At 64.3% G+C, this 57237-nt stretch carries 53 protein-coding genes and 1 pseudogene (2 of these 54 only partly in view); 26 read left to right on the top strand and 28 right to left on the bottom strand.

The features are described 5' to 3' along the window. From QDT69_RS15480 to holA, 5 genes are all read left to right on the top strand, one after another. Positions 1–1240, top strand: the 3' portion of a protein-coding gene (locus QDT69_RS15480) for a diguanylate cyclase (protein WP_279707367.1). Its footprint begins 452 nt before the window's first position; the window shows 1240 of its 1692 coding nt (coding positions 453–1692); its start codon lies beyond the left edge, outside the window; the stop codon is at positions 1238–1240. A gap of 377 nt (positions 1241–1617) precedes the next feature. Next, a complete protein-coding gene (locus QDT69_RS15485) occupies positions 1618–4212 on the top strand; it encodes an MASE1 domain-containing protein (RefSeq protein WP_279707368.1) in 2595 nt (864 codons plus the stop codon). Positions 4213–4566: 354 nt separating this feature from the next. Beyond that, positions 4567–7209 (top strand): leucine--tRNA ligase, encoded by a 2643-nt coding sequence (gene leuS / locus QDT69_RS15490; protein WP_279707369.1) that lies wholly within the window; start codon positions 4567–4569, stop codon positions 7207–7209. Beyond that, complete coding sequence (lptE, locus tag QDT69_RS15495) at positions 7196–7750, top strand: LPS assembly lipoprotein LptE (protein ID WP_279707370.1); 555 nt, start codon at positions 7196–7198, stop codon at positions 7748–7750. Before leuS ends, lptE begins: the two co-directional genes overlap by 14 nt. 8 nt (positions 7751–7758) lie before the next feature. Next, positions 7759–8790, top strand: a complete 1032-nt coding sequence (holA, locus tag QDT69_RS15500; RefSeq protein ID WP_279707371.1) for a DNA polymerase III subunit delta — start codon at positions 7759–7761, stop codon at positions 8788–8790. A 161-nt stretch (positions 8791–8951) separates the two neighbouring features. Here holA and QDT69_RS15505 read toward each other — a convergent pair whose 3' ends face one another. The 7 genes from QDT69_RS15505 to hemJ all read right to left on the bottom strand — a co-directional run bounded on the left by QDT69_RS15505 (position 8952) and on the right by hemJ (position 17358). Then, complete coding sequence (locus tag QDT69_RS15505) at positions 8952–9842, bottom strand: ParB/RepB/Spo0J family partition protein (RefSeq protein ID WP_279707372.1); 891 nt, start codon at positions 9840–9842, stop codon at positions 8952–8954. 144 nt (positions 9843–9986) lie between these two features. Beyond that, complete coding sequence (locus QDT69_RS15510) at positions 9987–10838, bottom strand: ParA family protein (protein WP_035650830.1); 852 nt, start codon at positions 10836–10838, stop codon at positions 9987–9989. Between the two features lie 31 nt (positions 10839–10869). Then, the gene (gene rsmG / locus QDT69_RS15515; RefSeq protein ID WP_279707373.1) at positions 10870–11535 is read right to left on the bottom strand and encodes a 16S rRNA (guanine(527)-N(7))-methyltransferase RsmG; all 666 of its coding nucleotides are present in this window, start codon (positions 11533–11535) and stop codon (positions 10870–10872) included. A 134-nt stretch (positions 11536–11669) separates the two neighbouring features. Next, the gene (gene mnmG, locus QDT69_RS15520; RefSeq protein ID WP_279707374.1) at positions 11670–13553 is read right to left on the bottom strand and encodes a tRNA uridine-5-carboxymethylaminomethyl(34) synthesis enzyme MnmG; all 1884 of its coding nucleotides are present in this window, start codon (positions 13551–13553) and stop codon (positions 11670–11672) included. 235 nt (positions 13554–13788) lie between these two features. After that, on the bottom strand, positions 13789–15114 hold the full coding sequence (gene mnmE, locus QDT69_RS15525; protein ID WP_279707375.1) for a tRNA uridine-5-carboxymethylaminomethyl(34) synthesis GTPase MnmE: 1326 nt from the start codon (positions 15112–15114) through the stop codon (positions 13789–13791). Between the two features lie 304 nt (positions 15115–15418). Continuing rightward, a complete protein-coding gene (rho, locus tag QDT69_RS15530; protein WP_021078151.1) occupies positions 15419–16684 on the bottom strand; it encodes a transcription termination factor Rho in 1266 nt (421 codons plus the stop codon). A gap of 251 nt (positions 16685–16935) precedes the next feature. Next, positions 16936–17358, bottom strand: a complete 423-nt coding sequence (gene hemJ, locus QDT69_RS15535) for a protoporphyrinogen oxidase HemJ (protein WP_279707531.1) — start codon at positions 17356–17358, stop codon at positions 16936–16938. Between the two features lie 464 nt (positions 17359–17822). Between hemJ and QDT69_RS15540 the strand changes: the two genes are divergently transcribed. The 4 genes from QDT69_RS15540 to dnaQ are packed head-to-tail and all read left to right on the top strand — an operon-like array spanning position 17823 to position 20666. Continuing rightward, positions 17823–18659, top strand: a complete 837-nt coding sequence (locus tag QDT69_RS15540; protein WP_279707376.1) for a kinase/pyrophosphorylase — start codon at positions 17823–17825, stop codon at positions 18657–18659. Positions 18660–18669: 10 nt separating this feature from the next. Further along, positions 18670–19278 (top strand): Maf family protein, encoded by a 609-nt coding sequence (locus QDT69_RS15545; protein WP_279707377.1) that lies wholly within the window; start codon positions 18670–18672, stop codon positions 19276–19278. Between the two features lie 36 nt (positions 19279–19314). Further along, positions 19315–19914, top strand: coding sequence for a dephospho-CoA kinase (gene coaE, locus QDT69_RS15550; RefSeq protein WP_279707378.1), 600 nt, complete (start codon positions 19315–19317; stop codon positions 19912–19914). A gap of 29 nt (positions 19915–19943) precedes the next feature. Further along, positions 19944–20666, top strand: a complete 723-nt coding sequence (gene dnaQ, locus QDT69_RS15555; RefSeq protein WP_279707379.1) for a DNA polymerase III subunit epsilon — start codon at positions 19944–19946, stop codon at positions 20664–20666. 160 nt (positions 20667–20826) lie between these two features. On the opposite strand, the gene secB is transcribed toward dnaQ, so the two are convergent. Then, on the bottom strand, positions 20827–21315 hold the full coding sequence (secB, locus tag QDT69_RS15560; protein ID WP_279707380.1) for a protein-export chaperone SecB: 489 nt from the start codon (positions 21313–21315) through the stop codon (positions 20827–20829). A gap of 421 nt (positions 21316–21736) precedes the next feature. Here secB and QDT69_RS15565 point away from each other — a divergent pair, with 421 nt between their 5' ends. The 3 genes from QDT69_RS15565 to QDT69_RS15575 are packed head-to-tail and all read left to right on the top strand — an operon-like array spanning position 21737 to position 24637. Continuing rightward, positions 21737–22441, top strand: coding sequence for a Tim44/TimA family putative adaptor protein (locus QDT69_RS15565; RefSeq protein WP_146986203.1), 705 nt, complete (start codon positions 21737–21739; stop codon positions 22439–22441). After that, entirely contained in the window at positions 22419–24050 is a 1632-nt protein-coding gene (locus QDT69_RS15570; RefSeq protein WP_279707381.1) for an MltA domain-containing protein, read from the top strand. The genes QDT69_RS15565 and QDT69_RS15570 overlap by 23 nt, the downstream gene beginning before the upstream one ends. Next, complete coding sequence (locus tag QDT69_RS15575) at positions 24047–24637, top strand: Smr/MutS family protein (RefSeq protein WP_279707382.1); 591 nt, start codon at positions 24047–24049, stop codon at positions 24635–24637. Before QDT69_RS15570 ends, QDT69_RS15575 begins: the two co-directional genes overlap by 4 nt. 15 nt (positions 24638–24652) lie before the next feature. Here the strand turns inward: QDT69_RS15575 and QDT69_RS15580 are convergent, their stop codons facing one another. The 4 genes and pseudogenes from QDT69_RS15580 to hslV form a co-directional block, all read right to left on the bottom strand. After that, positions 24653–25777 carry a hypothetical protein gene (locus tag QDT69_RS15580; RefSeq protein ID WP_279707383.1) on the bottom strand — a complete coding sequence of 375 codons (1125 nt, stop codon included), beginning with the start codon at positions 25775–25777 and terminating at the stop codon, positions 24653–24655. A gap of 170 nt (positions 25778–25947) precedes the next feature. After that, complete coding sequence (hslU, locus tag QDT69_RS15585; RefSeq protein ID WP_279707384.1) at positions 25948–27252, bottom strand: ATP-dependent protease ATPase subunit HslU; 1305 nt, start codon at positions 27250–27252, stop codon at positions 25948–25950. A 41-nt stretch (positions 27253–27293) separates the two neighbouring features. Then, positions 27294–27368 (bottom strand): annotated as a pseudogene (locus QDT69_RS15590) (GNAT family N-acetyltransferase); the annotation flags it as partial. 28 nt (positions 27369–27396) lie between these two features. Then, positions 27397–27954: an ATP-dependent protease subunit HslV gene (hslV, locus tag QDT69_RS15595; RefSeq protein WP_024583062.1), complete on the bottom strand. Its 558-nt coding sequence runs from the start codon at positions 27952–27954 to the stop codon at positions 27397–27399. Between the two features lie 244 nt (positions 27955–28198). Between hslV and hisB the strand changes: the two genes are divergently transcribed. The 7 genes from hisB (at position 28199) to coaA (ending at position 33100) form a co-directional block, all read left to right on the top strand. Beyond that, complete coding sequence (hisB, locus tag QDT69_RS15600) at positions 28199–28792, top strand: imidazoleglycerol-phosphate dehydratase HisB (RefSeq protein WP_021078165.1); 594 nt, start codon at positions 28199–28201, stop codon at positions 28790–28792. 85 nt (positions 28793–28877) lie between these two features. Further along, complete coding sequence (locus QDT69_RS15605) at positions 28878–29408, top strand: DUF2628 domain-containing protein (RefSeq protein WP_279707385.1); 531 nt, start codon at positions 28878–28880, stop codon at positions 29406–29408. Next, positions 29405–30055, top strand: coding sequence for an imidazole glycerol phosphate synthase subunit HisH (gene hisH / locus QDT69_RS15610; RefSeq protein WP_021078167.1), 651 nt, complete (start codon positions 29405–29407; stop codon positions 30053–30055). Before QDT69_RS15605 ends, hisH begins: the two co-directional genes overlap by 4 nt. Continuing rightward, positions 30052–30783: a 1-(5-phosphoribosyl)-5-[(5-phosphoribosylamino)methylideneamino]imidazole-4-carboxamide isomerase gene (gene hisA, locus QDT69_RS15615; protein ID WP_279707386.1), complete on the top strand. Its 732-nt coding sequence runs from the start codon at positions 30052–30054 to the stop codon at positions 30781–30783. The genes hisH and hisA overlap by 4 nt, the downstream gene beginning before the upstream one ends. An 11-nt stretch (positions 30784–30794) precedes the next feature. Then, on the top strand, positions 30795–31571 hold the full coding sequence (hisF, locus tag QDT69_RS15620; RefSeq protein WP_279707387.1) for an imidazole glycerol phosphate synthase subunit HisF: 777 nt from the start codon (positions 30795–30797) through the stop codon (positions 31569–31571). A gap of 112 nt (positions 31572–31683) precedes the next feature. Next, the gene (locus tag QDT69_RS15625; RefSeq protein WP_279707388.1) at positions 31684–32007 is read left to right on the top strand and encodes a phosphoribosyl-ATP diphosphatase; all 324 of its coding nucleotides are present in this window, start codon (positions 31684–31686) and stop codon (positions 32005–32007) included. A gap of 136 nt (positions 32008–32143) precedes the next feature. Further along, on the top strand, positions 32144–33100 hold the full coding sequence (gene coaA / locus QDT69_RS15630; protein ID WP_146986584.1) for a type I pantothenate kinase: 957 nt from the start codon (positions 32144–32146) through the stop codon (positions 33098–33100). Between the two features lie 107 nt (positions 33101–33207). On the opposite strand, the gene QDT69_RS15635 is transcribed toward coaA, so the two are convergent. From QDT69_RS15635 to rsmI, 9 genes are all read right to left on the bottom strand, one after another. Continuing rightward, the gene (locus QDT69_RS15635) at positions 33208–35466 is read right to left on the bottom strand and encodes a PAS domain-containing hybrid sensor histidine kinase/response regulator (RefSeq protein ID WP_279707389.1); all 2259 of its coding nucleotides are present in this window, start codon (positions 35464–35466) and stop codon (positions 33208–33210) included. Positions 35467–35569: 103 nt separating this feature from the next. Continuing rightward, entirely contained in the window at positions 35570–36088 is a 519-nt protein-coding gene (locus QDT69_RS15640; protein WP_279707390.1) for a hypothetical protein, read from the bottom strand. Between the two features lie 131 nt (positions 36089–36219). Beyond that, a complete protein-coding gene (locus tag QDT69_RS15645) occupies positions 36220–37770 on the bottom strand; it encodes a YifB family Mg chelatase-like AAA ATPase (RefSeq protein WP_279707391.1) in 1551 nt (516 codons plus the stop codon). Positions 37771–38374: 604 nt separating this feature from the next. Next, entirely contained in the window at positions 38375–39208 is an 834-nt protein-coding gene (locus QDT69_RS15650) for a DUF3800 domain-containing protein (protein ID WP_279707392.1), read from the bottom strand. Between the two features lie 178 nt (positions 39209–39386). Next, entirely contained in the window at positions 39387–39704 is a 318-nt protein-coding gene (locus QDT69_RS15655; protein WP_279707393.1) for a hypothetical protein, read from the bottom strand. Positions 39705–39916: 212 nt separating this feature from the next. Continuing rightward, entirely contained in the window at positions 39917–40888 is a 972-nt protein-coding gene (locus QDT69_RS15660) for an MBL fold metallo-hydrolase (protein WP_279707394.1), read from the bottom strand. 188 nt (positions 40889–41076) lie between these two features. Next, positions 41077–42024, bottom strand: a complete 948-nt coding sequence (gene gshB, locus QDT69_RS15665) for a glutathione synthase (protein WP_279707395.1) — start codon at positions 42022–42024, stop codon at positions 41077–41079. A gap of 30 nt (positions 42025–42054) precedes the next feature. Next, complete coding sequence (locus QDT69_RS15670) at positions 42055–42453, bottom strand: YraN family protein (RefSeq protein WP_279707396.1); 399 nt, start codon at positions 42451–42453, stop codon at positions 42055–42057. Beyond that, positions 42440–43393 carry a 16S rRNA (cytidine(1402)-2'-O)-methyltransferase gene (rsmI, locus tag QDT69_RS15675; RefSeq protein ID WP_279707397.1) on the bottom strand — a complete coding sequence of 318 codons (954 nt, stop codon included), beginning with the start codon at positions 43391–43393 and terminating at the stop codon, positions 42440–42442. Before rsmI ends, QDT69_RS15670 begins: the two co-directional genes overlap by 14 nt. A gap of 219 nt (positions 43394–43612) precedes the next feature. Here rsmI and QDT69_RS15680 point away from each other — a divergent pair, with 219 nt between their 5' ends. After that, entirely contained in the window at positions 43613–44815 is a 1203-nt protein-coding gene (locus QDT69_RS15680; protein WP_279707398.1) for a penicillin-binding protein activator, read from the top strand. Between the two features lie 76 nt (positions 44816–44891). On the opposite strand, the gene hemW is transcribed toward QDT69_RS15680, so the two are convergent. From hemW to rph, 3 genes are read right to left on the bottom strand one after another with little or no spacing between them, the layout of a single operon-like run. Continuing rightward, positions 44892–46049 carry a radical SAM family heme chaperone HemW gene (gene hemW, locus QDT69_RS15685; protein ID WP_279707399.1) on the bottom strand — a complete coding sequence of 386 codons (1158 nt, stop codon included), beginning with the start codon at positions 46047–46049 and terminating at the stop codon, positions 44892–44894. Then, complete coding sequence (rdgB, locus tag QDT69_RS15690; protein WP_279707400.1) at positions 46036–46671, bottom strand: RdgB/HAM1 family non-canonical purine NTP pyrophosphatase; 636 nt, start codon at positions 46669–46671, stop codon at positions 46036–46038. Before rdgB ends, hemW begins: the two co-directional genes overlap by 14 nt. 11 nt (positions 46672–46682) lie before the next feature. Continuing rightward, entirely contained in the window at positions 46683–47396 is a 714-nt protein-coding gene (gene rph, locus QDT69_RS15695) for a ribonuclease PH (protein ID WP_279707401.1), read from the bottom strand. A 194-nt stretch (positions 47397–47590) separates the two neighbouring features. Here rph and hrcA point away from each other — a divergent pair, with 194 nt between their 5' ends. Together hrcA and grpE are read left to right on the top strand one after the other, a co-directional pair. Beyond that, entirely contained in the window at positions 47591–48679 is a 1089-nt protein-coding gene (gene hrcA / locus QDT69_RS15700) for a heat-inducible transcriptional repressor HrcA (protein ID WP_016841498.1), read from the top strand. A gap of 165 nt (positions 48680–48844) precedes the next feature. Then, positions 48845–49450, top strand: a complete 606-nt coding sequence (gene grpE / locus QDT69_RS15705; RefSeq protein WP_279707402.1) for a nucleotide exchange factor GrpE — start codon at positions 48845–48847, stop codon at positions 49448–49450. Between the two features lie 45 nt (positions 49451–49495). Here grpE and QDT69_RS15710 read toward each other — a convergent pair whose 3' ends face one another. From QDT69_RS15710 to QDT69_RS15725, 4 genes are all read right to left on the bottom strand, one after another. After that, positions 49496–49918, bottom strand: coding sequence for a VOC family protein (locus tag QDT69_RS15710; RefSeq protein WP_279707403.1), 423 nt, complete (start codon positions 49916–49918; stop codon positions 49496–49498). 74 nt (positions 49919–49992) lie between these two features. After that, positions 49993–50847, bottom strand: a complete 855-nt coding sequence (locus tag QDT69_RS15715; RefSeq protein WP_279707405.1) for a helix-turn-helix domain-containing protein — start codon at positions 50845–50847, stop codon at positions 49993–49995. A gap of 20 nt (positions 50848–50867) precedes the next feature. Then, positions 50868–51578: a bifunctional nicotinamidase/pyrazinamidase gene (pncA, locus tag QDT69_RS15720; protein ID WP_279707406.1), complete on the bottom strand. Its 711-nt coding sequence runs from the start codon at positions 51576–51578 to the stop codon at positions 50868–50870. A gap of 99 nt (positions 51579–51677) precedes the next feature. Then, complete coding sequence (locus QDT69_RS15725; RefSeq protein ID WP_279707407.1) at positions 51678–52613, bottom strand: hypothetical protein; 936 nt, start codon at positions 52611–52613, stop codon at positions 51678–51680. Between the two features lie 578 nt (positions 52614–53191). Between QDT69_RS15725 and dnaK the strand changes: the two genes are divergently transcribed. From dnaK to QDT69_RS15745, 4 genes are all read left to right on the top strand, one after another. Then, positions 53192–55093, top strand: coding sequence for a molecular chaperone DnaK (gene dnaK / locus QDT69_RS15730; protein WP_050424066.1), 1902 nt, complete (start codon positions 53192–53194; stop codon positions 55091–55093). Positions 55094–55275: 182 nt separating this feature from the next. Further along, entirely contained in the window at positions 55276–56403 is a 1128-nt protein-coding gene (dnaJ, locus tag QDT69_RS15735) for a molecular chaperone DnaJ (RefSeq protein WP_279707408.1), read from the top strand. 99 nt (positions 56404–56502) lie between these two features. Beyond that, positions 56503–57105 (top strand): rRNA adenine N-6-methyltransferase family protein, encoded by a 603-nt coding sequence (locus QDT69_RS15740; RefSeq protein WP_279707410.1) that lies wholly within the window; start codon positions 56503–56505, stop codon positions 57103–57105. A gap of 48 nt (positions 57106–57153) precedes the next feature. Further along, positions 57154–57237: the 5' end (the start) of an NAD(P)H-dependent oxidoreductase gene (locus tag QDT69_RS15745; RefSeq protein ID WP_279707411.1), read on the top strand. Its footprint extends 495 nt past the window's final position; the window shows 84 of its 579 coding nt (coding positions 1–84); it begins with the start codon at positions 57154–57156; its stop codon lies beyond the right edge, outside the window.

Consider the following 57237-nt stretch of genomic DNA (forward strand, 5'->3'; position numbering starts at 1 on the left):
CAGCGACTATCTGCGCGGCAGGACCAATGGCCGCGCGATGATGATGGCGGCCTATCCGGTGGCCGCGATCAATCCGGAACAGGACGCCATCGTGGTCGCCGGCATCAACATCGACTGGCTGTCGCAGATCATGGCCAATCTCGGCGGCCAGCCCGGCATGTCGGCCGCTCTGGTCGATAGCACCGGCCTCGTGATCGCGGCTCCATCGGATCATGCAAGCCTGATTGGCCACTCGCTCGACACCATCCCCTTAATGTCGGCGATTGCCGAGAAGGCGCTGAGCTACGACGAGCCGTCGGGCTCGGTGTCGTTCACGGCCTCTGACGGCGCACAGCGTACGCTGAGCTTTGCCCGCATCGCCGGAACGCAGTCCCGGCTGATCGTCAGCATGGATGAGGCCAAGGTGACGGCGGCGATCAACCGCGAGATCCGCACCGCCTATCTGCAGCTCGGCTTCGTCTGCCTGTTCGTTTTGCTGGGTGCCCTGGTCGGCGCGGAACGGCTCGTCATCCATCCGATCGAGCTGATGACCGGCATGGCAAGGCGGTTCGGCGAAGGCGACTGGTCGGCGCGCGTCGCCAAGCACAAGCTGCCGTCGGAATTCGTGCCCTTGGCGCGCGCCTTCAACGCGATGGCGGCGCAGCTCAGCCAGCGCGAGCGCGAGCTCGTTGAGTCCAACGACCGTCTCACGGTGATGGCTTCAATCGACGCGCTGTCAGGCCTCGCCAACCGCCGCGGCTTCCAGAGCCGGCTCGACTTCGAATGGATGCGGGCGCAGCAGTATGAATGCGAGCTGTCGCTGATGATGATCGATGTCGATCACTTCAAGCTCTACAACGACACCTACGGCCATCCCGAAGGCGACGCCTGCCTGACGCGGATCGGTGAGGTGCTGTCCGGCATCGCCGCCGACACGATGGGCTTTGCCGGCCGTTATGGCGGCGAGGAGTTCTGCTTGCTGCTGCCGAACACCGATGCCGCGCATGCGCTGGCAATCGGCGAGACCGTGCGCACTGCCGTGCTCGGCCTCGCCGTGCCGCACGCGCCCTCGAGCTATTGCGTCGTCACCGTCAGCGTCGGCGTCGCAACGACCAAGCCGAACGAGACCCAGCGCCCCGGCGATCTGATTGAAGCCGCCGACGCTGCCCTCTACGCCGCCAAACGCCGCGGCCGGAATGCCGTCATCGAGCACGGGTTCCTGCAGACGCTGGATGAAGCCGGGATGGCGCTGGCGAGCTAGCTGCATCGCCCCGTGCAGGTGGAGCAGCATCGAGAGCGCATCCCTCCCGCCAGCAGGCAAAATGACTGCTGGTGCTCTTATCGACACGCAACGGGATCGTACCCAATTGTAGTCCGGATGCCGCCGTGACCCGTTTCGGATCCCGGCGCGCCACTGTTATTAGGTCAACGGTGCTGCCCGATAGTCCCTCGTTCCGAAGTTGCCGGGCATCCCTCTACTCACCATCGTGCGGCCATGCTTTGGTCAAAACTGCGTTGAGTGCTTGGCGGGAACATCGACGTCATGACAATGCGATTCGCCGCTTTTGGTGACACTGGATCAGGGGACAGGTCGCCACCGCATTCCTGAGATGCCCACTGCAAAGGCTTGCGATGGAAATGGCAAGGTTCGACAAAGCCAGGATGCTCGCTTTTGGCGACGCTCGGGCCATTGCGACCTACGCGGTCGAAATCCTGATAATTGCCGCGATTTATGGCGGGCTTGCCGAAGCCGCGCGGCTGCTTCCGGCGATCAATCCAACCGCGACACTGCTATGGCCGCCGACCGGGCTTGCGCTCGCGCTGGTCCTGCTGCGCGGCTATCGGATCTGGCCTGCGATCCTGGTGGGGGCCGTCTCTCCTTACTTCATGGCCGACCGATCGCTCCTGGAATTCGGCACCGCCGGGATCGGCAGCCTGCTTGCTGCATGTGCCGGGACATGGCTGATCGACCGTTGGTCGAACGGTCGCCAGACGCTTGCCACGCCTGTCGGTGTCGCGAAGTTTGCAATCATTTCCTGTGCGCCGACCGCGATCATCAGTTCAACCATCGCCTCGGCCGGCTTCGCGCTCGCCAATGAATTGAGCCTTTCCGATTCCGTCGTCGCCGGGGTGACCTGGTGGCTTGCAGACGCTGCCGGGACCCTGGTGGTTGCTCCGCTCATCGTGCTCTGGGCGACGATGCCCTTGCGCATTCCTTCCAAATGGAAGCTGTTGGAATCGATCGCCGTCCCCGTTCTCGCCGGCATCGTCGGGATCGTTGCTTATAGCCCGCTCATCGGTAGCGACCTCATCAGCACTGACCTCGACGTGTTGCTGCCGCATCGGAGCCTGCTGGGCTTTCTGGTTCTATTGCCCTTGATCTGGGCCGGCCTGCGCGGCGATCGATGCACCGTGTCGACGGCTGCGTTCATTTTTGTCGGAATGGCCGTGTGGGGGTTTTCGGTAGGGAATGATCCATTTCCGAAAACGGATCCGAATGGCGCACTGTTATCCTTGCTCGTGCTCTCGATCAGCGTATCGGCACCGCCTCTTGCGCTGGCAGCGGCAATTGCGACGCGCCAGACCACGGAAGACCATCTCCTTTCTGTTCGGGACCAACTGAACGGTCAACTGGAACGGAAAGCCCTGGCGCTCGACAACATCAGGCGGCATTTCCAAACCCTTATCGAAGGCGTCGTCGACTATGCGATTTTTGCGCTCGATCGAGAGGGACACGTTACGAGTTGGAATAGCACCGCTCAAAAAATCATCGGCTACAGCTCGGAAGAAATCATCGGCAAGCATTTTGGAATTTTCTATCGGCCGGATGAACGCCGCGCGGGTTCGCCGGCACACGCGCTGGAGACGGCAATCGAAAGAGGCAAGTACGACGTGGAGGGTTGGCGCATCAGAAAGAATGGTACGCCGTTCTTCATCACGGGCTCCGTCTCGTCGAGCCATGATGACGCAGGAAATCTGATCGGCTTCATCAGTATTCTGCGCGACGCAACCGAGCGGCGCGACGCCGAGGAGAAGCTGGTCCAGGCCCGCGAACAGCTCGCGATGTCTCAGAAAATGGAGGCGATCGGCAAACTGACCGGCGGGATTGCGCACGACTTCAACAATCTATTGATGATCATCGGAGGCAGCGCCCAGATCTTCACGCGCCTGCTTGATCCAAAACTGCCCAAAGCAATCGAAGCCATCCAGACCGCGGCCAAACGCGGCGAGAGCCTCACGCGCCAATTGTTGACCTTCTCTCGTCATCAGCATCTCAGCCCGACGGTCGTTGATCTGAATGCGTCGATCAAGAACATGCGGACCATGATTGAGAGCTCATTGCGCGGAAACATCGTCTACAACGAGAACGTCGGTGAGGGCGTCGCGTCGGTCAAGGTGGACCTCGCCGAGCTGGAGCTTGCGATCGTCAACATCGCCGTTAATGCGCGCGATGCAATGCCAAACGGCGGCACGTTCACTCTGTCCGTCCATGCGGTGACCGCGAACCAGGAAACCGGCGGCGACCGCCGCGCAAAGGCTTTCTTTGCGATAGCGCTTGGCGATACCGGCACCGGCATTCCGCCGCATCTTCTGTCCAAGATGTTCGATCCGTTCTTCACGACCAAAGAGGTCGGGAAGGGGACCGGGCTCGGTCTGTCCCAGGTCTATGGTTTCGCCCACCAGGCGGGGGGAACGGTGACGGCAGACAGCAAGGTTGGTCAGGGAACAACGATTACAATCTATTTGCCGTCCAGTGCAGACGAGCAGACCGCCAGCAAAGACCTCGCCGCCGCCAGAGCAAGACCGAAGCAGCCGCAGCGGCAAACGGTTCTTGTTGTCGACGACAGCCCCGAAGTAGCGGATGTGACATCCTCGCTGTTCGAGCATCTAGGCTATGAAACGATCTATCGGGATTCGGCCGAAGCGGCGTTGAAACTGCTCGATGCCGGCACCAGGATCGATCTCGTCTTCAGCGATATCGTCATGCCGGGAACCATCGATGGCGTCGGGCTCGCGAGAGAAGTGCGGTCGCGCTACCCGGGTTTGCCGATCGCCCTTACGACCGGTTACAGCGACGCTGCAAATGCGGCACCGCCAAGTCTAAAGATACTCCGCAAGCCGTTCGACACCGAGGCACTCAGAGATTTCATCCAGGATCTTGCGCCTCCGAGATCGCCGCGATCATCCGTCGTACCTTTGGCATCAAACACGACGGACGTGCGCAGACATTGACCGGTCGCGCCGTCGCGGGCGCTGTTCGGCGGTGCCCGAGGGACAAAACTCGAGCAAATCATGTCGCGGGAATGCGGAATTGCGCCTCATATGACGCTGTCATCGCCCGGCTCGACCGGGCGATCCAGTACGCCGCGGCCTCTCGGTTCAAGCATGGACGTCTCTGGAATACTGGGTCACCCGGTCAAGCCGGGTGACGACACCGAACGGGTTCCTGACGGGGTGTCTACCTCGCGGCGGCGCCCCGGCATGACCATTTGGCAGACCCCAAGCCGTTGACCCCATGGGCGTTTTTGTGGCCTAGTCCGCCGTCCCCGGATGGGACCCGAAAATCACCGAAAACCCTGCGATTTCATGACCGCCGAACGCTACAACGCCCGTGAATCCGAACCCCGCTGGCAAGCCATCTGGGACCAAAAGGCGATCTTCGCCTCCAAGAACGACGATCCGCGGCCGAAATACTACGTGCTCGAGATGTTCCCCTATCCGTCGGGGCGCATCCATATCGGCCATGTCCGCAACTACACGCTCGGCGACGTGCTGGCCCGCTTCATGCGCGCCCGCGGCTACAACGTGCTGCATCCGATGGGCTGGGACGCGTTCGGCCTGCCGGCGGAGAACGCCGCGATCGAGCGCAAGGTGGCGCCGAAGGCCTGGACCTACGACAACATCGCCGCGATGAAGAAGCAGCTGCGGTCGATCGGCCTGTCGCTCGACTGGAGCCGGGAGTTCGCGACCTGCGACCCCAGCTACTACAAGCATCAGCAGAAGATGTTTTTGGACATGCTGGCCGCCGGCCTCGCCGAGCGCGAGAAGCGCAAGCTGAACTGGGATCCGGTCGACATGACCGTGCTCGCCAACGAGCAGGTGATCGACGGCCGCGGCTGGCGTTCGGGCGCTGTCGTCGAACAGCGCGAAATGAGCCAGTGGGTCTTCAAGATCACGAAATACTCGCAGGAGCTCTTGGAGGCGCTGGACGGGCTGGATCGCTGGCCCGACAAGGTGCGGCTGATGCAGCGCAACTGGATCGGGCGCTCCGAGGGCCTGTTGATCCGCTTCGCGCTTGACGCGGCGACCACGCCGGCCGGCGAGAGCGAGCTGAAGATATTCACCACCCGGCCGGACACGCTGTTCGGCGCCAAATTCATGGCGATCTCGGCGGATCATCCGCTGGCGCAGGCGGCTGCCGCCAAGAACCCTGATCTTGCGGAGTTCATCGCCGACATCAAGAAGATCGGCACCGCGCAGTCGATCATCGACACCGCCGAGAAGCAGGGTTTCGACACCGGCATCAAGGCGGTGCATCCGTTCGATCCGAGCTGGAAGCTGCCGGTCTATGTCGCGAACTTCGTGCTGATGGAATACGGCACCGGCGCGATCTTCGGCTGCCCGGCGCACGACCAGCGCGACCTCGACTTCGTCAATAAGTACAATCTCGGCAACGTGCCCGTGGTCTGCCCCGAGGGCCAGGACCCGAAGACCTTTGTCATCACCGACACCGCCTATGACGGCAACGGCCGCATGATCAATTCGCGCTTCCTCGACGGCATGACGATCGAAGCCGCGAAGGAAGAGGTCGCCAAGCGGCTCGAAGCCGAGCTGCGCGACTTGCCAGGTGAAGGAAGGTTGGCGCCGGTCGGCGAGCGCCAGGTGAATTTCCGCCTGCGCGACTGGGGCATCTCGCGCCAGCGCTATTGGGGCTGCCCGATCCCGGTGATCCATTGCCCGAAGTGCGACGTGGTGCCGGTGCCTGATGATCAGCTGCCGGTGACGCTGCCGGAGGATGTGTCCTTCGACAAGCCGGGCAACGCGCTCGACCATCATCCGACCTGGAAGCACGTCACCTGTCCGAAGTGCGGCGGCAAGGCCGTGCGCGAGACTGACACGATGGACACCTTCGTGGACTCGTCGTGGTATTTCGCGCGCTTCACCGATCCCTGGAACAAGGACGCGCCGACCACGCCCGCGGTTGCCAACCGAATGATGCCGGTCGACCAGTATATCGGCGGCGTCGAGCACGCGATCCTGCATCTGCTCTACAGCCGCTTCTTCACCCGCGCGATGAAGGCCACCGGCCACATCGACATGAGCGAGCCGTTCGCCGGCATGTTCACCCAGGGCATGGTGGTACACGAGACCTACCAGAAGGCCGACGGCGCCTGGGTGACGCCGGCCGAGGTGAAGATCGAGGTTGATGGTAATGCCCGCCGCGCGGTGCTGCTTGAGACCGGCGAGGACGTCGCGATCGGCCCGATCGAGAAGATGTCGAAGTCGAAGAAGAACACCGTCGACCCCGACGACATCATCGCGAGCTATGGCGCCGACGTCGCGCGCTGGTTCATGCTGTCGGACTCCCCGCCGGACCGCGACGTGATCTGGAGCGACGAGCGCGTGCAAGGCGCCGCCCGCTTCGTGCAGCGGCTGTGGCGGCTGGTGAACGAATCGGCCGAGATCGCCAAGTCGGCGCCGGCGGCGCGGCCGGGCACGTTTGGGCCCGAAGCGCAGGCGCTGCGCAAGGCGGCCCATGGCGCGCTCGACAAGGTGTCGTCCGGGATCGAGCGGCTGCATTTCAACGTCTGCCTCGCCCATATCCGCGAGTTCGCCAACGCGCTGGCCGACGTGCTGGCGAAAGGCGACAAGCCGGCGCCGGACCTTGCCTGGGCGGTGAAAGAGGCCGCGACCATCCTGGTCCACTTGTTCTCGCCGATGATGCCGCATCTGGCCGAGGAGTGCTGGGTGGTTCTGGGCCAGCGAGGGCTGGTTTCCGAGGCCGATTGGCCGCAAATCGAGCGCGATCTGCTGGTCGAGGACAGCGTGACCCTGGTTGTCCAGGTCAACGGTAAAAAACGAGGTGATGTTACCGTGCCACGCACCGCCCAAAATGCGGATATAGAGGCTGCCGTTTTGGCGCTCGATGCGGTAAAAGCCGCCTTGGACGGCAAGCCCGTCCGCAAGGTGATCGTGGTGCCCATGAGGATCGTCAATGTTGTCGGCTAGGATCAGGATCGCCGCCCGGCTCATCGCTGTGGCAGCCTTGGCCGCGCTGACGGCCGGATGCTTCCAGCCGATGTATGCCGAGCGCACCCTCGACGGTTCGCCCGGCCTGCGCGAAAAGCTGATGGGTGTCGAGGTTCCACCGGTCGACAAGCCGAACGCCTCGCGCGAGGCTCGGGTCGGCGTCGAGGTCCGCAACGCCCTCGCCTTCAAGCTCTACGGCACCGCCACCGGCATGCCGCCGACGCATCGCCTGGTGCTGCGCTTCACCACCAGCCGCTCCTCGCTGATGATCGACCCGGCCACCGCGCTGCCGAGCAGCGAGAATTACGGCGTCGACGCGCAGTTCAACCTGGTCGAGATCGCCTCGAACAAGTCTGTGATGACCGGCACCACGTTCTCGCGCGTGTCCTACGACATGCCGGGCTCCTACCAGCGCTTCTCCCGCCAGCGCGCCCTGCGCGATGCCGAGGACCGCGCCGCGCAGGAGATCGCCGACAATATCCAGACCCGGCTCGCCTCGTTCTTCTCTAGCGGGACCTGATCGCCGCATTGGTCGCACTTCGCGGAAAAGAGATCGACAGCTTCCTCGCCCGGCCCGACGCCGGCCGCCCGATCATCCTGCTTTACGGCCCGGACCTCGGCCTCGTGCGCGAGCGCGCCGATGCGCTGATGGCCTCGGCGGTCGACGATCCCAACGATCCATTCTCGCTGGTGCGGCTCGATGGCGATGAGCTCGCCGCCGAGCCATCGCGGCTGGTCGATGAAGCGATGACGGTGCCGCTGTTCGGCGGCCGCCGCGCCATCCGCGTCCGCGCCGGCTCGCGCAATTTTTCGAGCGGCGTCGAGACGCTGACCGAAACGCCTGCGCTCAGGGATTGCCGCATCGTGATCGAGGCCGGCGAGCTCAGGCCGGAATCGCCGCTGCGCAAGATCTGCGAGCGCGCCAAGAATGCGGTCGCGATCGGCTGCTATCCGGACACCGAGCGCGACCTGACCAAGCTGATCGAGGACGAGCTGCGCGTCTCCAACCTGCGGCTCGCGCAAGATGCGCGCGCGGTGCTGATGTCGCTGCTCGGCGGCGACCGCATGGCCTCGCGCAACGAGCTGCGCAAGCTTGCGCTGTTCGCGCATGGCAAGGGCGAGATCACGCTCGACGACGTCATGACCGTGGTCTCCGACGCCTCGGAGCTGAAGCTCGATCCGATCGTCGACGGCGCCTTCGCCGGCAACGCCGCGCTGGTCGAAACCGAGTTCACCAAGGCAATGGTCGCCGGCACCTATCCCGGCGTGATCATCTCGGCCGCGCAGCGCCAGGCGGCGTGGCTGCACAAATCGGCGCTGGCGATCGCGGACGGCACGCCGGCGTCGGCCGTGCTCGAAGGGGGATTCCCGCGGCTGCACTTCTCGCGCAAGCCCGCGGTCGAGATCGCGCTGCGCAATTTCACGCCGCAGCGGCTGGTGAACATCATCGATCAGCTTGCGACCGCAGCGCTCGACATGCGCAAGCAGGCCGCGCTCGCGGCCGTGATCGCGCATCGCGCCCTGCTCTCGATCGCGGTGAATGCGAAGCGGCGGGGATGAGGCAGGCTATTGGAGGGAGACGTCATTGCGAGCCAACGGGTCGCGCGAACGCGCGCCCGATGACAGGCTCCGCGAAGCAATCCATCGCTCCGCACATGCGGACAGATGGATTGCTTCGTCGCTATCGCTCCTCGCAATGACGAGGAGAGAGCTTGGAGAAACTAGCCGCCTTCCAGCCGCCGCACCACTTCGTCGAGCTGCTCGAGATTGCGGTAGTTGATCTGGACAGTGCCGCCGGGATCGCGGTGGCTCACGGTGACGGTCAGGCCGAGCGCATCGCTGACCCGCTTCTCCAGCGCCAGCGTGTCGGCATCCTTGTCGACCTTGGCCGCGCTGCCAGAGCGCGCCTTCTGCGGCTTGCGCTCCGGCACGCCCTCTTCATGCGCCAGCGCCTCGGCCTGGCGGACGTTGAGGCCCTCGGCGACGATGCGCTTGGCGGCCGCGAGCGGATCCGGCACGCCGATCAGCGCGCGGGCGTGGCCGGCGGAGAGATCGCCCTTCGAAATCAGCGCCTGCACTTCGTTCGGCAGCTTGGTCAGCCGCATCATGTTGGCGACGTGGCTACGGCTCTTGCCGACGATCTTGGCGATGTCTTCCTGGCCGCGTTTGAACTCGTCGGCGAGCGAGTGATAGCCCAGCGCCTCTTCCATCGCGTTGAGGTCTTCGCGCTGCACGTTCTCGATGATCATGATCTCGAGCGCGTCGGAATCGGAGACCTCGACCGGCACGATCGGCACTTCATGCAGACCGGCGAGCTGCGAGGCGCGCCAGCGGCGCTCGCCGGCGATGATCTCGAAGCGATCCTGGGCGCCCTTGATCGCGCGCACCACGATCGGCTGGATCACGCCACGCGCCTTGATCGAATCGGCGAGCTCGCCGAGCTCGGCATCGGCGAAGCTGCGCCGCGGATTGCGCGGGTTGGCCTTGAGGAATTCGATCGGCACCTTGCGCTGGTTACGCGGCCGCTCGACATGCGCGGCCGCCTCGCCGCCGACATCTCCGATCAGGCTTGCCAGCCCGCGCCCCAGTCGCGAACGCGCTTCATCGGCCATTGTTGCGAGCTCCCTTGGATTCACACGCAGTACTCCAGACTTGAATTTCAGAATCGTAGGATGGGTCGAGCAGAGCGAAACCCATCGCCACATGCGATGAGGGTGATGGGTTTCGCTGCGCTTGACCCATCCTACGCAACGTCGCTAGTGCGCGCGCAGTTCGCGCTCGCGCTGGATCACTTCGGTAGCGAGCTTGAGATACGCATCGCTGCCGGCGCATTTGAGATCGTAGACGAGCACCGGCTTGCCGTAGGATGGCGCCTCGGAGATGCGCACGTTGCGCGGGATCATGGTGTCGTACACCTTGTTGCCCATGAACTGGCGCACGTCGGCAACCACCTGGTTGGAGAGGTTGTTGCGCGAGTCGAACATGGTCAGCACGATGCCGTGGATCGACAGCGTCGGATTGAGCGTCGAGCGCACCTGCTCCACGGTCTGCAGCAATTGCGACAGACCCTCGAGCGCGAAGAACTCGCATTGCAGCGGCACCAGGATCGCGTCCGACGCGGCCATCGCATTCACCGTGAGCAAGTTGAGCGAGGGCGGGCAGTCGATCAGCACGTAGGTGTAATCGGAGTCCGGCGAGACGTTGTTGTTCAGTCCGGCGATCGCATCGCGCAGCCGGAAGGCGCGGCCCGGCGTGGTGCCGAGCTCGAGCTCGAGGCCGGAGAGGTCCATGGTGGAGGCCGCGATATGCAGCCGCGGCACCGCGGTCGCGACCACGGCATCGCGCAGCGGCGCTTCGCCGATCAGCACGTCATAGGTCGAGCAGCTGCGGTTGCGGCGATCGATGCCGAGACCGGTCGAGGCGTTGCCCTGCGGATCGAGATCGACGATCAGGACGCGCTCACCAATCGCAGCGAGTGCGGTACCAAGATTGATCGCTGTGGTGGTCTTGCCGACGCCGCCCTTCTGGTTGGCGAGCGACAGGATGCGCGGATGGCCCGGCGCTTGGAGCGCCTTATCCCCTTGATAAACCTCGTCCATCACAGTCATACCAAAATACCATTTGCTCTTGCGGAGTCCCCTAGCGCCGCTCGATTGACCCGAGTTCGACGATCCAGCCCTGTCCGCCGGTCCGGCTGGAGTGTAGCTTTGGCTCAATATTCCAATATTTAGTGGCCTCGGTCAATTCGGCCTCTACATCTTGGCCCTTCAAAAACAGCGCCTTGGCGCCCTTTTTGACCCACGGCTCCGCAAAGCCGATGAGTTGATGTAACGGAGCCAGCGCCCGCGCGGTGACGCAATCGATGGGGCCCGCGATTCTATCCACAGTATCCCCGATATCAGCCAGATGCACCGTCCCCGGCGACGCCGTGACCCGAATCGCCTCGCGCAAGAATGCGGCCTTCTTGGCGATTCGCTCAACCAGATGGATCTGCGCGTCCGGCGTCTCGGCCAAGGCACAGGCAAGCACGACGCCGGGGAAGCCACCGCCGCTGCCGAGATCGACCCAGGACTTCGCGGTCGGTGCGAGACTCAGGAGCTGCAGCGAATCGGAGATATGGCGCGTCCAGAGATTCGGCAGCGTGGATGGCGCGACGAGATTGGTCTTGGCCTGCCATTCGAGGAGGAGGGCGACATAGCGATCGAGCCGCGCCTCTGTTTCACGTGAAACAGGGGTGAGGGCGAGCGCCGCGGCCTTGTCCTTCGCGGAGACGATGAGTTCGGCGGATTGCGAGGCTGGAGCCATTCTTTGGAAAGCCGATCGAGCTCGTCATTGCGAGCAAAGCGTAGCAATCCATAGTCCACCCGCGGGAGCGATGGATTGCTTCGTCGCTTCCGCTCATCGCAATGGCGAGGCCGCCGCCCGTTTCACGTGAAACGTCAGGCCGTCGCCTTGGCCGATTTTCGTCGCGCCTCGCGTCGCAGATAGGCGGCCAAAATACCCAGCGCGGCCGGCGTCATCCCGTCGATCCGGCCCGCCTGCCCGACCGTCCGCGGCTGCGCCTTCTGCAACTTGGCGCGCGCTTCGTTGGACAGACCCGGCACGTCGGCATAGTCGACATCGGTCAGGACTAGGCCCTCGTCGCGCCGGAAGGCGTCGACGTCGGCGGTCTGGCGCTTCAGATAGACATCGTATTTGGCATCGATCTCGAGATGGACCGCGATCGCCGGGTCAATGGCCGACAACTCCGGCCAGATCGCCTGGACCAGGGGCCATCCGATCTCGGGATAGGCCAGCAGCTCAAAGGCGGATCGGCGGTTGCCGTCGCGATTGAGGGCCAGCCCGTGCCTGGCGGCCTCATTCGGTGTGATCGCAAGCGACTTCGCCAAGGTCTTGGCCGCGTCCAGCGCCGCCATCTTGGTCCTATGACGCTCCGCGCGGGCCGTTCCGACGCATCCGAGCGCGATGCCCTTATCGGTCAGCCGCTGGTCGGCATTGTCGGCCCGCAGCGTCAGCCGGTACTCGGCGCGCGAGGTGAACATCCGATAGGGCTCGGTGATCCCGCGGGTCACGAGGTCGTCGATCATCACGCCGAGATAGCCGTCAGCGCGGTCGAACGCGATCGGATCGGTGCCGCCGGCGGCCAGTGCGGCATTGAGCCCGGCAACAATGCCCTGCCCCGCCGCCTCTTCGTATCCGGTGGTGCCATTGATCTGACCGGCCAGGAAAAGCCCGCGCAGACGCTTGGTCTCCAAGGTCGGATCAAGCTCGCGCGGATCGACATGGTCGTACTCGATCGCATAGCCGGGCCGGACCATCTTCACCCGCTCCAAACCAGGGATGCTGGCAAGGATCGCGAGCTGAACCTCCTCGGGCAGCGAGGTCGAGATGCCGTTGGGATAGACCGTCGAGTCGTCGAGCCCTTCCGGCTCCAGGAAGATCTGATGGCCGTCGCGATCGCCGAAGCGGACGATCTTGTCCTCGATCGAGGGACAATAACGCGGACCGGAGCTCTTGATCTGACCGGAGTACATCGGCGAGCGGTGCACATTGGCCCGGATCACCTCATGGGTCGCCGGCGTCGTCCGAGTGATGCCGCACTGGATCTGCGCCGTCGTGATCCGGTCCGTCATGACCGAAAACGGCTCCGGCGGATCGTCTCCGGGCTGCATTTCGACTGCGGACCAGTCGATCGTGGTGCCGTCGAGGCGCGGCGGGGTCCCGGTCTTGAGCCGGCCGAGCACAAAACCTGCCCGCTCGAACGACGCGGACAGGCCCATGGCCGGCGCCTCGCCGACCCGGCCCGCCGGCCAGTTCTTCTCACCGAGATGGATCAGACCACGCAGGAAGGTCCCGGTCGTGATGACGACCGCGCCTGCTGAGAGCTGACGGCCGTCGCCCAGGCGAATACCGGTCACGCGGCCCTCGACGACGATCAGCTCATCCGCCTCGCCCTCGATCACGGAGAGGTTCACGGTCTCAATAATCGCTGTCTGCATCGCGGCCGCATAGAGCTTACGGTCGGCCTGAGCCCGGGGACCGCGGACCGCCGGACCCTTGCGGCGGTTGAGCATGCGAAACTGGATGCCGCCAGCGTCGGCGACCCGGCCCATCAGACCATCGAGAGCGTCGACTTCGCGGACCAGATGGCCCTTGCCGAGCCCTCCGATGGCGGGATTGCAGGACATCGCGCCGATGGTCGCAAAACGATGGGTCACGAGGGCCGTCTTGGCGCCCATCCGGGCAGCCACGCTCGCGGCCTCGCAGCCGGCATGGCCGCCGCCGATGACGATGACGTCAAATGAGTCTGCCCTGGAGATCATGGCGGGACTTCTATCGCGGAGTGATGAAAGCCGGAAGAACGAAGTTGAGATCGCCGGTCTGAGACCCGACCAACTGAGCGAAATATGGATCGGTCCGGATCGCTCGCAATGACAGGCGGAGCTGTTTCACGTGAAACAAGCGCGGTCACGCGAAGCCAAATGTTTCACGTGAAACGTGAGACGCTCGTTAACCAACCCGAAACCATGTTTCACGTGAAACAGGTCCGGCCCCGAGCTACTTCCCGACGCAGAACTCGCGGAAGATGACGTCCAGGATGTCCTCAACGTCGACCCGACCGAGCAAGCGGCCGAGTGAAGTGGCCGCCCTGCGGAGTTCCTCCGCCGCCAGCTCCTCACCCTGCCCGACCACATCGATGCTGCGCTGAAGCGAGTCGACGGTCTCCTGGAGCAACGCGCGCTGCCGGGTCCGGCTGATCAAACCGCCTTCGCTGGTTCCAAAATAGTCGTGGGCGAAACCGACCAGTGCAGTGATCAGCTCAGAAAGGCCGTCACCGCGGGCCGCCGAGATCCTGAATTCGGGGGCGCTGCCACCCTCACCCGACTGAGCCCTGACCAGATCGATCTTGTTTCGCACCAGCCAGGTCGGCGTCGTACCGCCGTGCCTCGGCTTTGCGGCGCCGCTGTCGGCCAGCCAAAGCACGAGGTCGGCTTCCGCGGCGCGGGCCCGGGCGCGGCGAACACCCTCCCGCTCCACCGGGTCATTGGTTTCTCGGATCCCGGCGGTGTCGATGACCGTGACCGGATAGCCGTCGAGATCGAGCTGCACCTCGATCACGTCGCGGGTCGTGCCGGCGTGCGGCGAGACAATCGCCACCTCGCGCTTGGCAAGCTGATTGATCAGGGTCGATTTGCCGACATTCGGCGGGCCCGCGATCGCAACCACCAGGCCGTCACGCAGCCGCTCGCCTTGGCCCTGCCCGGCAAGCACTTGCTTGATCTCACCATGCAGCGCCCGGACCTTCTCGAGCGCCGGCGCGATCAGCTCCGCCGGGACATCGCCTTCATCGGAGAAATCGATGCCGGCCTCGATCAGCGCCGACGCCGCAATGATCCGCTCGCGCCAGTCGCGGGCGCGATCGCCAAGCAGCCCCTTCAACTGCCGCAGCGCCTGGCGCCGTTGGCGATCGGTGTCGGCGTGAATCAGATCGTCGAGACCTTCGGCCTCGGTCAGGTCGAGCTTGCCATTCTCAAATGCCCGCCGGGTGAACTCGCCGGGCTCAGCCGGCCGGACGTTGTCGAATTCCGCGATGGCATCGAACAGCGCCGACAGAACCGCGCGTCCACCATGGACATGAAATTCGGCAACGTCCTCGCCGGTCGCACTTGCCGGGCCTGGGAACCAGAGCACGACCGCGTCATCGATCGGCTGGTGGTTTGAATCGTGGAGCAGCGCGCGGGTCGCCATTCGCGGAACCGGCACCTTACCCACCAGTCCTCCAATGACCCACGCGGCCATTGGGCCAGACAGCCTCACAATGGCGATCGCGCTCGGTGGCCGTCCGGAGGATAAAGCGAAGATGGTTTGGTCGCGCGGATGCATTGCCTATTTCTTCCCAAGCCAATCAGCAAAGGCAATGCCGCTTCCATTTCGCATGCAATATCGTAGAATGCTGCACTGCAATATAGCCGAATTTCGTTGCAGCAGCCACGCAGCAATCTTGTTGCGGATCTGCCGGATTGCGTCAGAAGCCTAAAGAATAAATGTAAATTATATCAATCATTTACATGAACTTTCCGCGCAATGGCCGAGCTCGATTCATGCTGCACTTTGCTGCAGCAAATCCGCAGCATGAAAAAAGGCGCCCCGTTTGTGCGGAGCGCCCTATCCTGTCCGGCCGTTGGCCTCAGGTGTTCATGGAATCGAAGAATTCCGAATTGCTCTTCGTGTTCCGGAGCTTGTCGAGCAGGAAGTCGATCGCGTCCATGGTGCCCATCGGGTTGAGGATGCGGCGCAGGACGTACATCTTCTTGAGCACCTGCGGATCGGTGATGAGTTCCTCCTTGCGGGTGCCGGATCGGGCGATGTCGATCGCCGGGAAGGTCCGCTTGTCCGAGACCTTGCGGTCGAGGATCAGTTCGGAGTTACCGGTTCCCTTGAACTCTTCGAAAATGACTTCGTCCATGCGGCTGCCGGTATCGACCAGCGCGGTCGCGATGATGGTCAGCGAACCGCCCTCCTCGATGTTGCGCGCGGCACCGAAGAAGCGCTTCGGACGCTGCAACGCGTTGGCGTCGACACCGCCGGTCAGCACCTTGCCGGATGACGGCACCACGGTGTTGTAGGCGCGGCCGAGGCGGGTGATCGAATCGAGCAGAATCACGACATCGCGGCCGTGCTCGACCAGGCGCTTGGCCTTCTCGATCACCATCTCGGCGACCTGGACGTGGCGCACGGCGGGTTCATCGAAGGTCGACGACACCACCTCGCCCTTCACCGAACGCTGCATGTCGGTGACTTCTTCCGGACGTTCGTCGATCAGAAGCACGATCAGATAGCAGTCGGGATGATTGGCGGTGATCGAATGCGCGATGTTCTGCATCAGCACCGTCTTGCCGGTGCGTGGCGGCGCCACGATCAGCGCGCGCTGGCCCTTGCCGATCGGCGCGACGATGTCGATGACGCGGGCGGAAAGGTCTTTCTTGGTGGAATCCTCAAGCTCCATACGGAAACGCTGATTGGGAAACAGCGGCGTGAGGTTGTCGAAATTGACCTTGTGCTTCGACTTTTCCGGGTCTTCGAAATTGAGCGTGTTGACCTTCAGCAGCGCGAAATAGCGTTCGCCTTCCTTCGGGCTGCGAATATGGCCTTCGATCGTGTCGCCGGTGCGCAGGCCGAAACGGCGGATCTGCGACGGCGAAACGTAGATGTCGTCGGGGCCGGGCAAATAGTTCGCGTCGGGCGAACGAAGGAAGCCGAAGCCGTCGGACAGCACCTCGACAACGCCTTCACCGATAATGTCGGTCTCGGCGATCGCGAGCTGCTTGAGAATTGCGAACATCAGCTCCTGCTTGCGCATGGTGCTGGCATTCTCGACCCCGTTCTCTTCCGCGAACGAGACGAGCTCGGCGGGCGTTTTAGATTTGAGGTCCTGGAGTTTGATTTCCCGCATTGGGGTAGTCCTGTGAGGAAGTAAGTAGGGAAGGGGTGCGAGGTGGCTTGGAAAAAGCGGACGCCAAAGGAAGGTCCGCAGGTCTCAGCCAGGAAAGTGCCGTTTGGGCTTTCAAACCTGATGCGGCGCCGGCCCGAAAAGAACCGAAACGCGACCACATCCGCCTGCGTGGGGTGGGATAAAGACTATATAGAAAATCGATCCGTCCTTCGCAAGAAGGACTGAAGCATGCTTCTTAGGCATCGCAATGTCTAGAACGGCTTCACAACCACCATGATCACGATCAGGATCATCAGAAGCGTCGGCAGCTCATTGATAATGCGGTAGAATTTCTGGGTTCGCTGATTCCGGTCGGCGGCGAAATCTTTCACGCAGCGGGACAAAAAGCCGTGGATACCCGACATGATGAGTACCAACGTAAATTTGACGTGAAACCAGCCCGATAGGTACCAGTGTCCGGCCCAGGCCAGATAAAGCCCGGCAAGCCAAGTCACGATCATCGCGGGGTTGATGATCGCCTTCAAAAGCCGCCGTTCCATGACCTTGAAGGTCTCGGACTGCTTCGAGCCGGGCTCGGCCTCGCAATGATAGACGAACAGCCGCGGCAGATAGAGCATGCCCGCCATCCAGGAAATGACCGCAACGATGTGCAAGGCCTTGATCCAGTCATACAACATCGCGGCGATGCCTTTCAGGGAACAGCTCGGCAGGGAACAACTCGGGCGGGGTCAGCCTTGCGTGCAAAGCCTCGCAAGCGAGGGACGGATACATATCCGCACACACGGCTCTCCTAAACCTAATTAATTTTAGAATCTAAGGTTTGAGTCTTAATGGCAGTGAATTTGACTCATGCAATGCGATCCAGCCGTTCTTGCGGGCTTGTTCACATCCCTCAACATCCCGGCCGACGGCAGCGGATATCCGGAATCCGCCGCTCCACTCAATTGGTTGCGTAGCTCTGTGGCCAGCTTATGAAGAGACAAATCCACACTGCTTCACTATCATCCGTCCCATGGCGTCGACTTATCCTTTTGCGGAGTGCTGTGAAGAAAGGGGCGAGATATACAGGGGCCTGGCGGCGGACCCGGATTCTCCTCCCCGACCTCCACAGGGATTCACAGGATAGACAGGGGCTCCGGTGCCGACGACCTCCAATTATTTCCACCTCCATCTGGTATCGGACTCGACCGGCGAGACGCTGATCACCGTGGCGCGCGCGGTCGCCGCGCAATACGCCAACGTGACCGCGGTCGAGCACGTCTATCCCTTGGTGCGCAGCCAGAAGCAGCTCGATCGCGTGCTCGACGAGATCGAGGAATCGCCCGGCATCGTGCTGTTCACGCTGCTGGAGAAGGATCTGGTCGGCCGGCTCGAAGGCAAGTGCAAGGAAATCAACGTTCCGAGCCTGTCGATCATCGGGCCGGTGATGCAATTGTTCGAGGCGTATCTGGGTGCCGCGACGACCGGCCGTGTCGGCGCGCAGCACGTGCTGAACGCGGAATATTTCCGCCGGATCGACGCGCTGAACTACACGATGATCCATGACGACGGCCAGCATGTCGAAGGCCTCGAGGAAGCCGACGTCGTGCTCGTCGGCGTATCGCGCACGTCGAAGACACCGACCTCGATCTATCTTGCCAACCGCGGTATCCGCACGGCAAACGTGCCGCTGGTGCCGGGCATTCCGCTGCCGCACCAGCTCGAGACCTTGAAGAAGCCGCTGGTGGTCAGCCTGCATGCGACACCCGAGCGCTTGATCCAGGTCCGGCAGAACCGCCTGCTCACGATGGGCGACCGCGACAATGACACCTACATCGACAAGCAGTCGGTGGCCGACGAGGTCGCGTTTGCCCGGCGCCTGAGCGCGAAATTCAACTGGGCACTGCTCGACGTGACGCGGCGTTCGATCGAGGAAACCGCGGCCGCGGTGATGAAGCTCTATAACGACCGCCAGCGCGCGCGGCCGCCGGAATGATCGCCACATCATGAGCATCTGGCGCGGCCCCCAAAAGCTGATCCTTGCGTCGCAAAGCCGTGCGCGACGGATGCTGCTCGAAAACGCCGGTCTCGATTTCGAGGCGTTGCCGGCCGATATCGACGAACGCGCGGTGCAGAAGAATTCCGGCCTTTCGGCGCCGGAACAGATCGCTTCGCTGCTGGCGCGCGAGAAGGCGCTGTTTGTCTCGAGGCAAAGGCCGGGACAATATGTCGTCGGTGCCGACCAGACGCTGGCGCTGGGGACGCGGATGTTCAGCAAGCCTGCCGGCCGCGCGCAGGCCGCCGAACAACTCGGCCTGCTCGCCGGACAGACTCACGCGCTGCACTCGGCCGTTTCCGTCGCACGCGATGGCAAAGCCCTGTTTGATGATGTGAGCGTCGCCCGGATGACGATGCGGCGGCTCGCCGCCGGCGAGATCGAGGCCTATCTCGACCAGGCCGGGGAGGCGGTGACGACCAGCGTCGGCGCCTACCAGCTCGAAGGTCTCGGCGTGCATCTGTTCGAGCGGATCGAAGGTGACCATTTCACCATCCTCGGCCTGCCGTTATTGTCGCTGCTCGCATTCCTGCGCCGCGAAGGGCTGCTCGCGGTGTGAGATGCCGAGGCGAGGCGACGGAGAGATGCTGAACCGATGTTGATATTGGGACTAACCGGCTCGATCGGGATGGGGAAATCCACCACGGCCAAACTTTTCATGGAAGCCGGCGTGCCGGTGTATGACGCCGATGCGGCCGTGCATCAGCTCTATGAAGGAGAAGCTGCGCCGGCGATCGAGGCCGCCTTTCCCGGCACCACCGCCGGCGGCAAGGTCGACCGCGCAAAACTTTCGGCACGCGTGGTGCAAGACCCCGTGGCGATCAAGCAGCTCGAGCAGATCGTGCATCCGATGCTCGGCGCATCGCGCCAGAAATTCTTCGCCGACGCAGAGGCCGCCGGCGCGCCCATCGTCGTCCTCGACATACCGCTGCTGTTCGAGACTGGCGGCGAGAAGCGCGTCGATGCGGTCGTCGTCGTCACCACCTCGCCGGAACTGCAGCGCGAGCGCGTGCTGGCGCGCGGCACCATGGATGCCGCCAAGCTGGATGCCATCATCGCCAAGCAGATGCCGGACGCCGAGAAGCGCAAGCGCGCCGATTTCATAGTGGATACCTCGCACGGGCTTGATCCGGTGCGGGCGCGCATTCGCGACATTCTGGCCGAGGTTGTTAAGATGCCGCAGCGGCGGGCCTGATTCGCCCGCGTTCCGGATCATCTCACGTCATGCGCGAAATCGTTCTCGATACCGAAACCACTGGCCTCGATCCGCTGCGCGGCGACCGGCTGGTCGAGATCGGCTGCGTCGAGATCTTCAACCGCATGCCGACGGGGCAGACCTATCACGTCTACATCAATCCCGAACGCGACATGCCGGCGGAAGCGTTCGCCGTGCATGGCCTGTCGACCGAGTTCCTGGCTTCCAAGCCGCTGTTCACCGAAGTGGTCGACGAGTTCCTGGCCTTCATCGGCGATACGCCGCTGGTGATCCACAACGCATCCTTCGACATCAGCTTCATCAACGCCGAGCTCGACCGCATCAAGCGGAAGGCGATCCCCAAAGATCGCCTGGTCGATACGCTGCTGCTGGCGCGGCGCAAGCACCCTGGTGTGTCGAACCGGCTCGACGATCTCTGCTCGCGCTATCAGATCGACAATTCCCGCCGCACCAAGCACGGCGCCTTGCTCGACGCCGAGCTGCTGGCCGAGGTCTATATCGACCTGATCGGGGCGCGGCAGTCGCAGCTCATCCTGGCGTCGGAAACATCGGATGCGCGGGCAGGCGGCTATGGCGATTCGCCGCGGCGGCAGCGCGAGACCCCGCTTGTGGCGCGGGTCAGCGAGGCGGACCGGGAAGCCCACCGGGCCTTCATTGCGACGCTCGGCGACAAGCCGATCTGGAACGATTATCTGCCGCCGCCAGCGCCCGCTGCAGCCCCGGCGGCCTGAGGCCTGATCATTCCATAACCGTCATCCTGAGGTGCGAGCGGAGCGAGCCTCGAAGGATGAACGGCCCGGCCGGTGGCCGTCGATCCTTCGAGACGCCTGCTTCGCAGGCTCCTCAGGATGACGGCTCACAGGTCCGGGAAACGCTTTCTCGAAGTTGAAATCAGCTCGGCTTGGCGCCGGATGCGGCCTGGGCGGCTGCCTGGCGTTCCATGTTCTGCCGGTAGAGACCGACGAAGTCGACGGGGTCGAGCAGCAAGGGCGGGAAGCCGCCGTCGCGCACCGAGGTCGCGACGATCTCGCGGGCGAACGGGAACAGCAGCCGCGGGCACTCGATCATGACCAGCGGATGCAGATTCTCCTTCGGCACGTTCACAATCCGGAAGACGCCGGCATAGGCGAGATCGAAGCTGAACATCACCTTGCCGCTGGTCTCGGCCTTGCCCTCGATCGAGAGGACCACCTCGTACTCGTTCTCGGACAGGTTGTTGGCGCCGACATTGATCTGGATGTTGATCGCCGGCTGCTGTTGCTGCTGGCCGAGCGAGGCCGGCGCGTTCGGGTTCTCGAACGACAGGTCCTTGGTGTACTGCGCCAGCACGTTGAGCTGGGGAGCGGCCTGTTCGACGGGGGCGCCGTTGCCATTGGTCATGAAATGTCTCCTGGAGCAGCGCTCGATGGACAGGATGTCCGACGGCACGCGTTAAGGTTTGGAAATGCCGATGCCGGGCGAGTGGCTATCATAGGCCCGGCTCGGTCCACAAGGACGACGAGCGTGCGCGCCGCCTCGCCTTGCTGCCAAATCTGCGGCGAAAGGCGCGCGAGCGCAACTCTGCCCAATCTCTTAACGGCTTCCTAAATTATTGAAGATGCGCGATTTCCGGGCAGGAACGGGTTTCCCCCCGGGGTTAAAACGCGCTACACTTGCCCGTGCCAAAAAGCGCCATTGGCCGGGCATAGTTTCGTGCCTACATGCTGCGGACTAAATCGGTGATGTAATCTCTGCCGTTCCCCGACCGGGAACGCTTTGATGCCCGGCCCGTTGCCGGCAGAGACCAGAAAGCGAACCCGACGTGGATATCTACACCATCATCTTCCTGGCGCTGGCCGTGTTTATCTTCCTGCGCCTGCGCAGCGTTCTCGGACAGCGCACGGGAAGCGAGCGGCCGCCGTATGATCGTGCAGCACCCAACGTCCTGCAGCGCGGCCAGGATAACAACGTCGTGCCGATCCCGGGATCGGTGATTGATCAGCCGGCTCCGGCCGCGCCTGCCGAGCCGGTCGAGCCGACCGAACGCTGGAAGGGCATCGCCGAGCCCGGCACGCCGCTGGCGCAGGGTCTCGATGCGGTTGCCGCCCAGGATTCCTCGTTCGATCCGCGGCATTTCCTGTCGGGCGCCCGCTCTGCCTATGAAATGATCGTGCTGGCCTTCGCCAATGGCGATCGCCGCGCGCTGCGCGACCTGCTGTCCACCGAGGTCTATGAGAGCTTCGAGGCCGCGATCAAGGATCGCGAGAAGCACGAGCAGAAAACCGAGACGCGGTTCGTCTCGATCGACAAGGCCGAGATCGTCAGCGCGGAGACGCGCGACCGCTCGACCCAGCTGACCGTCCGTTTCGTGTCGCAGATGATCTCGGTCACCCGCGACAAGGCGGGAACCATCGTCGACGGCAGCCCGGACAAGGTCGCCGACATCACCGACATCTGGACATTCGCCCGCGACTCGACTTCCCGCGATCCGAATTGGAAGCTGGTTGGCACTGGAAGCGCTCACTAGACATCTCAGCTACGGGCGCCTCGCGATCGCGTGCTGCGCGCTCGCGGTTGTGTGCTCCACCGCGGCGATTGCCGCCCGCTACAGGTCGAGCCGGCACCCGCCGCCTCGGCACGAGCATACCCACCCGATCCCGTATCCCAATCTGGAACTGCCGCTGCAGGTCAGCGGCAGCCAGTATGAGCCGCTCGCCTGGGCCAATGTCGCCGGGTGGAACGACGACGATCATCTCGCGGCCTACAAGGCGTTTCGCACCAGCTGCAAGCCGATCGCGGCCCAGCAGGGTGCGCCCGCTGAGTCGAAAGCGCTCGGCAGCTCGCTGCGCGATCCCTGCCGGATCGCCAAGGGGCTCGATCCCGGCGACGGCGCCAAAGGCAATGACAGGGCGAAAGAATTCTTCGAGCAGAATTTCGTGCCGCTGCGCATCTCGCGGCTCGGCGAGGATGCCGGCTTCGTCACCGGCTATTACGAGCCGGTGCTGGAGGGTTCGAAGACGCAGACCGACGTCTATAACGTTCCGGTCTACCGCCGGCCGTCCAATCTGTTCGTGCGCGGCAAGACGCAGGCGTCGGTCGGCCTGCCCAACAGCGGTCCGGTGTATCGCAAGATCGGCCGGCGCAAGCTCGTTCCCTATTACGACCGTGCCCAGATCGAGGACGGCGCGATCGCCGGCCGCGGGCTCGAGATCTGCTGGCTGAAGAGCCAGACCGATCTGCTGTTCGCGCAGATCCAGGGCTCGGCGCGGATCAAGCTCGACGATGGCACCACGCTGCGCATCAATTACGATGCGCATAATGGCTATCCATATACGGCGGTCGGGCGCGTCCTGATCGACCGCGGCATCATCCCGAAGGATCAGATGTCGATGCAGAAGATCCGGGAGTGGATGGAGCAGAACCCTGAGGGCGCCAACGAGGTGCGGCGGCAGAACCGCGCCTACGTGTTCTTCCGCGAGGTGCCGCTGTCCGACAAGGACGAAGCCGTCGGCGCGCAGGGCGTGCCGCTGACGCCGGGCCGCTCGATCGCGGTCGATAAGGCGCTGCATGTCTATGGCACGCCGTTCTTCATCGCGGGCCAGTTGCCGATCGAATCCGAGCAGTCGAAGACGCCGTTCCACCGGCTGATGATCGCGCAGGACACGGGCTCGGCGATCGTCGGCCCGGCGCGCGCCGATCTCTATTTCGGCGCCGGCGCCGATGCCGGAAAGGTCTCGGGCCGGCTGCGGCACAATATGCAGTTCGTGATGCTGGTCCCGAAGGGACTCGATCCCGTCGCGCGCGGCCACAAGCTGCCGATCCCTGACGAGCGCCCATCGGCCAAGATCGCAAAACTGTTTCCGCAAACCGATCCGGCAAAGGACAAGGCGGCGGCGAAGCCTGCTGATGTGCCGACGGCGACGGTCGCCAAGGCCGGCAGCAAGGACGCTGCCAAGAGTGCTGCCAAGAGCCCGGCCGCGAAGGATGCCGCGCCTGCGGCGTCTCCGGCGACAACCCCTGTCGCGCAGGCCGCACCTGTGGCAGAATCGGTGCCGTTGCCGGTCGCCCGGCCCGACATTCCGCAGCAACCGGAGAAGCGGCGCTACCGGCGCTATCGCCATCACCGCGAGCAATGAAACGACCCGCGCCGATCCCCGACCTGTCCGCTCCGTCGCGGCGCAAGCGCGCGCTGAGCGAGGAGGAGCGTGCGCTGTGGGAGAGCGTGGCGAAACAGGTCAAGCCGCTGCGCAAAAGACCCGCCGCACCGAAGGCTCACACCAACGCCGCTGATCCGGCCACCCATCACGCCGCGGCCAAACCGATCCCGGTCAAGCCGGTGACGTCGGTCAAGACCCCGCCGGCGCCGCGTCCGCAGGTGCCGCCGCTGGCGCCGATCGGCCGCCGCGATCGCGCAAAGCTGTCGCGCGGCCGGCAGGAGATCGATGCGCGGCTCGATCTGCACGGCATGACCCAGATGCGCGCGCATCGCGTGCTGTTCGCCTTCCTGCAGCGCGCGCATAGCGATGGGCTCACCTTCGTGCTCGTCATCACCGGCAAGGGCAAGGTCGGGGGGCTGGATTCCGAACGCGGCGTGTTGCGCCGACAGGTGCCGGAATGGCTGAGCCTGCCGGAATTCCGCTCGCTGGTCGTCGGCTTCGAGGAAGCGCATATCGGCCATGGCGGCGAGGGCGCGCTCTATGTCCGCGTCCGGCGCGCGCGCTGAGCATGATCCGGAAGATCAGAATGGACGCACGATCCCGACGCGCGGGATCAGCGTGACGATCCAGCCGAGAACCGTCGTCTTGCGGTCGTCCGCGGGGATCACAGGCACATCCTTCGACGCCGGCAGCATCTTCACGGCGTGCAGCATCAGGAACATGCAGACCGCCCAGTTCGAGATCCAGCGCGAATAATCGAACACGGTGACGAACATTACGAGATAACCAGCGCTGATCATGACGAGCGCGGCAAGCACGATCCGCCGATGCAGTTCGTTCGCCAGCGCGCCGATCTGCCGCGCGAAATAGCGCCACAGCGGCGTGTGCAGCCATATCAGCAGCGCGAACACCGGGACGCCGAGGATGTTCGAGGGCATCCGCGCCCACGTGTCGGCGAACTCCTTCGACAGCGGCTGGTACCAGATGTAGCCGAACTGAAGCAGATCGGTGCGCGACGGATCGGCCATCCGGCTTTGCAGGTGGTGGATGAATTCGTCATAGGGCACGTCGACCGTGCCTACGAACTGCGCGACCAGGAACAGGATGCCGACCGCGGCCAGCGCCGCAAGTCCAAGGGCGATGTTCCGCGGTGTTGTGCCCTGCATCAGATAGAAGCGCAGCACCACGATTGCCGCGATGGTTGGCACATACATCAGGACGAAGATGTGGTGGACCAGGATCAGCGCGATCGAGAACATTGCTGCAATCAGCACGTACAAGACCGAGCGCGCCGGGATCAGCAGCAGCACGATTGCCAATGCACAGCCATAGATGTCGAAATGGCCGAGCGTATGCATGAAGTTCTTCAGGAAGAACGGCGATCCCGCGATGAAGACGAACAGTGGCCAATGTGCGTCGTTGAAGCCGAATGTCCGCTGGAACAGTTTGACGAACAGCCCGAGCGTCAGCAGCCAGATCGCGCCGGCCAGCGCGAACACCAGCCACACCGGCACCTTGTCGGTGAACAGCGACACGATCGCGCCGACCAGCGCGCGCTTGGTGAAGCCGTAGTGATAGTCGACCAAGAGGTGGATGTAGGGAACGAAGGGCGGCAGCGCGATCTTGTGCAGGAACACCCCGACCAGCACGGCCGCGTTGACGGCCAGCATCAAGCGCCAGGGGTTTTGCCACATTCGCAGATTCATTCGCCCACCTACGTCGTCCCGGCCGAGTGCGCAATTGCGCACGGGGGCCGGGACCCATAACCACGACGGTCGGTTTGTAAACGGGATGCCGGCCCAAGTCTTGATTCAATACGGGCAGCGGTGGTTATGGGTCCCGGCCTTCGCCGGGACGACGGCGCAGAGCGACGCGGTTACAAAATAAACCGGCTGAGATCGGCGTTCTTGGCGAGGTCGCCGACATGCTTGGTCACGTAGTCGGCGTCGACCTGGATGGTTTCGCCGTGGCGATCCGGCGCGGTGAAGGAGATCTCGTCCAGCACCCGCTCCATCACGGTTTGCAGCCGCCGCGCGCCGATATTCTCGACCGTGGAGTTCACGGCGACCGCGACATCGGCCAGCGCGTCGATCGCGCCGTCGGTGATGTCGAGCGTGACGCCCTCGGTCTTCAGCAGCGCGACGTATTGCTTGATCAGCGACGCCTCCGGCTCGGTCAGGATCCGGCGCATGTCGTCGCGAGTCAGCGCCTGCAGCTCGACGCGGATCGGCAGGCGGCCCTGCAACTCGGGCAGCAGGTCTGACGGCTTGGCGATGTGGAAGGCGCCCGAGGCGATGAACAGGATGTGGTCGGTCTTGACCGCACCGTGCTTGGTCGAGACCGTGGTGCCTTCGATCAGCGGCAGCAGGTCGCGCTGCACGCCTTCGCGGGAGACATCGCCGCCGGCGCGGTTCTCGCGCACGCAGATCTTGTCGATTTCATCCAAGAAGACGATGCCGTTGTTCTCGACCGCGTTGATCGCTTCCTGCACCAGCTGGTCGGTGTCGAGCAGCTTGTCGGATTCTTCGTTGACGAGGATTTCGTGCGAGCCCTCCACGGTCAGGCGGCGGGTCTTGCTGCGTCCGCCCATCTTGCCGAAGATGTCGCCGAGCGAGATCGCGCCCATCTGGGCGCCGGGCATGCCGGGGATCTCGAACATCGGCATGCCGCTGCTGCCCGACTGCGTCTCGATCTCGATTTCCTTGTCGTTGAGCTCGCCGGCGCGCAGCTTCTTGCGGAACGACTCGCGGGTCGCCGGGCTCGATCCCGGGCCGACCAGCGCATCCAGCACGCGCTCCTCGGCGGCAAGCTGGGCGCGGGCCTGGACGTCCTTGCGCTTGCGCTCGCGGGTCTGCGCGATCGCAACCTCGACGAGGTCGCGGACGATCTGCTCGACGTCGCGGCCGACATAGCCGACCTCGGTGAACTTGGTGGCCTCGACCTTGAGGAACGGGGCGCCCGCGAGCTTGGCCAGCCGCCGCGCGATCTCGGTCTTGCCGACGCCGGTCGGCCCGATCATCAGGATGTTCTTGGGCAGAACCTCCTCGCGCAGGGAACCGGCGAGCTGCAGCCGCCGCCAGCGGTTGCGCAAGGCGATCGACACGGCACGCTTGGCGTCGGACTGGCCGACGATGAAACGGTCAAGTTCAGAAACGATTTCGCGGGGGGAGAAGTCAGTCATTGGCTCTAGCTAGGTTGAAAGAACTGTCTCGGCAAGCGCGCTGGATCGCCCCACCATTCCCGGACATGGGGCAACGCCAGCCACTGCTTGATCAGCGGCAGGTCGGCCGTCGTCATCGGCGGAAACGATACGGGTCGGCCATGCTCAGCCGCCGATCGTCTCGATCGTCACGTTCCGGTTGGTGTAGACGCAGATATCGGCGGCGATATCCAGCGCGCGACGGACGATGGTCTCGGCATCCTTGTCGGTGTCGACCAGCGCGCGGGCCGCGGCGAGGGCGTAATTGCCGCCAGAGCCGATCGCCATCACGCCGGATTCCGGCTCCAGCACGTCGCCGGTGCCGGTCAGCACCAGGGACACGTCCTTGTCGGCCACGATCATCATGGCCTCGAGCCGGCGCAGATAGCGGTCGGTGCGCCAGTCCTTGGCCAGCTCGACGGCCGCCCGGGTCAGCTGCCCAGGATACTGCTCCAGCTTGCTCTCCAGCCGCTCGAACAGCGTGAAGGCGTCGGCGGTGGCCCCGGCAAAGCCGCCGATCACGTCGCCCTTGCCGATCCGGCGGACCTTCTTGGCGTTGGCCTTGATCACGGTCTGGCCGATCGAGACCTGACCGTCGCCGCCGATCACCACCTTGCCGCCCTTGCGGACCGTGCAGATCGTGGTGCCATGCCAGACCGGCAGCTCATTTTGGGATGCTTGCATAGGTTACCTCTCTTCCGGGCAGATTTAGGCGGTCGGGCAGGGGGTTACAATCGGGCGAAATCAGAGCGTTTTCGAGCGAAGTGGGCACCGGTTCGCGTGAAGAAAACGCGTCAGAATTAAATCGACAAGGATTTCCGGTCACCATGGCCCGAAGTTGGGTCATTTCGAGGTCATCCCGCAGTAGCGAAGGTGACATCAGCCTGTTAAAAGACCGGCGTTTTCGGCACGGGAAAGCTCAATCTTCATGCGCACCGCAACCATCAAGCGCAAGACCAAGGAGACCGACATCGAGGTGACGGTCAACCTCGACGGGGCAGGCGTATCCACGGTTTCGACCGGGATCGGCTTCTTCGACCATATGCTCGACCTCCTGGCCCGGCATTCGCGCATCGACATCACGGTGAAGGCGGATGGCGATCTCCATGTCGATTACCACCACACCACCGAAGACGTCGGGATCGCACTTGGCCAGGCCGTGAAGCAGGCGCTCGGCAACATGGCCGGCATCACCCGCTACGCCTCGATCCACATGCCGATGGACGAGACGCTGTCGCGCGTCGTGATCGATATTTCCGGCCGCCCGGTGCTGGTGTTCAAGGTCGAGTTCCCGCGCGACAAGATCGGCGAGTTCGACACCGAGCTGGTCCGCGAATGGTTCAACGCCTTCGCGATGAACGCCGGCGTGACTCTCCACGTCGAGACCCTATATGGCGAGAACAGCCATCATATCTCCGAATCCTGTTTCAAGGGTTTGGCGAGGGCGCTCCGGACGGCGGTTGCGATCGATCCGCGTGCCCAGGGCGAAGTGCCCTCGACGAAGGGTCAGCTCGGCGGCTGATCCCGGGAGCATGATCCGGAAACGGCGACACCGGTTTTCCCGGAGATCATGCTGTAAGTAGAGTCCATCCTCGGCGGAGCGTTCGATGCCGGTCTATACAGTGCATGCCCCCGTGGCCAACGGCGCCGATCTCGCGGCGACCGACAAGTTCGTCTTCGTGCGCGACGGCTTCCATTTCTGGGCCGCGGTCGCGGGCGTGATCTGGCTTGCCTGGAACAGGCTCTGGCTGGCGCTGATCGGCTGGCTCGTCCTCACCTTCGCGATCGATTATGCGCTGACCAAGCTCGGGATCGGCCGCGGCGCGGTCCTCCTCGTCGACCTCGTGTTGATGGTGCTGATCGGGCTGGAGGCCGCAACCTTGCAGCGCTGGACGCTGTCGCGGCGCAAATGGCGCCAGCTCGACATCGTGGTGGCCGACGACGTGGAAGCCGCCGAGCGCCGCTTCTTCGAGCGCTGGACCGCGCGGCATCGCGGCGGCTTCAACGACCAGCGGTCTGTCGATCGCGGCGGGCCGCCGCCGACCCGGGACGTTCCCGGTCAATCATTCTCAAAACCCCCGCCGATGCCGCAGGGCGGCATCATCGGATTGTTTCCAGAGCCAGGAGGATCGCGATGACGGTTGCAATCATCGATTACGGCTCCGGCAATCTGCATTCGGCGGCAAAGGCCTTCGAGCGCGCCGCGCGCAGCATGGAGGATCCGCAAGCCATCAAGGTGACGCGCGATCCCGACGCGGTATATCGCGCCGATCGGATCGTGCTGCCCGGCGTCGGTGCGTTTGCCGATTGCCGCCGCGGCGTCGATGCGGTCGACGGCATGCTGGAAGCGCTGACCGAGGCGGTGCGGGTCAAGGCGCGGCCGTTCTTCGGCATCTGCGTCGGCATGCAGCTGATGGCGACGCGCGGCAAGGAGCACGTCATCACCGAGGGCTTCAACTGGATCGGCGGCGACGTCGTGAAGATCGAGCCGCGCGACGAGAACCTGAAGGTCCCGCACATGGGCTGGAATACGCTCGACATGGTCCGCGAGCATCCGGTGCTGGAGCGGCTGCCGCTCGGCCCGAAGGGACGCCACGCCTATTTCGTGCACTCGTATCACCTCAACGCCGCCAACGAGGCGGACGTGCTGGCGCGCGCCGACTATGGCGGGCCGGTGACCGCTATCGTCGGCAAGGACACCGCCATCGGCACCCAGTTTCACCCCGAGAAGAGCCAGCGCTTCGGCCTCGCTCTGATCTCCAATTTCTTGAAGTGGAAGCCGTGATCCTTTTTCCAGCGGTTGATCTGAAGAACGGCCAGTGCGTGCGCCTGGAGCAGGGCGACATGGCGCGCGCCACCGTGTTCAATCTCGATCCGGCGGCGCAGGCAAAGAGCTTCGCCGCGCAGGGCTTCGAATATCTCCATGTCGTCGATCTCGACGGCGCCTTCGCCGGCAAGCCGATGAATGCGCACGCGGTGGAGGCAATGCTGAAGGCCGTCACCATGCCGGTGCAACTCGGCGGCGGCATCCGCGATCTCAAGACCATCGAGGCCTGGCTCGACAAGGGCATCACGCGCGTCATCATCGGCACCACCGCGGTGCGCGATCCGGAGCTCGTGAAGGGCGCGGCGAAGCAATTCCCTAGCCGCGTGGCGGTAGGCCTCGATGCACGCGACGGCAACGTCGCGGTCGAGGGCTGGGCCGAAACCTCGCATGTGACTGCGCTCGAGATCGCGCAGCGGTTCGAGGACGCCGGCGTCGCCGCGATCATCTTCACGGACATTGCACGCGACGGCCTGCTCAAGGGGCTCAACCTCGATGCGACCATTGCGCTCGCCGACCGCATCTCGATCCCGGTGATCGCCTCCGGCGGCTTCGCCTCGATCGACGACGTCAAGGCGTTGCTGGAGCCGCGTGCGAAGAAGCTCGCCGGCGCGATCGTCGGCCGTGCGCTCTACGACGGCCGGCTCGATCCGGCCGCCGCGCTCAAGCTGATCCGAAGCGCAGCTTAGGAGGCAGAGACATGTTCAAGGTTCGCGTGATCCCCTGTCTCGACGTCAAGGACGGGCGCGTGGTCAAGGGCGTCAACTTCGTCGATCTGCGCGACGCCGGCGATCCGGTCGAGGCCGCGATCGCCTATGACGCCGCCGGCGCCGACGAGCTCACCTTCCTCGACATCACCGCCACCCACGAGAACCGCGGCATCATGCTGGACGTGGTGCGGCGGACGGCGGAGGCCTGCTTCATGCCACTGACGGTCGGCGGCGGCGTTCGCACCGTCGATGACATCAAGACCCTGCTGCGCTCCGGCGCCGACAAGGTCTCGATCAATTCAGCAGCGGTCAGCCGCCGCGAGTTCGTCAAGGAAGCCGCCGAGAAGTTCGGCGAGCAATGCATCGTGGTCGCGATCGACGCCAAGCGGGTCAAGCGCGCCGGCGGCTCCGACCGCTGGGAGATCTTCACCCATGGTGGACGTAATGCCACCGGGATCGACGCCATCGAATATGCCCAGGAAGTCGTCGCGCTCGGCGCCGGCGAGATCCTGCTGACCTCGATGGACCGCGACGGCACACGGCAGGGCTTTGACCTGCCGCTGACCCGGGCGATCGCGGACAGTGTCCCCGTACCGGTCGTCGCGTCCGGCGGCGTCGGCAATCTCGATCATCTGGTCGATGGCGTCCGCGAGGGTCATGCAACCGGCGTGCTGGCCGCGTCGATCTTCCACTTCGGGGAATTCACCATCCGCCAGGCCAAGGATCACATGGTGCGCGCCGGCTTGCCGATGCGCCTTGATCCGTAACCTTGATCCCTTGCCTTCGCGCGTGATCTGGGACTCCTTGTCACAAAAATGCTAAGTCCCCACCTAGGGGATGGCACCTTGCGGTGCCGGTGCGCATGCTTGAGTTGAGTTGATGCCGCGTTTCACGGTCCACGATTTGGCTGCCACCATCGACGCCCGCGCTGATTCGGGCGGCGAGGCGTCCTACACCCGCAAGCTGCTCGACAAGGGCGCGGAGCACTGCGCCAAGAAATTGGGCGAGGAGGCGGTCGAGACCGTGATCGCCGCAGTCGAGAATGACCGCGATCATCTCATCGCGGAAAGTGCCGATCTCGTGTTTCACCTGCTGGTTCTGCTGAAGTCACGCGGCGTGAAGCTGGAGGATGTCGAGGCCGTGCTGGAGAAGCGCACCGCGATGTCGGGACTGGAAGAGAAGGCGTCGCGCAAGCGCGACTAGAGCATGATCCGGAAAAGTGTGAAGCGGTTTTCCGAAGGGATCATGCTCAAACAAGGAGGTAAAGCGCGATGACGATTCAATTCAATCGCATCGCGCTTTGGCGCAAATGATCGAGCGCATTGAGAGGGGCGGCCTCATGGACATCCGGGCACCAGATCAGCAGTACAACCCCTACCGCGTCTTCACGCGCCAGCAATGGTCGCATCTGCGCGACGATACGCCGATGACGCTGGAGCCCGGCGAGTTCGACCGCCTGCGTTCGATGCACGACCGCCTCGATCTGCAGGAGGTCGAGGACATTTACCTGCCGCTATCGCGGCTGCTCTCGATCTATGTCGACGCGACCCAGCGGCTGTATTATTCGCAGCGCCAGTTCCTCGCGATCCGCGATCGCAAGATGCCCTACATCGTCGGCGTCGCCGGCTCGGTCGCGGTCGGCAAGTCGACCACGGCTCGCGTGCTGCAAGCGCTGCTGGCGCGCTGGTCGCCGCGGCCGAAGGTCGATTTGATCACGACCGACGGTTTCCTGTTTCCCAATGCCGTGCTCGAGCGGCAGGGCATCATGCAGAAGAAGGGCTTCCCCGAGAGCTACGACCTGCCGACGCTGCTGTCGTTCCTCAGCGACATCAAGGCGGGACGGCGCCGGGTGCGCGCGCCGGTCTATTCGCATCTGACCTACGACATCGTGCCGAACAAGTGGGTCGAGATCGACCAGCCGGACATCCTGATCGTCGAGGGCGTCAACGTGCTGCAGACCGGGCGGCTGCCGCGTGACGGCAAGGCGGTGCCGTTCGTCTCCGACTTCTTCGATTTCTCGGTCTATATAGACGCCGACGAAGCGGTGCTGCGGGAGTGGTACATCAAGCGCTTCCTGGCGCTGCGCGACACCGCGTTCACCGACCCTCGGTCCTACTTCCACCGCTACGCGCTGCTGTCGGACGAGGAAGCCACCGCGACCGCGATCGCGATCTGGGAGCGTACCAACCTCGCCAATCTCGAGGACAACATCCTGCCGACCCGCCCGCGCGCGACGCTGATCCTGAAGAAGGGCGCCGATCATGTGGTGCAGTCGGTCGCGTTGCGCCGGCTGTAAGGTTCGTCATTGCGAGGAGCGATAGCGACGAAGCAATCCATCGCTCCGCACATGCCGAAGCATGGATTGCTTCGCTCCGCTCGCAATGACGAACTAGTGAGGCGTATCTACGCCGCGATATGTCTCCCGGCGGCGAGGCTCGCGAGCGCTTCTTCCAGCTTCTCGCGGTCGAGCGGCTTGATCAGGAAGCCGTCCATGCCGGCTTCGAAGCAGGCATAGCGATCCTCCACCAGCGTGTTGGCGGTCAGCGCCAGGATCGGCGTCCGGCGTCCGGACTGGGCGGCCAGCCCGCCGGATTCTTGGGCGCGGATCTGCTTGGTGGTCTCGATGCCGTTGAGGCGCGGCATCTGGATGTCCATCAGCACGATATCATAGGGCGTGCCGGCCGATGTCGCCGAGAGCCAGGATTCCATTGCCTGCTCGCCATTGGTGGTGATGACCACGTTGTGGCCGAGCCGGGTGAGCAGCGAGCGCATCAGCAGTGCGTTGATCTCATTGTCTTCCGCAACCAGGATCGAGAGCCCCTTGTCCGGTGGCGCAGCCGGCGCAGTAGGCGCGGACTCAGTGACCGTCTCGATTGCAAGGCTTGGTGCGGCGATCTCGGGTGACGCGGTCAGGCGCGCGGCGAGCGACGAGGCGCGGAGCGGCTTGACCAGATAGCCGGTGAACATCGCCGTCTCGGAGGCCGCAAGGTCCTGCCGGGTCGACGGCGTGACCATCACGATGCGATGGCTTGCATGGATGCGGGCAGCGCTAGCGAACGCCTCCATCGTCTGGGGGCCGAGCGTGTGATCGATCAGCACCGTGTGCCAGCTCCGCTCCGGCAGCAGTGCCTCGGCGACATTGGCATCCGACACGATGCAGGTTTGCGCGCCCCAACGCTGCAGCCGCCGCGAGATCAGCGAAGCCTCGATGCTGTGCGGCGCGACCAGCATGATCGACTGGCCGGCGAGATCAGGCGCCGTGAAGCTATTGGCCTCGCCGGTGTCGGCGGTGGCGAGCGGGATCGACACCTCGAAGGTCGAGCCTGAACCCGGCGTGCTTGCGAGCGTGATGCGGCCGCCCATGCGCCTGACGATGCGGTCGCTGATCGAAAGGCCGAGGCCGGTGCCGCCATAGCTGCGCGCGATGCGATCGTCGGCCTGCTCGAACTCCCGGAAGATGCGCTGCTGCGCTTCCGGTGCGATGCCGATGCCGGTGTCGCGAACCAGGAAGCTGATCTCGTTCGGCCAGATGCCGGGCTCGACGATCAGCGCGACGCCGCCGGTCGCGGTGAACTTGATGGCATTGCCGGCGAGATTGAGCAGCACCTGGCGCAGCCGCGCGGCATCGCCGGTCACCTGCATCGGCAGTCGCTCGTCGACATAGGCGGCGATCTCGATGCCCTTGGTCTGCGCGCGCGGCGCCAGCAGCTCGGTGATGTCCTCGATCAGGCCGGACAGCGCAAAGGCGCGGTGTTCGAGATCGATCTTGCCGGCTTCGATCTTGGAATAGTCGAGCAGCTCCTCGATCAGCGCCATCAGCGCATCGCCTGATGTCTTGACCGCCTTGACGTAGGTCATCTGCTCCGGCGTCAGCTGGGTGTCCATCAACAGCCCGCTCATGCCGATGATGCCGTTCAGCGGCGTGCGGATCTCGTGGCTCGCCATCGCCAGGAAGCGCGACTTGGCGCGGTTGGCGGCGTCGGCCTGATCGCGCGCCTCGGTCAGCGCGCGCTCGCTCTCGGTGCGGTCGGTGACGTCGCGGCCGACGCTCTGCATCTCCGCGGGCGCGCCGGCATCGCTGCGCACGAGGCCCTCGCGCCAGGCGATCCAGCGCGGCCCGAGCGGTCCCTCGATCTTCTGGTCGTAGACCCGGGTCCCGTTGGATTCGAGCGCGGTGTCGCCCTGCTCGAGCACCTTGAGCGTGGTGGTGCTGCCGATCAGTTCGCTGCGGGGGATCTGCGCCAGCTCGCAATAGGCGTCGTTGGCATAGGTGATGCGGCCGTCGAGGTCGCGCAGCACGATCAAATCGTCTTGTGCCTCGAACAGGGTGGAGGCGCGCTGCTCGGCTTCCTGTAGTTCCCAGTTGCGGTCGGCCATCGCCTCGTTGTGCATGGCGATGGTGCGCAGCCGTCTGCGCATCAGCCGCAGGCGGATGCCGAGCGTCACGATCCAGAGGCAGGCCAGCGCGAACAGGAAGCTGACCCCGATCGCGAATGCATTGGGGTCGTAACCGCTGTGCGGCGAGAGGGCGCCGGAGATGAACCCGAAGGCGCTGCCGAATGCGACGGAGAAGATCGTGAAGGAGCGGACGATCGTCGCGACCCAGGAATGGCGCCGCAGGAAGCGGCGAAGGCGTAGCTTGATCCGGAAGAAACGCCCCATCAATGGTGGTCCTGAGAGTGCCCGATCTGGCGATGAGGATGCGTCGGCGACCTTGCAAAGTGCTTGAAGTTAGTGGCTGTTTCGCGTTGCCCTCGGAACAGGGTTAGCGGGAGGTTAACTCCGCCATGATCCGGCGCGGAAAGTTGGGGTCGGGCGCGAGCGAAGCCGCCTCAACGCGGCGATGGCCGCCGCGGGCGCTGACGATCAGGGCCGCGGCATCGCGCGCCGAGAACGTCTTCGACTGCACGTAGACGCGGTAATCGAACGGACCATCGTGGGTAAGATAGATGACAGGACCGGTTGCGGTCGGCTCGCTGGAAATCCCGATCAGCTGCGGCACCGCGTTGCTTTCGCAGGCGCCGGCTTCGGCATCGTCGATGTCATCGATCACGGTGAAGTCGGCGGCATCCGCGCTGTCGGCGATCTGCACCCGGACCGTGGCAAGGCCGGGGTCATCGGTGAAGCTGACGTTAAACTGCGCCTGCCAGGGGATCGACGCGATCTGCATCGTGGCGCCACCCACCTCGATGCAGGGCCGGGGACCCGGCAGCAATTCAGCGCGGGCAAATACCGCGGCCACGGCAAGGGGGACCACCGAGGCCAGAACCTTCATACGCAACATGACACAACTCGCTCGACCCAAGCGTGCCGCGGACCGCGGTGCTTATGGTTTGCGGAGCGTAAATGAGAGTGGTTACCGTCACGTTGACACGCGCGATTTCCGCCACGAATTGAAACGGGTTTAGGTTCGCGTCAGGCCGCGCGGCGCAGATCGTCGGCCAATGCACGATAGGACAGCGCCTCGGCGAGATGCAGCCGGCCGATCGTCTCCGTGCCGTCGAGATCGGCGAGCGTGCGCGCGACCCGCAGCACGCGGTGATAGCCGCGCGCGGTGAGGTGCATGGTGTCGGCCGCCTCGCGCAGCAGCTTCTGGCCGTGCGCATCGGGTTGCGCGATGGTCTCGAGCAGCGAGCTCGGTGCTTCCGCGTTGGTGCGGACCTGCGGCATGCCGGCCGCAGCATAACGCGCGAGCTGGATGTCGCGGGCGGCCGCGACGCGCGCGGCGACCTCGGCCGAGCCCTCCGCCGGCGGCGGCAGGATCAGATCGGCCGCGGTCACGGCGGGCACCTCGATCCGCAGATCGATGCGGTCCATCAGCGGGCCGGAGATCCGCATCTGGTAGTCGGCGGTGCAGCGGTCGAGCCGGCCGCGCTTGCAGGAATAGCCGGGCTCATAGGCGTGGCCGCAGCGGCACGGGTTCATCGCCGCGACCAGCATGAAGCGCGCCGGATAGGTGACGCGATGGTTGGCGCGGCTGACCGAGACCTCGCCGTTCTCCAGCGGCTGGCGCAGCGAATCCAGCACGCGCGGATCGAACTCCGGCAGTTCGTCGAGGAACAGCACGCCCTGATGCGCGAGCGAGATCTCGCCCGGCTTGGCGCGCATGCCGCCGCCGGTCAGCGCGGCCATGCTGGCGGAATGATGCGGGCTGCGGAACGGGCGCCGCGCCGTCAACGCGCCGTCGCGGATCTCGCCGGCGACCGAGGCGATCATCGAGACTTCGAGCAGCTCCGACGGCGACAGCGGCGGCAGGATCGAGGGCAGCCGCGCCGCCAGCATCGATTTGCCGGCGCCGGGCGAACCCATCATCAGCAGATGATGCCCGCCGGCGGCCGCGATCTCGAGCGCGCGCTTGGCGCTCTCCTGGCCCTTGATGTCGCGCAGGTCGAGCAGCGCTTCCTCGCGCGCCTCGTTCTGGTCTTGCACCTTCGGCTGCGGCCGCGACAGCAGCTGCGTGCCCTTGAAGTGATTGGCGATCTGGATCAGCGAGTGGGCTGCGATGATCTGGATGTCGGGGCTCGCCCAGGCGGCTTCCGAGCCGCAGGCGGCCGGACAGATCAATCCCTCGTCGCGCGAATTGGCGCCGATCGCGGCGGGCAGCACGCCCGCCACCGGTGCGATCGAGCCGTCGAGCCCGAGCTCGCCGAGCACGGTGAAGCCGCTCAGCGCATCCGGCGGGATCGCGCCGATCGCCGCCATCAGGCCGAGCGCGATCGGCAGGTCGTAATGGCTGCCCTCCTTGGGCAGGTCGGCAGGAGCAAGGTTGACGGTGATGCGGCGGGCAGGCAGCGCGAGGCCGGAGGCGATCAGCGCCGAGCGGACCCGCTCGCGCGCCTCCGACACCGCCTTGTCCGGTAGGCCGACGATCGCAAACGCCGGCAGCCCCGGCGCGACCTGCACCTGCACGTCGACCGCACGGGCCTCAATCCCCTCGAAAGCGACGGTGGAAACCCGCTGGACCATGCTCCCCCTATCTTCCGCCACCCAAGGTAGCGGAGCGGGCTCTCCAGCGCAAGAACATTAAGAGAACAAGCAAGCGTGCCGCCAATCGCTCACCGTCCCGCCAAGCTGGAGCGGCGCACGAATCGAATGCGCGCTGAGGGCGTACAATTAGAGATTGATTTCGTTCAGCGCGAAAAGTGATTCGCGGTCAATGGGTTATCTAACTACTTGATTCGACAGCAGGAATCTGGTAAGAAATCACGAGGCAGGCAACGCCGGAAGAAACCCGAGTCATGCTTTGCATGACAGCCGTATGGATGCCTCACCGCGACGGTGGGACTACAAACCAGCGGTGTCCTCAGGGTCCGGGGGCCTGCCTCACTTTTTGGTACCGGCCTGTTTCAAGCCAACGGCGGCCTAGTTTAAATTTGAAGGCGGCCTGTTTTGAGTTGAAGAACGATTTGACCTGATCAACAACACTATTGGCAGGGCAACTGTCAGAGCCAGTACGGGCAGACCAATCGTCACCACAGCGAAAACCGCCGGGTTGGTAGTACCGAACAGCCACATAGCGCCTATTACCAACTCAATCACGGCTAAGCCGATCAAACGGCCCATAATTGATCTATTCATTTCGCTCTCTAAGGGCTGCCTTGTAGTGATCGAAAATGCGTCTCTGCTCAGGAGTCGCGCGGCTGAGAAAGTTGTCGGGCATCAGCTTTAATCCGTAATCAAAAACCAGACCGTTGCGACCTCGCGCCATACGTGGCTCTAGTGCGATTGCCGGAGAGACATCCGCGCTAGTGACAGACTGATAGAATGACGAAGCGATTGAATCGCTCAATTGAAGGCCCGCACGTTCGGAATTGTCGATGGCGGCGATCTGGTGAATTGGGTCTACCACGGACCATTTGAGATCACCCCGCCGCAAAAATAAGGCGTTCGCTTTGCTCTGCATTCTTAGCCAACAAAGATACGCTTGTAGGTGCCCGTATCTCAGGCCCTTACGGCGCGCAAACTCAAGCCGGACGGTGCGCGGCTCTCCATAGTCGCGGTAGGATCGCTGCTCGCAGAAGTCCGTGACGCGCTCTAGTAGGAGGCGCGTAATCCACCAGTAGAACCAGGTTCGGCCAGCTAGCACCGAAGCAGCTTCCGCCTTCTTGTTCCGGTAGCCGTGCATATTGGCTTTGTTCGAGATGACCGCAAAGCAGCGAACTGGAAGTTTAGCGATGCTGGCGCAAACCATTGCGCGCCGCCAATCGTCTAGGGGCTGAAAATGCAGCGTCCGGCGCTGTTCTAGACGAATCTGCTTTAGGATATCGCGCACCCAAACGGTCTCGCGCTGAGCTTCCGCGCGGACAACCAAGGCGGAGAGAACGAACCATTCGCTCGCGCCGTTCGGATCGATCGGACGAACACTGGCGACTCCATCGTCGCCAGATTCGTCAATGTACGCCACGTAGGAAACTTTAGGCATCGCTGTCAAAAAGTCTCAATAGAGAAGTTTAAGCAAGCCGCCCGCGACCTCGAAGCGGACGACAGCGAAAAGCGGTTCAATGAAAGGCTGGGCAAGATCGCAAAGCAGAAGCCTGCGTCAAAGCCAGCAAAGAAGTCGAAGAAGTAAATGAACCGCGCGCCTATTGTGATGCTGTCCCTTGGGGCCGGGCAGTCGATCCTCTTTCGTAGCTCTGGCGCATCACGTCATTCATGTAGAGCCATTGGCGAAGGATATTCGTCATGGCCCTATGAGCCTCAGCGAACATCTCCTGAAGGCCGCCTTGGCCCGGAATGGCGATATCAATCGGAAAATTTGCGAGCCACTGACCGCTCTCGCTGTAGATGCCGAACATGAAGCGAGCCGCCTGATGCCCGTGCAATATCTCCATGGAGTCGAGGCGGAGGGCAGAATCGGTATGGCCGTCCTCGGGCACTAAATGATTTGGCACTTGAGCCATTTGGAATCTCCGGTTGAGTCGAATCGGTTGTAACAACCTATAGGATTCATAACCGGAACCCGGAAATTAGCGTGTCGCAAAAGAATTCAAGCCGCTGTTTCGCAACCGTTATCCACGGGATGGGTTTGAAAGGTGCACAACTGCGCTGCCCAGCGCAAGAACATTAAGAGAACATCCGGGGGCGACGCGCGCCGTCCCCGGATGGCCGGCCGTCACAGCGTCATCTGCATCGGCTCGGGATAATAATGGAAGCCCTCGCCGGCCTTGGCGACGTGGCCGTAGCCCGGCCAGGCGAAGTGATAGGACATCACAGGCGTCTTGTTCGCGGCCAGCATCTCCAGGAGCCTGACCCGCGAGGCCGCCGCCTGCTTCGGATCGGTGTCGTAGGAGAATTCCATCCGCGGCCGCTCCAGCAGCAGCACCGCGTGATGCGAGAGGTCGCCGAGGAAGGCGAACGACTTGCCGCCCGAGCTCACCATGAAGATGGTGTGGCCAACGGTGTGGCCGGGCGCTGCGATCGCCTGCACGCCGGGTAGGAATTCCTGGCCGTCCTTGAAGAACACGATGCGGTCGCGCACCGGCAGCAGGTTCTTGCGGGCGTGCACGACAAAGTCCTTCAACGGACTGCCCATCTTGCCTTCGTCGGTCCAGAAATCGAGATCGCTCTGCGCGATGTAGTACTGCGCATTCGGGAACAGCGGCTTGTCGTCGGCGCCGACGATACCGCCGATATGATCGATATGCGCGTGCGACAGCACGACGGCGTCGATGTCCTCCGGCTTGATGCCGGCTTCCTGCATGCTCTTCTGCTGCCGGCCGGTGGTCGGACCGAACGCCTTCGACGTGCCCATGCCGGTATCGAACAGAATCAACTTGTCGCCGGTGTTGACGATCGGCGAATTCTGCTCGAGCACGACATTGTCGGGCGAGAGGAAGTTGTCGGAGAGCATCTTCTTCACTTCTTCCTTCGGCACGCCGGTGAAGGTGCCGGAGGGATCGCCGAGCGGAAGCGGACCATCGGAGACGACGGTGACTTCGGCATCGCCGAGCACGAAGCGGTGCCAATAGGGAGTCTGCGTGCCGAGCTTCGGCGCGCGCGCTTGTGCAGTGCCGCCGAGGAGTGTGCTGGCGCCGAGACCGGCACCGAGCGCGAGCAAGGATCGTCGTGAGACATTGAGCGTCATAACGTCTTCCTCCACAATTTTTATGAGTTTGTCGCGTTGTTGCCCGCGCGTTGGCCCGCCGCTTGACCTGACACAGGCAAGAGGATGCTGCCCGCGCCTGCGCAAGCTGGCAAGTAGAATAAGGCGAACGCAGGCACGGCCAGGCGCTGGCTGAATTTCAGCCGGCCTGTGCGACGCACAAGGGAGGATTACTTCGCGGCGCGCTTCTTCTCGATGGTATCCCAGATCTTGGCCGCGACGTCGGGGCCGTTGAGCCGCGCAATGGCGCGGATGCCGGTCGGCGACGTGACGTTGATCTCGGTCAAATTGCCGTCGATCACATCAAGGCCGACGAACATCAGGCCAAGTTCGCGCAGCGCGGGCCCGACGGTGGCGCAGATTTCGCGCTCGCGATCCGAGAGCTCGGTCGCCTTGGCTGCACCGCCGCGCACCATGTTGGAGCGCAGATCGTCCGCCGCCGGCACACGGTTGACGGCGCCGGCGAACTCGCCGTCGACCAGGATGATGCGCTTGTCGCCATGCTTCACCTCGGGGAGGAAGCGCTGGATCACCCAGGGCTCCTTGAAGGTGACCGAGAACATGTCGAACAGCGAGCCGAAATTCATGTCCTGCGGCATCACGCGAAACACCGCGGCGCCGCCATGGCCGTGCAACGGTTTCATGACGACGGCGCCGTGCTGGTCGCGGAACGCATTGATCTCGTCGAGGTCGCGCGAGATCAGGGTCGGCGGCATCAGCTGCGGGAAATTCATCACGAACAGCTTTTCCGGCGCGTTGCGCACGCTGGCCGGGTCGTTGACGACCAGCGTCTTCGGATGGATGCGCTCCAAAAAGTGCGTCGAGGTGATGTAGGCGAGATCGAACGGCGGGTCCTGCCGCAGCAGGACGACGTCGAAGCCGTTGAGCGCCTCGCGCTTCGCTTCGCCCAGCGTGAAGTGATCGCCGACCTCGTCGCGCACGGTGAGCGGCTGCACCGGCGCCACCAGTTCCTCGCCGCGCAGCGACAGCTTGTCGGGCGTGTAGTAGGAAATGCCGTGGCCGCGCTTCTGTGCCTCGAGCAGCAGCGCAAAGGTCGAATCGCCGCGGATGTTGATGCGCGCGATGGGATCCATCTGGACGGCGATCTTCAATTTCATAGGCGTATCCCGAGAGGTCTGAGGGTAACTTTAAGGGCTTGCGTCGAATGCCGCTAACAGATGGCGCGGCAGGCTCCTCGGCGCAATCAGCACGGCGTCGAATCTGAGGTCAAATTCAGCATGTTCGGGATGCGCCATCAGCCAGGCCTGGGCGGCATTGACGATGCGCTGCTGCTGGCGCGGCGTCACCGCATAGGCGGCGTCGTCGAGTCTGGCACGGGCCTTGACCTCGACGAAGGCGACGAGGTTGCGCCGCCGCGCCACCAGGTCGATCTCGCCATAGGGGGTGCGGAAGCGTTTCGCCAGGATGCGATAGCCCTTGGCGATCAGGAGGGCCGCGGCGCGGCTTTCGGCCGACAGGCCGGTGCGGAATGCGGCGACGCGTTCGGGCGAGGCGCTGTCAGTCTTCGCGCTGTCAGTCTTGGCCATCGCCTTCCCCGACGGTTTTGGCAAGCTCGAGGGCGCGGGCGTAGACCTCGCGGCGCGGCCGGCCCGACAGCTCGACCGCATGCGCCACCGCGTCCTTGACGCTGCCGCGCGCGAGCTGCGCGCGCAGCAGATCGTCGAGCGAATTCTCGTCCATCATCCCGGCATCATCGGCCGGCGGCCCGATCACGAGCACGAACTCGCCGCGGGTCTCCAGCGCGTCTGCATTTGCCGCAAGCTCGGCGACCGGCGCGCGCTTGACCTCCTCGTGCAGCTTGGTCAGCTCGCGGCAGATCGCTGCATGGCGATCACCCATGATCTCGGCGAGATCGCGCAGCGTGTCCTGCACGCGATTGCCGGATTCGAACATCACGAGCGTCGCATCGATCCGGGCGAGCTCATTGAGCCGCGCGCGGCGCGCATGCTCCTTCGCCGGCAAAAATCCCTCGAAGAAGAACCGGTCGGTCGGCAGCGCGGCCACCGACAGCGCCGTCAGCACCGACGACGGCCCGGGCACCGCGATGACGGCATGCCCGGCGGCGCAGACCTCGCGCACCAGCTTGAAGCCGGGGTCCGATATCAGCGGGGTCCCGGCATCGGACACCAGCGCGATCGAGGCGCCCTGCGCCAACCGCTCCAGGATCTTGGGCCGGGCCTGCGCGGCATTATGCTCGTGGTAAAGCGCGAGCTCGGCGGAGATCGCGTAACGCTCGGTCAGCCGGCGCGTGATCCTGGTGTCCTCGCAGGCGATGACGTCGACACCCGCCAGCGTCTCCAGCGCGCGCAGGGTGATGTCGGCGAGGTTTCCGATCGGGGTCGCGACCAGATGGAGCCCCGGCCTGGCCTTTGGCGCGGCCAGCTGCTGGCCGCCGATCGAAAAGCTTCTGGCCGCAGCACCTGTCGTGGCATCGGAACTGTGGAGGGAACTGGCTTTTGCGCGCATAATGCCAATCTAGAGGGACGGCAGCACTTGCGCCACATCCGGAAACCGCGATGACGGAAGGCGGTTGCTGAGGGAAACGGGAGCCGTGGCAAGGGCGCCGCGGGGCCATAATCCTTTTGTTTTAGTTAACTATTCGCCGACAATATGCCCAAATCCACCCGCCTCATCAGAGGTCGATGGAGTCCTGGCCGATCCTGGTCGGCCAAGAGAAGAGAGACGATGGAAGGCCCGCATCACCGCAACTCTCAGCCGTCGAGCGCGACCCGGCGGACGGCGCTCGGCCTGCTCGTGGGCGCGCCGTTGCTCGCGGCCTGTTCCGGCATCCAGCAGAGCCTGAGCCAATTCTCCAGCAACCCGGAAGGTGGTCCCGCCGGCCCGCAGCAACAGCCGCAGGCGGTCGGCACCGGGCAGGTCAAGATCGGATTGATCCTGCCGCTGTCGGCGTCCGGCAATGCCGGGCTCGCGGCGCAGTCGATGCGCAACGCCGCCGAAATGGCGCTGGCGGAATTCCAGAACCCGAACATCCAGCTCCTGATCAAGGACGATGCCGGCAGCCCGCAGGGCGCTTCGCAAGGTGCCCAGCAGGCACTGTCGGAAGGCGCCGAGATCATCCTCGGACCGCTGTTTGCCGGCTCGGTGCCATCCGTCGCGCAACTGACGCGGCCGCGGGGCACCTCGGTAATCGCATTCTCCACCGATTCGAGCGTCGCCGGACGCGGCGTCTATCTGCTGAGCTTCCTGCCCGAGTCCGATATCAATCGCATCGTCGATTATTCTTCCGGGATCGGAAAGCGCTCGTTCGCCGCGATGGTGCCGGACAATGCCTATGGCAACGTGGTCGAGGCCGCGTTCAAGCAGGCGGTCGGCCGCAAGAATGGCCGCGTCGTCGCATTCGAGAAATATGGCGCCGACCGCGCAACGCCGGCGCGGACCGTGGCGCAGGCGCTCGGCCAGGCCGACGCGCTGCTGATCGCCGACGACGGCGATTCGGTGGTCGCGACCGCCGATGCATTGACCGCGGCGGGCGCCAATCTGCGCAACATCCAGCTGCTCGGTACCGGGCTGTGGGACAATCCGCGGGTGTTCGCGAGCCCCGTTCTGCAGGGCGGCCTCTACGCCGCGCCCGATCCGTCCGGCTTCCGCAGCTTCGCCGGCCGCTATCGCACCAAATTCGGCGGCGAGCCGGTGCGCACCGCAACGCTCGCCTATGATGCCGTGGCTTTGATGGCGGCGCTGGCGCGCACCCAAGGGGCGCAGCGCTTCGCGCCGGAGACGCTGACCAATCCGTCCGGCTTTGCCGGCATCGACGGCCTGTTCCGCTTTCGCTCCGACGGCACCAACGAGCGCGGCCTTGCGGTCATGAAGGTGGCGTCTGGCGGCAGCACGCCGGTTGCGGGTTCGCCAAAGAGTTTCGGGGCTTAGTTCTCGTCAGGCGGTCGAGCCGCCTTGTCGCGCGCCGGCACTCGCCAGCTGCTTTGCATGGGGTTGTTTTCGATATTTAGGCCGCGAGATCCGCGACCACGGCGTCGAGCACCGGGAATCCCGACTTGGTCACGCGCAGCCGTCCGTCGGCATCGACGGCGATCGCGCCTTCCTCGCGCAGCATCGCGATCCGGTGCGGATCGAGCTTTCGGCCGGCGAGCTGCGCATAGCGCTTGGGATCGATGCCCTCGGCGAGCCGCAGTCCCATCAGCAGGAATTCGTCGGCGCGCTCTTCGCTGTTGAGGCTGTCATCGGTGACGACGCCATGGCCGCGCTCCTCGACGTTCAACAGCCAGGCCTCGGGACGCCGCTCGGTCGCGGTCGCGTGCCTGATGCCATCGATGTCGAGCCTTCCATGCGCGCCGGGGCCGATGCCGGCATATTCCTCGCCGCGCCAATAGACCAGATTGTGCTTGCACTCCGCCCCAGTGCGGGCGTGGTTGGAGATCTCGTAGGCCGGCAATCCCTCGCGCGCGCAGACCTCCTGCGTCACGTCGTAGAGCGCGCGCGCGGTCGCTTCATCCGGCGTCTGCAATTTGCCGGCGGCATGCAGCCCGAAGAACGGCGTGCCTTCCTCGATGGTGAGCTGATAGAGCGACAGATGCTCGGCCGCTTCCGCGATCGCCTGCTTCAATTCATCGGCCCACATCCGCGGCGTCTGGTCGGGCCGCGCATAGATCAGATCGAACGAATAGCGGTCGAATGCGGAGCGCGCGATCGCGACCGCGTCGAGCGCCTCGCGCGCGGTGTGCAGACGGCCGAGCGCCTTCAGCGAAGCATCATCCAGCGCCTGCACGCCGAGCGAGACGCGATTGACGCCGGCTGTGCGATAGCCGCGAAAGCGGGTCGCCTCGACGCTGGTCGGATTGGCCTCGAGCGTGACCTCGACGTCGCGTGCGACCGACCAGTGCTTGCCGATCGCATCGAGCACCGCGCCGACGGTCTGCGGCTGCATCAGCGAGGGCGTGCCGCCGCCGAGGAAGATCGAGGAGACCTCGCGCCCCGGCACCCGCGCCGCCGTGGTCTCGATCTCGCGGGCGAACGCGCGCACGAAGCGCGCCTCGTCGACCGGCGCATGCCGCACATGGCTGTTGAAGTCGCAATACGGGCATTTCGACAGGCAGAACGGCCAGTGCACGTAGACGCCGAAAGCTTCTCGTTCAGCGTTGCTCAAGGCAGATCTCCGCGAGCTTCACGAAGGCGCGGGCGCGATGCGACAGGCCGAGCCCGAGCGGCGGCAGGCCGTGCTTCTCGATGCTGCTCATCTCGCCAAAGGTCCGCGTGTAACCGTCGGGCAGGAACGCCGGATCATAGCCGAAGCCGGCAGTGCCGCGCGGCGGCCAGACGAGGGTTCCATCGACCCGGGCCTCGACCTCTTCGAGGTGACCGTCCGGCCAGGCCACGCACAGCGCGGAGACGAAATGCGCCTTGCGCCGGTCCGGCTCGGTGGCGCCGCGCTCCTGCAGCAGCCGCTCGATCCGCGTCATCGCCGCCATGAAGTCCTTGCCTTCGCCGGCCCAGCGCGCCGAATAGATCCCCGGCGCACCGTCGAGCGCGTCGACCACGAGGCCGGAATCGTCGGCAAAGGCCGGAAGTCCCACAGCCTTGGCCGCCGCGACCGCCTTGATCGCAGCATTGGCGCGAAAGCTATCGCCGGTCTCCTCGGGCTCGGCCAGATCGAGCTCGCCGGCCGACACCGCCTCCACGCCATGGGGCGCCAGCAGTTCCCGCATCTCGGCAAGCTTGCCGGGATTATGGGTGGCGATCACGAGCCTTCCGGTGATTCGGCGATGCATGACCAATCAGACTATGCCACCGCGATCTTTTGCAAGTCGACCAGACGCGCGACACCTTTGCGCGCCAGCGCCATCAGCGCCAGGAATTCGTCCTGCGAGAACGGCGTCTTCTCGGCGGTGCCCTGCACCTCGATGATGCGGCCGTCGCCGGTCATGACGAAATTGGCGTCGGTGTCGGCCTCGGAATCCTCGGCATAGTCGAGATCGAGCACCGGCGTGCCCTGGAAGATGCCGCAGGAGATCGCCGCCACATTGTCGCGCAACACGTTGGTCTTCAGCATGTTGCGGGTCTTCATCCAGTTGATGCAGTCGGCCAGTGCCACCCAGGCACCGGTGATCGAGGCGGTGCGGGTGCCGCCATCGGCCTGTATGACGTCGCAATCGACGGTGATCTGGCGCTCGCCGAGCGCTTCGAGATCGACGGCGGCGCGCAGCGAGCGGCCGATCAGCCGCTGGATCTCGACCGTGCGGCCGCCCTGCTTGCCGGCAGAGGCCTCGCGGCGGGTGCGTTCCAGGGTGGCGCGCGGCAGCATGCCGTATTCGGCGGTGACCCAGCCGCGGCCCTGGCCCTTCAGCCACGGCGGCAGGCGCTCTTCCAGCGTCGCGGTCACCAGCACATGGGTGTCGCCGAACTTCACCATGCAGGAACCCTCGGCATACTTGACGACGCCGCGTTCCAGCGACACGGGGCGCAGTTCATCGGGCGCACGGCGGCTTGGCCGCATGAAATCCTCCAAAAATCCGACAGATATGGCTGGGCGTGCTTGTAGGAGGGGCAGGGGGCAGCGGCAAGGGTTTTGGAGGGGGTCTTGGCGAGGGTTTTCGGCCCCGGTACCGCCCGGTATCAAGGGGGTGAATGCATGCTTGTCACCGGCCCTTCGGATCGACAAATTAGGTAGTAATTGTGAGGGACTGGAGTGTGACTCACCACGATCCGATTGGCCTGATTGCCCCGCATGCCGGGCTCGCCCAGCTCAACGAGCGCTCGCGCGACATTTTTCGTCAAATCGTCGAAAGCTATCTCGCGACCGGTGAGCCGGTCGGCTCGCGCAACATCTCGCGCCTGATCGCATTACCGCTGTCGCCGGCCTCGGTCCGCAATGTGATGTCGGATCTCGAGCAGCTGGGCCTGATCTATGCGCCGCACACCTCGGCCGGCCGGCTGCCGACCGAGCTCGGCCTGCGTTTCTTCGTCGACGCGCTGATGCAGGTCGGCGACCTCACCGAGGCCGAACGCCAATCGATCCAGACCCAGCTCGCGGCCGTCGGCCGTGCGCAATCCGTCGAGGCGGCGCTTGGCGAAGCGCTGACACGGTTGTCGGGGCTGACCCGCGCCGCCGCCGTGGTGCTGACGCAAAAGTCGAACGCGCGGCTGAAGCACATCGAATTCGTGCGGCTGGAGCCGGAAAAGGCGCTGGTCGTGCTGGTCGGCGAAGACGGCCAGGTCGAAAACCGGGTGCTGGCGCTGCCGCCGGGTGTTCCATCTTCGGCCCTGACCGAAGCCACTAATTTCCTTAATGCCCGGATCCGCGGCCGGACGCTGGCTGAAGCGCGGCTCGAGCTCGAGACGGCCTTGACGCAAAATCGCGCCGAGCTCGACCAGCTCACGCAAAAGGTCGTCGCAGCCGGCATCGCGAGCTGGTCCGGCGGCGAGAACGAGGACCGCCAGCTGATCGTGCGCGGTCACGCCAACCTGCTCGAGGATCTGCATGCGCTTGACGATCTCGAGCGGATCAAGTCGCTGTTCGACGACCTCGAAACCAAGCGCGGCGTGATCGACCTGCTCGGCCGCGCCGAGCGCGGCGAGGGCGTGCGGATCTTCATCGGCTCGGAAAACAAGCTGTTCTCGCTGTCGGGTTCCTCGACCATCATCGCGCCCTATGGCGACGCCCAGGGACGGATCGTCGGCGTGCTCGGCGTGATCGGGCCGACGCGGCTGAATTATGCGCGGGTGATCCCGACCGTCGATTATGCCGCGCGCATCGTCAGCAAGATGCTGGGCGGCTGACAGGAGCGGATTTCGCTTTCATTTGATGGGTTTCGTTCACCCGAACCGGAGATCCCTGTGCCCCAAACCGGTATGTTGCGCTTGATTTTCGCCGCCTAAAGCACGATATCCCGGGCAGCCAATCCCCAAGATTTGAACCGACGCGAGTTTTCGAGAAGGCAAGCCATGACCGATCCGAACCGGGCCAATGACAACACAGAGAATTCGGCGCCGACGGGTGAGCCCGTGGTCTCGAAGCCTTACATCATGCCTGACGATCCCGAGGTCGGATCGGCCGAGGCGCTGGCCAAGGAACTCGCGGAGGCAAAGGACCGCACGCTGCGTACGCTGGCCGAGATGGAGAACCTCCGCCAGCGCACCCGCCGCGAGGTCGCCGACGCGAAGACCTACGGCATCACCGGCTTCGCCCGCGACGTGCTCGATATCGCCGACAATCTGCAGCGCGCGCTCGACGCGGTGCCGGCCGAGACCAAGGAAGCTGCCGATCCCGGCCTGAAGGCGCTGATCGAAGGCGTCGAGCTGACCGAGCGGTCGCTGCTCAACGCGCTGGAGAAGAACGGCGTCAAGAAGTTCGATCCGATCGGCGAGAAGTTCGACCCGAACTTCCAGCAGGCGATGTTCGAAGTGCCTGACGCCTCGGTGCCGTCGGGCACCGTGGTCCAGGTCGTGCAGGCCGGCTACATGATCGGCGAGCGCATCCTGCGTCCGGCGCTGGTCGGTGTCTCCAAGGGCGGTGCCAAGGCTGCGCCCGCCGCCGACATCACGGTCTGATCTGTCTGACTCCGGCTCCGGAGGCGTGAGCGCGCTGCCGTGGCTTCACGGCAGCGGCTTCTCATGCGCTTTCGGCCAATAGGTGCCGAAACTCCAAAGATTTCCTTCCGGGTCCCGGCAGGCGAAATCACGGCTGCCGTATTCGGTGTCGCGCAGTTCCATTTCGATCTTGGCACCCGCCGCCTTGGCCTTCGCATGCAAAGCGTCGGGATCGTCGACGGCGACATAGATGGAATCGGTGCGGCGGCCGCTGAGGTCGCCGACCAGTTTGCCATAGGCATCGTCGCGAGCCTGACCCAGCATCAGGATCGAGGAACCGTAGGCCAGTTCGGCGTGATGGATCACGCCGTCGTGGCGATAGACGACGTGCTCGGTGAATCCGATCACCGTCGTCAGCCAGGCGATCATCGCCGCGGCATCCTTGCAGCGCAGGGTCGGGTAGATGCGGGGCGGTTCAATATTGCTCATGATTGCGCGTTCCTTCGTTGGTCGCCGGTTGGCGCCAATATGCGCAAATGGTGCGTCGCCGGCTTGAAGGTTTGTTACCGGTCGGCCAGCAGATCGCCGGAATGCGCCAGCCGGCTGTCGGTCATCGCCAGCCGGCGCGCCCACGCCGTCGGCGGTTCCCCGGCGAATTCGACAAATTCGCGGACGAGATGGGCCTGGTCGGCATAGCCGCTTTCCGCCGCGATCGCTGCCCAGGCGCGCGGCCCTCCGCGCTGTGCGATCCGGCAGGCTTGGTGAAAGCGCATCATGCGCGCGAGCGATTTGGGAGCGAGGCCGAGTTCCGCCCGAAATCGGTCGACGAGGTGTTTGCGGCTCCAGCCGATATCCGCGGCGAGCGTCGTGATCCTGATCGTGCCCGCGGATTGCGCCAGTCTGCGATAGGCGGATGCGATCTCCGGCGATGGCGCATGGTTCGCGCGACGAAGTACGAAGTCCTCGATCAGGTCGAAGCGTCGCTGCCAGCATCTCGTGTTGCCGAGCCGCTCGCGGAGCCTGCGCCCCTCGTGGCCGAGTACGTCGCCGAGATCGACCATCCGCCCGGCGAGCTCGGTGATGGTGCCCCCGAAGAAGCGGTAGGCGCCGAGCGGCGTGAAATCCACCTGCACGCTTTCGGCGCGGCCATCGGATTCGATGTAGACGGGCCCCGTGTGCAGGCCCGCGGCGAAGCTCAGCTGCCGGTCGGACGCTTCGGGCCGACGCGCAAGCGCGATCAGGTAGGGCGAACCGAAGCTGACAATGAAAGGCACAATCAGCGGCGCCGTCTGGCAGTGGAAGAATCGGCCTGCGACCGTCTCACGATAGCCCGTGATCCCGACAATCAGGCCCGCCATTTGTGGCGATGGCGGGCGCCGCACGAAGTCGAATTCAACGGGGGCCGCAGGCTCGGCCATGCGGACCTCGCGCAATACGCCTATCCGATGTCAGCTGACTGGATGCGCTTGACGCCGGCCTTGTCCATGTCGGCCCAGGCCTTGGCCAGCGATCCCTGGGTGTCGATGCCGCGGCAGGCGTCCTCGACGACATAGGTCTCGAAGCCGGCCTTGCGCGCATCGAGCGCGGTCCATGCCACGCAGAAATCGGTGGCGAGCCCGGCCACGAAAACCCGCTCGACATTGCGCGCTTTGAGATAGGCGGCGAGCCCGGTGGTGGTCTTGCCGTCGGCTTCGGTAAAGGCGGAGTAGCTGTCGACGTCCTTGTGAAAACCCTTGCGGATGATCAGCTCGGCCTGCGGGATCGCGAGGTCCTTCGACAGCCCTGCGCCGTCGGTACCCTGCACGCAGTGGTCGGGCCAGAGCACCTGTTTGCCGTAGGCGAGCTCGATGACCTCGAACGGCTTCTTGCCGGAATGGACCGAGGCAAAGGAGATGTGTCCGGGCGTGTGCCAGTCCTGCGTCATCACCACATTGGCGAAGCTCTTGGCGATCTTGTTGATGACGGGCACCACCTGCTCGCCGTCCTTCACCGCGAGGCTTCCGCCGGGCAGGAAGCAGTTCTGGACGTCGATCACGAGCAGCGCGGAGCCGTCGTCCGGCTTGATCGCAGCCGCCCAGAGATGTTTTGGAACCAGCGTCGCAACCGCTATCGTACCAAGGCCTGCAACGATCCTTCGTCGATCCAACATCGCGCCCCTCCTCGCTTTGCGTGATACAGCGCGAGGAGGCTAGTTCCGTTCGGCGACCGACGAAAGTGGGATTTTTCCGATCGGGCTGCGAACGGCCGATCAGCCGCGCGGCTGGATGCCGTCGCGCACCGCGCGGAAGCGCCGGAAGGCCGTCTCCCAATCGGTGCGCGGCGAGCTGCCGATGACCCGCACCGATGTCTGCGCGCCGAACCGTAGCCACTGCACGATGGTCACCGGGGTGTTGTCCTTGCCGCTGACGGCGTCGATCCGGGTCTCGAAGCCGGGCTGGCCGTCGATCCGGATCGGTTCGGACATGGTGATCCGGCCGTCGCGCACGCCGGGGATCGTGGTCGCGATCTGCTGGGCAAAGCGGCCGCGGTCGTCAGGCGTGGCGGGCGCCGAGCCGATGACGCCAAGCAGCATAAAGGGCTTGGTCTCGAGGACCTTGTCGTCGCCGTCGGCCATCAGCAGCGCTGCGCCCGGCGCCAGCATGCGGATGTTCTTGAAGCTGCCGAGCTCAGTGACCTTGAACGGCATCATGGCGAGCTGCTCGTCGACCGGCACCTCGTTGCGAATCTGGGCCGAGGCGAACATCTGCCGGACCGCGTCGTCGGTGTAGATCTTGCTCGCGTTCTCCGGCACCTGCACTGCGACATAACCGGAGAAGGTCGGCCCCGGCAGGATCATGGAATAGCGCCGCACATTGCTGGCGCCGTCGCGCGCGCTCTCCACGGTGTAGTAGGCGAGGCCGGCCGGCGTCTCGAGGCTTTCGGGCTTGATGTTTCCGGTACCGGCCGGGTTGGTCTTGAAGGCGGTCACGACCTCGTTGTAGGCGTCCGCGGGCAGGTCGGCGATCAGGACCCTGACGCCCTGATCCTCGGTCTCGAAGCCGATGAACGATTTGGCGCGGACGAGGCCCACCAGCGGTTTCATCCCGACATGCGCGCCCGGCGGAAACACCACGTCGGCGGCAAAGCCACGACAGGTGGCAGCAATCAGCAAGGCAACCGCAACGAGAGCTCGAAAAGGCGTCATGGGGATCTACCGGTTTTGCTTGGTGGCCGCGCAACGGGGCCGGTGCAGGGCTGGATGGCCTCTTTCAGTCGGACCGCTTTTAGCGGTTTTGATGGCCCTGCAACAGGCCGCCAACTCTCCGCTCCAGGCCCGCAGGCGCGATTCCGTGGGCTTTTCGCCCCGATTGGCTGGCAATTTCCAGTTTCCCGACGTTTCCACGAACGGCCGCCAGCGGCCAAACAGCGCGCCCTCGACCCGTGCGCAGCTCTCGCATACGACGTTTGTGAGCGTTCACTCAACAGCGCTGACGCCGTGCTGCGAACGTTCGCGGTCGACGGCCGGCCCCCATCATTGCCGATTTGTTAACTTGGCAGGGGCGCTGGTTTCCGCTTGAACCGGCGCCGCGTCCGAGCTGACACAATCTTTCAAACGTCAGTCTTTTCAGGCCTCAACGTTGCGTCCGGTCCTTGCGGGCAGGACCCTCTCTCCTATATCAGGCTCACCGTCGCAATATCGCGAGTATGTGAACGTCTGGGGGTTCGGTACGGAGCGCCGTCAGGGCCCAACCAACCTGCCGTAGCAAAGAGGATATCAAAATCATGGGTAAGGTCATTGGGATCGACCTCGGCACCACGAATTCGTGCGTCGCCGTAATGGATGGCAAGAACGCCAAGGTGATCGAGAATGCTGAGGGCATGCGGACGACGCCGTCGATCGTTGCCTTCACCGACGATGGCGAGCGCCTCGTCGGACAGCCGGCGAAGCGCCAGGCGGTGACCAATCCCGAGCGTACGTTCTTTGCGGTGAAGCGCCTCATCGGCCGCCGCTATGACGACCCGATGGTCGAGAAGGACAAGAAGCTCGTTCCCTACAAGATCGTCAAAGCATCGAACGGCGATGCCTGGGTCGAAGCCGACGGCAAGACCTATTCGCCCTCGCAGGTCTCGGCCTTCATTCTGCAGAAGATGAAGGAGACCGCTGAGGCGCATCTTGGCCAGAAGGTCGATCAGGCCGTCATCACCGTTCCCGCCTATTTCAACGACGCGCAGCGTCAGGCCACCAAGGACGCCGGCAAGATCGCCGGCCTCGAAGTGCTGCGCATCATCAACGAGCCGACGGCTGCCGCGCTCGCCTACGGTCTCGACAAGTCGAAGTCCGGCACGATCGCCGTGTACGACCTCGGCGGCGGCACCTTCGACGTCTCGATCCTCGAGATCGGTGACGGCGTGTTCGAGGTGAAGTCGACCAACGGCGACACCTTCCTCGGCGGTGAAGACTTCGACATGCGCCTGGTCGGCTATCTCGCCGACGAGTTCCAGAAGGAGCAGGGCATCAACCTGCGCAACGACAAGCTCGCTTTGCAGCGTCTGAAGGAAGCCGCTGAAAAGGCCAAGATCGAGCTGTCGTCGACCACGCAGACCGAAATCAATCTGCCGTTCATCACGGCTGACCAGACCGGTCCGAAGCATCTGACGATGAAGCTGACCCGCGCCAAGTTCGAGGCGCTGGTGGCCGATCTCGTCGAGAAGACCATCGAGCCGTGCCGCAAGGCGCTGAAGGATGCCGGCCTGACCGCCGGGGAGATCGGCGAAGTGGTGCTGGTCGGCGGCATGACCCGCATGCCGAAGATCCAGGAAGTGGTGAAGCAGTTCTTCGGCAAGGAGCCGCACAAGGGCGTCAACCCGGACGAAGTCGTCGCGATCGGCGCTGCGATCCAGGCCGGCGTGCTGCAGGGCGACGTCAAGGACGTGCTGCTGCTGGACGTGACCCCGCTGTCACTGGGCATCGAGACGCTGGGCGGCGTGTTCACCCGCATCATCGACCGCAACACCACGATCCCGACCAAGAAGAGCCAGGTGTTCTCGACCGCCGAAGACAATCAGGGCGCCGTCACCATCCGGGTCTTCCAGGGCGAGCGTGAAATGGCGGCCGACAACAAGATGCTCGGCCAGTTCGACCTGATGGGCATTCCGCCGGCTCCGCGCGGCATGCCGCAGATCGAGGTGACCTTCGACATCGACGCCAACGGCATCGTCAACGTCTCGGCCAAGGACAAGGCGACCGGCAAGGAACAGCAGATCCGGATCCAGGCATCCGGCGGTCTCTCCGAGGCCGACATCGACAAGATGGTCAAGGACGCCGAGGTCAACGCGGCCGAGGACAAGAAGCGCCGCGAGGCAGTCGACGCCAAGAACCATGCCGATGGCCTGGTTCATTCGACCGAGAAGGCGCTGGCCGAACACGGTTCGAAGATCGCCGACACCGAGCGCCGTGCGATCGAAGACGCCGTCAGCGACCTCAAGGAAGCGCTGAAGGGCGACGACGCCGAGGCGATCAAGGCCAAGACCAACACGCTGGCGCAGGCTTCGATGAAGCTCGGCGAGGCCATGTACAAGCAGCAAGCCGAGGCCGACGCGGCCAAGGACGCTGCGAAGGATGACGTTGTCGACGCGGAGTTCACCGAGGTCGACGACGACAAGAACAGCAAGAAGTCTGCTTAAGCGGATTTGCGATCATGACCCTCACACCAATGAGCACGCCAGGCGTCTCGGAGGAGTGGGGGTCATTTTTCTTTAAGGCGATCGCTGCATCTTCCAGACAGGCGCAATCCTTGACGCGATTCTCAGCGCAATCTCTGGCGCAAGCTTCGGCGATCGCGATGAACTTCGGACGGAATTGAAGGATGTCCACCAAGCGCTGCTATTACGAGACTCTCGAGGTCGATCGGAACGCGGACGAGACCAAGCTGAAATCGGCTTTCCGCAAGCTCGCGATGAAATGGCATCCGGACAAGAATCCGGGCGACGCCACCAGCGAAGTCCGGTTCAAGGAAATCAACGAAGCCTATGAGGTGCTGAAGGACGGCGACAAGCGCGCCGCCTATGACCGCTTCGGCCATGCCGCCTTCGAACAGGGCATGGGCGGTGGCGGCCCCGGCTTCGGCGCCGGCTTCGCCTCCTCCTTCTCCGACATCTTCGAGGATCTGTTCGGCATGGCCGGGCAGCGCCGCAGCGGCGGCCGCGAGCGCGGTGCCGACCTGCGCTACAACATGGAGATCACGCTAGAGGAGGCCTTCCAGGGCAAGACCGCGCAGATCGAGATCCCGGTCTCGGTCACCTGCGAATCCTGCTCCGGCACCGGCGCCAAGGCCGGCACCAAGCCGAAGACCTGCTCGCATTGCGGCGGCGCCGGCCGCATCCGGCAGGCCCAGGGCTTCTTCACGCTGGAGCGGACCTGCCCCGGCTGTCAGGGCCGCGGTCAGATGATCGAGGACGCCTGCACCTCCTGCGCCGGTTCCGGCCGGGTGACGCGCGAGCGCACGCTGTCGGTCAACATTCCTCCGGGGGTCGAGGACGGCACCCGTATCCGGCTCGCCGGCGAGGGCGAGGCCGGCGTCCGCGGCGGACCGCCCGGCGACCTCTACATCTTCCTGTCGCTGACCACGCACCAGTTCTTCCAGCGCGACGGCGCCGACCTGCACTGCCGCGTGCCGATCTCGATGGTGACCGCAGCCCTCGGCGGTGAATTCGAGGTGCCGACCATCGACAAGGGCAAGACCAAGGTGAAGGTGCCGGCCGGCACCCAGTCCAGCCGGCGATTCCGCATCGCATCAAAGGGTATGCCGGTGCTGCGCTCGCGCCAGACCGGCGACATGTATGTCCAGGTCGTGGTCGAGACGCCGCAGAATCTGACCAAGAAGCAGCAAGAATTGCTGATGGAGTTCGAAAAACTCTCGTCCGGCGCAACCCAGCCGGAGGCAGCGGGTTTCTTCTCTAAGGTCAAGGACTTCTTCGGGAGCCGCTCCGTCTAGCCGCAGTCGTTATGCTTGACCGTAACGACTTCGATCTATACGTGTTTATGACCGTTTTCTGACAACCGCTCGATTGTGCGGTCCCCGCCTGGTAGCGACATGCCTTTGCAATCGTCCGTGCGTGCGTCGAAGAAGCCCCTCCGTCTCGACGACGAGGTTCGATTTCTCCGTTCATGGATGGAGAAGCCGCTGCATATGGGCGCGGTGATGCCGTCCGGACGGCTGCTCGCGCGCACCATGGCGCAATATGTCGATGCCGAAGCCGAAGGGCCGGTCATCGAGCTGGGGCCCGGCACCGGGGCGATCACCAATGCGCTGATCGAGCACGGCGTCGATCAGAAGCGTCTCGTCCTGGTTGAGTACAATCCCGGCTTCTGCGCGTTGCTGCGCGAACGCTATCCGCAGGCCAAGGTGGTCCAGGGCGACGCCTACAGGCTTCGCGACACGCTGTGGGACGTCATGAAGTCTCCAGCCTCGGCCGTGGTCTCCGGCCTGCCGCTCGTCACCAAGCCGATGCTGACCCGCCTGAAGCTGATCCGCGACGCCTTCCTCGCGCTCGCGCCCGGCGCGCCCTTCGTCCAGTTCACCTATTCGGTGGCGCCCCCAATTCCGAAGTCGCTGCCCGGCGTGTCCACAGAGGCCTCGGAGCGGATCTGGATGAACCTTCCGCCGGCGCGGGTCTGGGTGTATCGCAAGGGCTGACCGCTCGGCGCAATCGTGTCGGGCACGCGCCCTAACCGCGATTGCAGAATGTCCGCGCTGAAAATCCTCGTGATCCCGGGATCGCTTCGATCCGGCTCGCTGAACGCGAAGCTCGCCGCCGTGCTGGCACAG

Source organism: Bradyrhizobium sp. CER78 (assembly GCF_029846235.1).
Classification (GTDB): domain Bacteria; phylum Pseudomonadota; class Alphaproteobacteria; order Rhizobiales; family Xanthobacteraceae; genus Bradyrhizobium.

Excerpts from the sequence above, each read along its gene's own strand:
- QDT69_RS15485 (WP_279707368.1), top strand. The coding sequence starts at position 1,618 with ATGGCAAGGTTCGACAAAGCCAGGATGCTCGCTTTTGGCGACGCTCGG.
- leuS (WP_279707369.1), top strand. The coding sequence starts at position 4,567 with ATGACCGCCGAACGCTACAACGCCCGTGAATCCGAACCCCGCTGGCAA.
- lptE (WP_279707370.1), top strand. The coding sequence starts at position 7,196 with ATGTTGTCGGCTAGGATCAGGATCGCCGCCCGGCTCATCGCTGTGGCA.
- QDT69_RS15505 (WP_279707372.1), bottom strand. The coding sequence starts at position 9,842 with ATGGCCGATGAAGCGCGTTCGCGACTGGGGCGCGGGCTGGCAAGCCTG.
- QDT69_RS15510 (WP_035650830.1), bottom strand. The coding sequence starts at position 10,838 with ATGACTGTGATGGACGAGGTTTATCAAGGGGATAAGGCGCTCCAAGCG.
- rsmG (WP_279707373.1), bottom strand. The coding sequence starts at position 11,535 with ATGGCTCCAGCCTCGCAATCCGCCGAACTCATCGTCTCCGCGAAGGAC.
- mnmG (WP_279707374.1), bottom strand. The coding sequence starts at position 13,553 with ATGATCTCCAGGGCAGACTCATTTGACGTCATCGTCATCGGCGGCGGC.
- mnmE (WP_279707375.1), bottom strand. The coding sequence starts at position 15,114 with ATGCATCCGCGCGACCAAACCATCTTCGCTTTATCCTCCGGACGGCCA.
- rho (WP_021078151.1), bottom strand. The coding sequence starts at position 16,684 with ATGCGGGAAATCAAACTCCAGGACCTCAAATCTAAAACGCCCGCCGAG.
- QDT69_RS15545 (WP_279707377.1), top strand. The coding sequence starts at position 18,670 with ATGAGCATCTGGCGCGGCCCCCAAAAGCTGATCCTTGCGTCGCAAAGC.
- coaE (WP_279707378.1), top strand. The coding sequence starts at position 19,315 with ATGTTGATATTGGGACTAACCGGCTCGATCGGGATGGGGAAATCCACC.
- dnaQ (WP_279707379.1), top strand. The coding sequence starts at position 19,944 with ATGCGCGAAATCGTTCTCGATACCGAAACCACTGGCCTCGATCCGCTG.
- secB (WP_279707380.1), bottom strand. The coding sequence starts at position 21,315 with ATGACCAATGGCAACGGCGCCCCCGTCGAACAGGCCGCTCCCCAGCTC.
- QDT69_RS15575 (WP_279707382.1), top strand. The coding sequence starts at position 24,047 with ATGAAACGACCCGCGCCGATCCCCGACCTGTCCGCTCCGTCGCGGCGC.
- QDT69_RS15580 (WP_279707383.1), bottom strand. The coding sequence starts at position 25,777 with ATGAATCTGCGAATGTGGCAAAACCCCTGGCGCTTGATGCTGGCCGTC.
- hslU (WP_279707384.1), bottom strand. The coding sequence starts at position 27,252 with ATGACTGACTTCTCCCCCCGCGAAATCGTTTCTGAACTTGACCGTTTC.
- hslV (WP_024583062.1), bottom strand. The coding sequence starts at position 27,954 with ATGCAAGCATCCCAAAATGAGCTGCCGGTCTGGCATGGCACCACGATC.
- hisB (WP_021078165.1), top strand. The coding sequence starts at position 28,199 with ATGCGCACCGCAACCATCAAGCGCAAGACCAAGGAGACCGACATCGAG.
- QDT69_RS15605 (WP_279707385.1), top strand. The coding sequence starts at position 28,878 with ATGCCGGTCTATACAGTGCATGCCCCCGTGGCCAACGGCGCCGATCTC.
- hisH (WP_021078167.1), top strand. The coding sequence starts at position 29,405 with ATGACGGTTGCAATCATCGATTACGGCTCCGGCAATCTGCATTCGGCG.
- hisF (WP_279707387.1), top strand. The coding sequence starts at position 30,795 with ATGTTCAAGGTTCGCGTGATCCCCTGTCTCGACGTCAAGGACGGGCGC.
- QDT69_RS15625 (WP_279707388.1), top strand. The coding sequence starts at position 31,684 with ATGCCGCGTTTCACGGTCCACGATTTGGCTGCCACCATCGACGCCCGC.
- coaA (WP_146986584.1), top strand. The coding sequence starts at position 32,144 with ATGGACATCCGGGCACCAGATCAGCAGTACAACCCCTACCGCGTCTTC.
- QDT69_RS15635 (WP_279707389.1), bottom strand. The coding sequence starts at position 35,466 with ATGGGGCGTTTCTTCCGGATCAAGCTACGCCTTCGCCGCTTCCTGCGG.
- QDT69_RS15640 (WP_279707390.1), bottom strand. The coding sequence starts at position 36,088 with ATGTTGCGTATGAAGGTTCTGGCCTCGGTGGTCCCCCTTGCCGTGGCC.
- QDT69_RS15645 (WP_279707391.1), bottom strand. The coding sequence starts at position 37,770 with ATGGTCCAGCGGGTTTCCACCGTCGCTTTCGAGGGGATTGAGGCCCGT.
- QDT69_RS15655 (WP_279707393.1), bottom strand. The coding sequence starts at position 39,704 with ATGGCTCAAGTGCCAAATCATTTAGTGCCCGAGGACGGCCATACCGAT.
- QDT69_RS15660 (WP_279707394.1), bottom strand. The coding sequence starts at position 40,888 with ATGACGCTCAATGTCTCACGACGATCCTTGCTCGCGCTCGGTGCCGGT.
- gshB (WP_279707395.1), bottom strand. The coding sequence starts at position 42,024 with ATGAAATTGAAGATCGCCGTCCAGATGGATCCCATCGCGCGCATCAAC.
- QDT69_RS15670 (WP_279707396.1), bottom strand. The coding sequence starts at position 42,453 with ATGGCCAAGACTGACAGCGCGAAGACTGACAGCGCCTCGCCCGAACGC.
- rsmI (WP_279707397.1), bottom strand. The coding sequence starts at position 43,393 with ATGCGCGCAAAAGCCAGTTCCCTCCACAGTTCCGATGCCACGACAGGT.
- QDT69_RS15680 (WP_279707398.1), top strand. The coding sequence starts at position 43,613 with ATGGAAGGCCCGCATCACCGCAACTCTCAGCCGTCGAGCGCGACCCGG.
- rdgB (WP_279707400.1), bottom strand. The coding sequence starts at position 46,671 with ATGCATCGCCGAATCACCGGAAGGCTCGTGATCGCCACCCATAATCCC.
- rph (WP_279707401.1), bottom strand. The coding sequence starts at position 47,396 with ATGCGGCCAAGCCGCCGTGCGCCCGATGAACTGCGCCCCGTGTCGCTG.
- grpE (WP_279707402.1), top strand. The coding sequence starts at position 48,845 with ATGACCGATCCGAACCGGGCCAATGACAACACAGAGAATTCGGCGCCG.
- QDT69_RS15710 (WP_279707403.1), bottom strand. The coding sequence starts at position 49,918 with ATGAGCAATATTGAACCGCCCCGCATCTACCCGACCCTGCGCTGCAAG.
- QDT69_RS15715 (WP_279707405.1), bottom strand. The coding sequence starts at position 50,847 with ATGGCCGAGCCTGCGGCCCCCGTTGAATTCGACTTCGTGCGGCGCCCG.
- pncA (WP_279707406.1), bottom strand. The coding sequence starts at position 51,578 with ATGTTGGATCGACGAAGGATCGTTGCAGGCCTTGGTACGATAGCGGTT.
- QDT69_RS15725 (WP_279707407.1), bottom strand. The coding sequence starts at position 52,613 with ATGACGCCTTTTCGAGCTCTCGTTGCGGTTGCCTTGCTGATTGCTGCC.
- dnaK (WP_050424066.1), top strand. The coding sequence starts at position 53,192 with ATGGGTAAGGTCATTGGGATCGACCTCGGCACCACGAATTCGTGCGTC.
- dnaJ (WP_279707408.1), top strand. The coding sequence starts at position 55,276 with ATGTCCACCAAGCGCTGCTATTACGAGACTCTCGAGGTCGATCGGAAC.
- QDT69_RS15740 (WP_279707410.1), top strand. The coding sequence starts at position 56,503 with ATGCCTTTGCAATCGTCCGTGCGTGCGTCGAAGAAGCCCCTCCGTCTC.